The following is a 55,082-nucleotide window of genomic DNA, read 5'->3' as shown; positions in this document are numbered from 1 at the left end:
CGCAAGGTCGCTGCCGAAGACCAGCTCCGCCGCGTCGACATCCGCGCGCCGCAGGACGGCATGGTGCTGCAATCGACGGTGCACACCGTCGGCGGCGTCGTCACCGCCGGCGACGCCCTGATGCTGATCGTGCCGCAGGCCGACGATCTCCAGGTCGAGGCCAAGGTCAATCCGGTCGACATCGACAAGCTCCAGATCGGCCAGAAGACGCTGCTGCGCCTCTCCGCCTTCAACCAGCGCACCACGCCCGAGCTCAACGGTCTCGTCACCCGCGTTTCGCCCGACGTCACCACCGACCAGCGCACCGGCCAGAGCTATTACACCATCCGCGTCTCGATGCCGGCCGAAGAGGTCGCCAAGCTGGGCGACTCCAAACTGATCCCCGGCATGCCGGCGGAGGCCTTCGTCCAGACCGGCGACCGCACCATGCTGTCCTATCTGATGAAGCCGTTGCACGACCAGCTGATGCGCGCCTTCCGGGAGAAGTGACGCGCGGCAAACTCGATCTCGTAGGGTGGGTTAGGCGAAGCCGTAACCCACCACTTCTCGATCCGCAGAAGCAGAAGTGGTGGGTTACGCTGCGCTAACCCACCCTACGGCTCCTCCTTTTTGCTATAGTTCGACTCAAGCCCCAGCAACCCGGCGGTCGAACAATGCAGTCCCCACCCTCCATCGCCACCGAATCCTTCTCCGACGCGTCCCTCGCCGTCGCCCGCCTCGAGGAGATCTACGAGCGCAATACGAAATTCCTGCGCGACCGGTTCGAGGCTTACGTCAACGGCGAGGCGATCACGACGCGGGTGCGGGCCTTCTATCCCTTCGTCCGCATCACGACTGCGACGCATGCGCGGCTGGATTCGCGTCTCGCCTACGGCTTCGTCGCCCGGCCCGGTGTGCACGAGACCAGCGTCACGCGTCCGGATCTGTTCCGGACCTATCTCACCGAGCAGATCGGATTGTTGATCCAGAACCACGGCGTCTCGGTCGAAATCGGCGAGTCCGGCGAATCGATCCCGGTTCACTTCGCCTATCGCCGCGACATCAACATCGAAGCCGCCATCACCACCAGCGAGAATTCCGCCGTCACGCGATCGCTGCGCGACGCGTTCGACGTGCCTGATCTGGCCACCATGGACGACGCCATCGCCGACGGCACTTTCGAGCTCCAGCCCGGTGCGCCCGAGCCGTTGTCCTTGTTCCGGGCTGCCCGCGTCGATTACTCGCTGCGCCGGCTCTATCACTACACCGGCACCGACCCCGAGCATTTCCAGAATTTTGTCATCTTCACCAACTACCAGTTCTATGTCGACGCCTTCGCGCAGCTCTGCCAGCAGCGGCTTCAGGCCGGCGAGGCGGGGCTCGAAGCTTTCGTCGCTCCCGGAAATCTGATCACGCGCAGCGGCGGCGCGACGACGGGTGTCGCGCCCGCGCGCGCGCCGCAGATGCCGGCCTTTCACCTGGTCGCATCCGGCTATCGCGGCATCAGTCTGATCAACATCGGCACCGGCCCGTCCAACGCGCGCAACGTCACCGACCACGTTGCCGTGTTGCGTCCGCATGCCTGGCTGATGCTCGGCCATTGCGCGGGCCTGCGCAACACGCAGCGGCTCGGCGATTACGTGCTCGCGCACGGCTATGTGCGCGAGGACCACGTGCTCGACCGCGAGTTGCCGCTCTGGGTGCCGATCCCGGCGCTGGCGGAGATGCAGGTCGCGCTGGAAGAGGCGGTCGAGGACGTCACCGGGCTCGAAGGTTTCGAGCTCAAGCGCCTGATGCGCACGGGGACGGTCGCAAGCGTCGACAACCGCAATTGGGAGATCTCCGGCCCGGCGGTGATCCGGCGTCTGTCGCAATCCCGCGCGGTCGCGCTCGACATGGAATCGGCCGCGATCGCCGCCAACGGCTACCGCTTCCGCGTCCCCTACGGCACGCTGCTGTGCGTCTCCGACAAGCCGCTGCATGGCGAGATCAAGCTCGCGGGCATGGCCAGCGAATTCTACCGCCGCCGCGTCGGCCAGCATCTCGAGATCGGCCTGAAGGCGCTGGAACGGCTCAAGCAGCAGGAATCCGAGCGGCTGCATTCGCGGAAGCTCCGCAGTTTCGCCGAGGTCGCGTTCCAGTAGGACGAAGGTCTCTTTGCTGCTGACAAGAAGCGGGATTTTCAGCATTGTCCGGCGCGGGGCTCGACCGGGACGACTTGATGCCACTCATGCGCGACAGGATCATCGGACATGATCGCGAACGGCTGGCCTTTCGCTTCACCATGCTGAACGACGGCGAAATCGTGCAGTGCCAGATCAGCGACGCTGCGATGGACGAGCTCGCGGGCATGCAGGGCACCGAAAGCAGCGCGCGGCAGGCGCAGTTCATGTCGCTGCGCGAGACCATCGAGCGGCTTGCGTCAGACCTCTACGACGAGGCGCCGCGGGTCAGGGGCCATGTGGTGCGGATCTTTACGCGACATTTGGGCAAATAGTGCCGCTCCCTCCGTCATGCCCAATCCCATCGCACTTCAGCTGTCAAACATGATCACGCTGCGCAGCGTCTTGCCGGCTTTCATGCTGGCAAAACCTTCGTTGATCTCGGAGAGCTTCAGCTTGGCCGAAATCCAGTCCTCAAGATGCAAACGGCCGCGCAGATAGAAATCCACCAGCCGCGGCATGTCGACGCGAAAATGGTTGGACCCCATCGAGGAGCCCTGGATCCTGCGCTCGCGCAGAAAATCAAAGCCGTGCAGCTCGATCTTCTGGCCGAACGGAATCATGCCGACGATGGTGGCCGTGCCGCCCGAGGCGAGCATGCCGAACGCCTGCTCCGCGGTCTCCTTGCGGCCGAGCACCTCGAAGGAATGATGCACGCCGCCATTGGTGAGATCGCGCACCTGCTTCACGACGTCGCCGTCGGCGGGGTTGATGATGTCGGTCGCGCCGAGCTTGGTCGCGAGCTGGAGCTTTGCCGGATTGGTGTCTATGGCGATGATGCGGCCAGCGCCCGCGATCTGCGCGCCGTTGATCGCCGCCATGCCGACACCGCCGCAGCCGATTACGGCCACGGTCTCGCCCGCCGTCACCTTCGCCGTGTTCACCACTGCGCCGTAGCCGGTGATGACACCGCAGCCGATCAGCGCGGCGAGATCGAGCGGCATCTCTTTGCGGATCTTCACGATGGCGTTCTCGTGCACCAGCATCTGCTCGGCGAAGGACGAGAGGTTGAGGAATTGATGCAGCTTCTCAGGTCGCGCCCACTGCATCCTGTTGGAGGCACCCGGCAGCAATTTCACCGTGGTGTCGGTGCAGAGCACCGTGCGGCCCGTGGTGCAATTGTCGCAGGTGCCGCAGAACACCGAAAGGCAGGTGACGACGTGATCGCCGGGCTTCACATAAGTCACGTCGGAGCCGACCTGCTCGACGACACCGGCGGATTCGTGCCCGAGAACCGCGGGCAGCGGGTGCGGATAGAGCCCTTCCATGAAGTGCAGGTCGGAGTGGCAGAGGCCCGCCACCGACGTGCGGATCAGCACCTCGCGCGGGCCGGGCTTCGGCAGGCTGACATCCTCGATGACCAGCGGCTGGTTGACTTCATGGAGGACGGCGGCCTTCATCGAGCACTCCCTATCGCTTTTTTTTTGGTTTGAGCGTGGAGCGCAGCCTACGCTGCCAGAACCAGTTCGCCAACCTCGCTCATGGAGGCCACGCGCTCGCCGAGCAGTAGCGCTGCGATCCTCTGCTGCGCCGCATTTTCCGTCAGCCGGAACGGATCGCTTGGCGACACCCGATGATCGATCACCAGCCGCGACAGCAGCAGCCGGCGCGCATCGCCGCGCATGGCGTGGATGCGGTGCGCTTCCCAGGCCAGCGCAACGGCGCTTGCGACGTGATAGAGCAGGCTCGTCGCGCGCCGCGCATCGGCCTCGTTGTCGGCCTTGCTCGCGACCTCGCGCGCAAAGCCCACCGCGCGATCCACCAGGTCGCGTAGCCGGTCCCGCCAGGCCTGCGGCACCGAGGGGCTGTCATCGAGCCGCGCGTGCAGGTCGGCGGCAAGCGCGGATTCCGCGCCGTGGCGGCCGACCGCGCGCCGGAGCGCATCGATCGCGACGATGTTGCCGGTGCCTTCCCAGACCGAGCCAAGATGGGCATCGCGCAGCAGCCGCGCGGTGGCGAATTCCTCGATATAGCCAATGCCGCCGCGCATCTCGAGCGCATCCCCGCAGACTTTTCGCGCATCACGCGTGGCACGGAATTTCAGCGTCGGCGTCAGGATACGCAGCAGCGCAGCCGCATCCTGGCTGCCGGCCTCGGCGCGGTCGAGCGCGTCGGCGGTGAGGAAGCTCATCGACAGCGCCTGCTCGACCGGCAGCATGATCTTCAGCATCTGCCTTCGACCAAGCGGCAGGTCGATGATGCGGCTGCCGAACACGACGCGGTTCTTTGCCACCGTCATTGCATCATGGTAGGCGCGGCGCATCAGCGCAGTCGATTTGACGCCGTTGGAGAGCCGCGAGGAATTCACCATCTCGGCCATCTGCACAAAGCCGCGGTCGAGCTTGCCGACCGCATAGGCGATCGCGCCTTCGAGCTTGATCTCGCCTGAGGCCATCGAGCGCGTGCCGAGCTTGTCCTTGAGACGCACGATCCGGTAGTGGTTCTGAGAGCCGTCGTCGAGGAAGCGCGGCATCAGGAACAGGCCGACGCCACGCGTGCCCGGGCCGGCGCCTTCGGGGCGCGCCAGCAGCATCACGACTTTGGCGTCGGCGTTCGAGCAGAACCATTTTTCGCCGGTGAGGCGCCAATGATCGCCCTCCTGCACCGCGCGCGTGGTCAGCGTGCCGACGTCGGAGCCGCCTTCCTTTTCGGTCATGAACTGGCCCCCTTGCGTCAGCTTGCTCATGTCGGTCTGGGTCAGGCCATCGAGATATTTTGCCTTCAGCGCCTCGCTGCCGAAATTCGCCAGCAATTTTGCGCAGCCGTCGGTGACGTTGATCGGGCAACCCATGCCGAATTCGGTCTGGTTGAACAGGAAGGTGAAGGCGTGTTTCGCCACGACAGGATATTTGTCCGGCCAGCCCATGATGCCCTTGCGGATCGAGAGCGCATGGATGCCGAATTCGCCGAAGGCCGCGTTCTCCAACTCGCGATAGGCCGGGTGGTATTCGATCCACTGCACGTCGCGGCCGAATCTGTCGCGCTGGTGCAGCACCGGCGTGTGCCGATCGGCGAGCCGCGCGCAGTCGTCGAGCGGGCCGCCGGCGAGTTCACCGAGGCGATCGAGATGCGGCTCGATGTGGCGAAACAACGTCTCCGGCAGATGGATGCGCAAGAGGTCGGTCAGCGACTGGTCGGCGCGATAGAAATTCATGCCAGTTGTATCTGGCGCCAGCAGGCCGGACTGCCCGGCCGCGATATGTTTTGGCTGCGCTGGGGCCGGCTGTCGCATGATCGTCCTCTTCGTTCCCGCCCGACGGCAATTCTTAGCGCTTGCCGCTTGGGATGATGTCGATCATGCTCCAGCCGCGGATGCGGATAAAGCCGCAAATCGTCAGGGAGGCATGATCGCCGTGAAGGAGCAATTCGCTCTGCGGAATTGTGATCGCCCCCGTTGGTCGTTCGCGCGGCCATGCCTAGATCAGCAGCTTCCCGTCTCCGAGAGATCACGCCATGGAACACCCGAAATACAAGATCGCCCTCATCGTCGGCGCCGGCGAAGGCCTGAGCGCCTCGCTGGCGCGGCTATTGTCCGCCCAGGGCATTCGTGTCGCGCTGGCCGCGCGAAAGATCGAGAAGTTAGGCGCGCTCTGCAGCGAGACCGGCGCCAAGGCCTATGCCTGCAACGCCATCGAGCCTGAGGAGGTCGAGCGCCTGTTCGGCCTGGTCGAGCGCGAGATCGGGGCGCCAGACCTCGTCGTCTACAACGCCAGCGGCCGTGCGCGCGGGCCGTTCGTCGATCTCGTTCCAGCTGAGGTCGCCAATGCGATCGCGGTCAGCGCCTATGGCGGCTTCCTGGTGGCGCAGCAGGCGGCCAGGCGCATGCTGCCGAACAAGCACGGCGCGATCCTGTTCACCGGCGCTTCGGCCAGCGTCAAGGGCTATGCGCAGTCGGCCCCGTTCGCGATGGGCAAGTTCGCGCTGCGCGGGCTCGCGCAGAGCATGGCGCGCGAATTGTCGCCGCAAGGCATCCATGTCGCGCATTTCGTGATCGACGGCGGCATCCGCAGCGCGGCGCGCATCGAGCCCGAAGACAAGCCGGATTCGATGCTCGATCCCGATGCGATCGCGGAGAGCTATTGGAACGTGCTGCAGCAGCCGCGCAGCGCCTGGAGCTGGGAGCTGGAGCTGCGGCCCTGGGTGGAGAAGTTTTGAATTGATCTGCCGCGGGGTGGGCAAAGCCGCATAGCGCCGTGCCCACCATCGTGACGCGCAAATGAATGGTGGGCACGCTTCGCTTTACCCACCCTACGAGAGCAGGGAGCAACGATGACCACGGAAACCACCATCGACACCGGCACCAATGAACTCCTTTGCGTCATCCGCGACCGCGTCGCATTGATCACGCTGAACCGGCCGGAGGCGCGCAACTCGCTGTCGGACACGCTGACGCCGGCGTTGCGTACGATGATCCGCACCTGCGGCGAGAATCCCGATGTGGGCGCGCTGCTGATCACCGGGGCGGGCAAAGCCTTCTGCGCCGGAGGCAACGTCAAGGGCATGGGCGCGCATCGCGACAAGGCCAAGCTCGATATGTCCTTTGATGACAAGGTCGCCGATCTCCAGGAGCGGCAGCGGCTGCTCACCGGCGCGCTGGTGTCGGTCCGCAAGCCGACGATCGCGGCCCTGCCTGGGCCGGCGGCCGGCGCGGGACTTGCCATCGCCATGGCCTGCGACATCCGCATTGCCGCGCAATCGGCCTTCGTCGCCACCGGCTATGGCCGCATCGCGCTCAGCGGCGACTATGGCATCGCGTGGCTGTTGACGCGCCTCGTCGGTACCGCACGGGCGCGCGAGTTGCTGTTCACCGGCGATCGCGTGGACGCAGCGCGTTGCGAAGCCATCGGCCTCGTCAATCGCGTCGTGCCCGACGACCAATTGCAGGCCGAGGCTTTCGCACTGGCAAAATCCCTCGCCGAAGGCCCGCGCCTGGCGCTGCGCTACATGAAGGACAATCTCGACGAGGCCCTGCTGTTCGATTTCGAAACCGCGCGCGATCACGAAGCCGAGCGGCTGATCCGCCTGACCACCACCGCCGATCACAAGGAGGCGGTGCAGGCCTTCATCGAGAAGCGCAAGGCAGTGTTCACGGGGAAATGAAGACCGTAGGACGCGCCGCGCGTCCGAATGGCGCACCGTCATCCCGAGGCGCCGGAGCGAAGCCGAGGCCTCGAAGGATGACGGACCTTACACTGGCAAAAAAAACCCGGCTCCGTTGCCAGAGCCGGGCTTGCAGTGGTGTCAGACCGAGGCTGAGGGGCTTTCGGCCTGACGGGAAAGGGCGGCGAGACGCCAGCTCGCACATAGGATGTCTTTTGGTGCGACCGCGATCTCCTTGTCGAAGCGCACGAGCTTCCAGTCGTCAGGATGATTGACGAAGGCGAAGCCGGATTTGCGGGCGAGCGAGATCATGGACTCGTTGGAGCGCAGCGTGTCGCCGAAAATGTGGTCGGCGCCAAGCGCGGCAGCGCGGCATTCCAGATTCTTCATGAGCACGGTGGCGATGCCGTGGCCTTGCCAGCGGTCGTCGACCGACAGGCCGAACTCGAGCGTCGACGTCTCGGCATGGAGCGCGTAGCGCGCCTCGGCGACGATCGTCTCGAAGCCGTCGACCATCTTGGTCGCAACCACGGTGAAACGCTCGCGCGCTCCGACATCGAGGAATTCGCTCAGCAGGCCTTTTGGCAGCTCGCTGATCGCGCCGAAGAAGCGGTTGTAGCGGGAGCGGGTCGTGAGCGAGCGGAAATAGTGCTGAAGCTCTTCGGTGTCGCGCGGCTCGATGAAGCGCACGTTGAGCGACTCGCCCTGTCGGGTGCGTAGCGTGTCCGAATATTGCTTCAGGTCTTCCGGGCGAAGAGTGCTCATGATACGTGCCCCAAAGGGACCAAAGACAAAAGGGGACCGCCGGCGCCCCCACCGTCAGGCGGCGCCGGCCTGGCGGCCAATCAGGCCCGCCAGAAGGGTTTGTCGGCCTCATAGGCCACATCGCTCCAGGATAGCCCGACGTCCTGGAGGTCGCGCGCGGACCAGTTGGTGAGCTCACGCCTGGTCCGGTAGCGCTCGTGCCAGACATGAAGCGTCTCGCCTATCTGGTGGATCAGACCCGGAGCATGATGATTTGTCATCGAATTCTGGGTTAAAGTAGACATTTTCAGCTCCTGGAGCTAAGTTGACTGCTGTTATCTGCCTCTGAGTGCGTTGCGACAAACGACAATTTGTACTCCTTCGCATGAAATAAAGTCATGTATCCTGCTGCCAGATGACTGCCAGATTGCCCTCCCTGAATGGATTGCGGGCCTTTGAGGCCGCCGCGCGCCATCTCAGCTTCACGCTGGCGGCGTCCGAGCTGAACGTGACCCAGACCGCGATCAGCCATCAGATCCGCAGGCTCGAGGAGGAGCTTGGCATTCGCCTGTTCGTCCGGCAGAACCGCGCGCTGGCGCTGACGGCGGAGGCGCGCGACTATCTGCCTGGCGTCCGCGCCGCCTTCAACGACCTCAGGCTCGCCACCGACCGGCTGTTGCGCAAGGACGACGACAAGGTGCTGACGGTCTCCACGCTGGCTTCGCTTGCCGCAAAATGGCTGCTGCCGCGGCTGACTGATTTCCAGGAGCACCATCCCGGCATCGACGTCCGCATCACCACCTCGACAAGCCTCGTCGACTTCCAGCGCGACAATGTCGACGCCGCGATCCGTTACGGCCGCGGCCAGTGGCCGGGCCTGCGCGCCGACTGGCTGATGGCGGACGAGTTGTTTCCGGTGTGCAGTCCGTCGCTGCTGCACGGCGACAAGCCGCTGCGCTGTCCGGAGGACCTCAAGAGCCATATGCTGCTGCACACCTCCAACGCCAACAGCGACGACTGGCGGCTGTGGCTGACGGCGGCGGGCCTGCCGGCCGACATCGCCCGGCAGCCCGGCGTCACCTTCGACATGATCTTCATGACCATCCAGGCCGCAATCGACGGCATCGGCGTGGCGATGGGGCGGACCTCCTACGTCCAGGACGACATCGCCAAGGGCCGTCTCGTCGTTCCCTTCAAGATCGCGCTGCCGGCCGATGCCGGCTTCTATCTGGTCGCGCCGGAGAGCCGGCGTGAGTCGCCCAAGCTCGCCGCATTCCGCGAATGGATGATCGCTGCAACGCAAAATAAGGCCTGAAAAATCATCAGCTTCCCCGGCAAATTCGATTGACTCGCCGCACCCCGCGCGAGAGGGGTAAGACAGATTGTCGCAGCAACAATCCCGTCGCCTGCCGTGAAGCGAGTTCCGGTCCGGCCGTATCTGCAAGGGGAGTAAAATCATGGCTGGACCAGCAACCAATCCGCCCGAGATCAAGTCGCGCATCGGCGCGATCCTGCGCGCAACGAGCGGCAATTTCCTCGAGCAGTTCGACTTCTTCCTGTTCGGCTTCTATGCCGCCGCCATCGGCAAGGCGTTCTTCCCGTCCAGCAACGAGACCGCGTCGTTGCTCAACACCTTCGGCGTGTTCTGGCTCGGCGCGTTGATGCGTCCCGTCGGCGCGATCGTGCTCGGCGCCTATATCGACCGCATCGGCCGCCGCAAGGGCCTGATCGTCACGCTGGCCATCATGGCCGCCGGCACCGTGGTGATCGCGTTCTGTCCGACCTACGCCAGCATCGGCATCGCCGCGCCGGTCATCGTGCTGCTTGGACGGCTGCTGCAAGGCTTCTCCGCCGGCGTCGAGCTCGGCGGTGTCTCGGTTTATTTGTCGGAGATCTCGACGCCGGGCAATCGCGGCTTCTACACCTCATTCCAGTCGTCGAGCCAGCAGGTCGCGATCTTCGTGGCCTCGATCCTCGGTTACCTCCTGTCCGAGGTGATGCCGGCTGACACCGTCGCCGCTTGGGGCTGGCGCATCCCCTTCTTCGTCGGCTGCATGATCATCCCCCTGATCTTCTTCCTGCGGCGGACGCTGGAGGAAACGCCGGCCTTCCTCGCCATGAAGAAGCACCCGACCGCAAACGAAGTGTTCGCCTCCGCGCTCGCCAACTGGCGCATCGTCCTCCTCGGCATGATGATCGCGGTCCTGACCACGACGACGTTCTATTTCGTCACCGTGTACACGCCGACCTTCGGCAAGACGGTGCTGAAGCTGTCGTCGCAGGATGCGCTGCTGGTGACGCTGCTTGTCGCCGTGACCAACTTCTTCTGGAATCCGGTCGGCGGTGCATTGTCCGACCGCATCGGCCGCAAGCCGGTGCTGATCACCATCGCCTGCCTGTCGCTGGTCACCGCCTATCCGGCGCTGCACTGGCTGGTGGCGGCGCCAACCTTCGGCAAGCTGCTCGCGGTCGAGATGATGTTCTCGTTCTATTTCGGCGTCTACAGCGGCACCATGCTCGGCGCTCTCGTCGAGATCGTGCCGGCGCATGTCCGCACCACCTGCTTCTCGCTCGCCTTCGCGCTCGCCGCCGCGCTGTTCGGCACCTTCACGCCGTTCGCCTCGACCCTGCTGATCGAGCACACCGGCGACAAGGCCTCGCCCGGCTACTGGCTGATGCTGGCGGCGCTGCTCGGCATCATCGCGGCGTCGGTCGTCTATCGCGGCGGCGGCAAGGCGGTGCCGACATATGATGCTGTCGGTGAGCCGGCGGCGAGTCACTGACTGCGCGTCATTCCGGGGCGCGGGAGGGCGAACCCGGAATCCATTTCTCCCAGCATACTTGTCGCACGATGGATTCCGGGTTCAGCCCTGCGGGCTGCCCCGGAATGACGGTGGTGGGGCTACAGCTCCACCACCACGTAATCGCTCTCGACCTTCACCGGTATGGTTTCCGCGACGTACGGCCCCTTCACCACGCTCGCGCCCGGCTCGACATGCGCCGCATACGCCTTCACGCGGAGGCGGCGGGGGTCGCAGTAGGACTGGCCGGTGCGGATGTCGAACTCCCAGCCGTGCCAGGGGCAGCGGATGATCTCGCCGAGTTTTGTATACTCGATGTCGCCCGGGTCCTTCGATTGCGCGAGCCCGATCAGCGGTCCCTCGCACAGCGCGGCGCCCTGATGCGGGCAGCGGTTCATCAGGCCGAAATACTCCCCCTTGATGTTGAAGACCGCGATCGGCCGCCCGTCGATCTCCAGAAATTTTCGCGTGCCGGGCGGCAGTTCATCCACCGGGGCAATGACGTGCCTCGCCATCAGGAAATGCCGTACAGCTTCTTCGCATTGCCGAGGTAGAAAGCCTCGCGATCATCCTCGCCGACGCCCGCCGGCAAGACGCGCGACGGCTCGTCATAGTCCCAATGCGGATAGTCGGTCGCAAACAGCAGGCGGTCCCAGCCGATCCATTTGATGACGTCGAACAGATCCTCGCGCCGCTCCGGATCCTCCATCGGCTGCGTCGTCCACCACACCTGCTCGCGGATATATTCCGACGGCGGCCGTTTGACATGCGGCACCTCGCTTCTGAGCCGCTGCCAGACCTTGTCGAGCCGCCACGCCAGCGACGGCGCCCAGCCGAAGCCGGCCTCGATCATCACCATCTTCAATTTCGGGAAGCGCTCGAACACGCCCTCCAGCACGAGGCTCGCCAGCGCCGATTGCTGGCACTGCGAATGCCCCACCATCTCCTCGATGTAGTAGGAAGGCCAGCCCGACGGCGTGATCGGGTTGCCGCCAAAGCCGAAAGCGTGGACACCGACGGGAAGGCCCGCCTCTTCCGCGGCCTGATAGATCGGCCAATAACGACGCTGCCCGAGCGGTTCGACGTTGCGGCTGAGCAGCAGCACCTGGACAAAGTTCTTGTCGCCGGCGCGCTCGCGGATTTCGGCCGCGGCCGACAGTCCGTCCTCATTGCCGACGACAATGGACCCCTTCAGCCGCTTGTCCTTGCTGGTCCATTTGTCGATCTGCCAGTCGTTGATCGCCGAGCACAGCGCCGCCGAGAGTTCGTGATTGCGGATGCCTTGCCCGGTGTTGAGCGGATTGAGCACGCCGAGCTGCACATTGTTGGGATCAAGCAGCTGCTTCTGCATGAAGGACAGCGATGAGCCCTGCGGCCCGCCTTCCGGCGGATAGGCGTCGCGGCGCGAGGCGTTGGGCTGGGCCTTCGGATAGGGCGGCCCTTCCATCATGCCCTGATAGGCATGGACACCGTAGATCTCGAGATGATGCTGCCAGCGTTTGGCGAGATAGGGATAGAGCTCGGTGCGGGTGGCGCGCGCCGGATGGATGTCGCAGTCCGCGATCGCGGTTTTGACGGTCAGGGGAGAAGCGGCTTCGGAGTTTTCGCGGAACTGAATATTCATCGCCTTGCCTCCTTTGGCAGCGGGCTCATTTCAGGCGGGGATAGGTGGCATGCGAATTATCGATCATGATCTTGCGCACGAGATCGGGGGTGAGACCTGCGGGCAGCGCGTCCTGGCCGTCGAACTGCCAGTGCGGATAGTCCGTGGAGAATAGAACCAATTCGTCCGACTGCATATGATCAAACAGACGAATTAATGTCGCCTCGTTCGGCGGCGCATCAAATGGCTGTAACGAGAAGCGGATGTTGCTGCGCACAATCTCCAGCGGCGCGCGGTCGACCCAGGGCGTCTCCATCCGCACCCCCCGCCAGAACTTGTGCAGCCGCCAGAGATAGGGGGAGATCCAGGAGACGCCGGATTCCAGCATCACCATCTTCAGCCGCGGATATTTGGCGAACACGCCCTCAACGATCAGGCTGGTGAGCTGGGTCTGGAACGCCTGGGCCTGACCGACATAATCCTCGATGTGGTAGGAACCCCAGCCCACCGCGGTCGGTGGATTGTGATAGGCAGAACCGGCGTGCACGCCGATCGCAAGTTCCAGCCGTTCCGCCGCCGCGTAGATTGGCCACAGCGCGCGCTTGCCGAGCGGCGTGTCGCCCATCACCAGCATCAGCACCTGCACGAAGCGCCGGTCCGTCGCGCAGCGCTCGATTTCGGCGACGGCCTTCTCGATGCTTTGCGTAGGGATCACGATCGAGCCGCGCAGCCGCGGATCGCGATCGAGCCATTCCTTCGCGAGCCACTGGTTCAGCGCGCGGCAGAACGCGGCCTGCAGATCCTCTGAAAACACCATCTGCACGCCATAGAGCGGATTGCAGATGGCATGCGAAAGCTGGAAGGGATCGAGCACATGGCGCTGCATGTCCGCCAGGCTCTCGCCCGGCTTGCCGCTTCCGGGACGCCAATCGGGGCGCGCCGTGATCGGCGAATTCTGCGGATAGGATTGCGAGATGAGATCGACCATGCCGCGCGTCGTCACCTGATCGCGCCAATAGTCGTTCAGGTACGGCAGCAGGCTGGTCAGATGCGGCACGGCCGGATGCACATCGCAATCCACCCCGCCGGCGATCAGGGACGCCATGACGTCTCCCTTTGCGTTTCCTCGTCACGTCTTCTCGCGGGCCGCGCTTGACCGCTCCGCCTTGTCCGCCATTCAAGCAGGCCTGCCCGCCGCCCGCAACTCGGCCAAGGCTTCTGTCATATGCTAGGAATGATGAGCTCAGTTGCGAAGGAATAAGGGGTATTAGGGATGAAAGAGCTCGTCGGCATTGCGGAACAGGTCGCGGCGAAACTGATCGCGCGCAGGCAGACCATTGCGGTGGCCGAATCCTCCACCGGCGGCCTGATTTCGGCCAGCCTGCTCGCGGTGCCCGGCGCCTCCGCCTATTTCCTCGGCGGCGCCGTGGTCTACACCCGCGATGCCAGGCGCGTGCTGATGGATATTTCGGACGAGGGCATGAAGGGCTTTCGTTCCTCGTCGGAGCCCTACGCGCAACTGCTGGCCGAGCGGATGCGCAGCCGCTTCAACTGCGACTGGGGTCTGTCCGAGACCGGTGCCGCCGGTCCCACCGGCAACCGCTACGGCGATGCGGCGGGCCACAGCTGCATGGCAGTGTCAGGATCCGCAGCAGAGGTGATGACGCTGGAGACGGGTAGCGGCGACCGCTTCGCCAACATGCAGATTTTCGCGGCGACAGCGTTGAAATTGCTGCTGAAGACTTTGGAGCAGTGACCTCCGGCGCCCACGAAGCATTTGCACTGTCATTGCGAAGAGCTCTTGCGACGAAGCAATCCAGCGTCTTTGCGCGGATAGATTTCTGGATTGCTTCGCTTCGCTCGCAATGACGAAGGAATTAATCGTCGAACATCTTCGGCGGCACGAACCCGCCGAACTCGCGTTCGATCAGCTCGGCGAGCTTCAGCGGCGTGCGGTCCTCGAGGAAGGGACCGACGATCTGTGCGCCGAGTGGCAGGCCGCTCTTTGAAAGCCCGAGCGGAACGGCCGTCGCCGGCAGGCCGGGTAGCGTTGCGATGCCCGGCCAGGCGAGGTGGTCGGAATAGGGATAATCCTTGCCGTCAATGCTGATGCGCCGCGCGTCCTGGTCCGGCGAATGATCGTGCGGATAGGCCGGTGTCGGCATGATCGGGCAGATCACCGCATCGAACGTCTTGAACAGGGTGCGCCACTGCGCGCGCAGGGCGGCGCGGGCGCCGGCATCGAGCACCCAGGCGCGATGGCTTGCGGTAATGCCGCGCAGGTGCTCGGCCCCAAGGCTCCGATCATCGGGCGAGAGTTGGCTCGCGCCGACCTGCGCGCCCGCGTACATGTCGGGCAGGAAAAATGCGCCGAGGAATCCCATGAGCATGCGGACGTAAAGCCGCGACGCCTCGGTAAAATCCGGCAGCAGCGGGCTCTCGCGCGCGACTGTCACGCCGGCCTTCGACAGGTCGGCGGCAAGCTTGTCGATCGCGCCGCGGACGTCCCGGTCCGACGGCAATAACGGCTGGCTGTCGATCACCAGCACGCGAAAATCCCGCAATGCCTGATGGCGCGCGGGCGGCAGCTCGAGCTTGTAGGCGACACCGGCGTCCAGCGGATCGGGCCCGGCCATCACGTCGAGCAGCAAGCTGAGATCCATAGCCGTGCGCGCCATCGGACCGATGACGGCGAGATCGCCCTCGCGCGGAATGGCCGGAAAGGGCGGCGGCGTTTCCCCGCGCGCGGGGCAGAGATTGATCGTCGGCTTGTGGGCATAAATGCCGCAGTGAAATGCCGGCACGCGCAGCGAACCGCCGATGTCGGAGCCGATCGACAGCGCGCCAAAGCCCGCGGCAAGGGCCGCCGACGAGCCGCCGGATGAGCCGCCCGGCGTGCGGCCGAGATCGTAGGGATTGTTGGTGGTGCCGTAGATGTCGTTGTAGCTTTGCCAGTCGCCGAGTCCCACCGGGACGTTGGTCTTGCAGAGGATCACGCCGCCGGCCTGCTTGATGCGGCTGACCGCCAGCGCATCCTCGGCCGGCTTGAAATCCTTCTGCGGCACAAAACCCCAGGTCGTCGGCAGGCCGGCTATGTTAAAGGATTCCTTGATCGTCATGGGCACGCCGAGCAGCGGCCTGGTCTCGCCGCGCCCGATCGCAGCGTCCGCCTCGCCTGCGCTGGCGAGCGCGCGGTCAAAATCGCGCACGCAGACCGCGTTGATCTTGCCGTCGTGCCGTTCGATGCGCTCGATGGCGTCCTGTGTCAGTTCGACCGCTGAGACCTTCTTTGCGGTCAGCGCGGCCGACAGCTCGACCGCGCTTCTGAAGCTCCACTCCGATTTGGCCACGGCATTCTCCTGCTCTCGTTGGCTGGGATGATGCGCAGTTTGGCCTGATGCCGCAACCGTCGTTTGACAGCCATTGCGGTGCGAGGAGTCTCTTCGCGGGCGACGACCAGTGGAGAACGGCTACGCCGCTCCGATCAATATCCCCACCGCCAGCACGATCGCGCCGCCGAGCACGATCTGGAACACCGCCTGGAGGAATGGGGTGTCCATGTAGCGTGAGCGGATGAAGGCGATCGCCCACAATTCGAAGAACACGACGACACCGGCGATTCCCGTCGCGATCCAGAATGCGTTGGCCCAGCTGTCCGGGACGAGATAAGGCAGAGTGTGGCCGAGCCCGCCGAGCGTCGTCATCGCGCCGCAGGTGATGCCGCGCAGCCACGGCGAGCCGCGACCCGTGAGCGATCCGTCGTCGGACAGCGCTTCCGCAAAACCCATGCTGATGCCGGCGCCGATCGAGGCGGCGAGGCCGACCAGGAAGGTCTGCCAGTTCTGGTGCGTGGCGAAGGCCGCGGCAAACAGCGGCGCCAGCGTCGAGACCGAGCCGTCCATCAAGCCGGCGAGGCCCGGCTGCACATATTGCAGCACGAACATCCGACGGTTGGTGCGGTCTTCTTCCGCGCGCACGTCGGAATTCAAAATCTCGCCCGTCAGCTTTGCGGCGGTCTCCTCGTGGCCCTTCTCGGCTTCGGCGAGATCGCCGAGCAGGCGGCGCACGCCGACATCCTGGGCCTGCTCGGCGGCCTTCACGTAGAAGCGCTCCGCTTGCATCTCCATGGTCTCGACTTCCCTGCGGATGGCGTCGAGCGACAGGTTCTTGGTCAGCCAGACCGGGCGGCGGCGCAAAAAGCCTTTGACGTCTTCGCGGCGGATCGGCGGCAAATGCGGACCGAAGCGCTGCTCGTACAATTCGAGCAGCATGTGCCGGTGGCCGCGTTCCTCCTCCGCCATCTCCTCGAAGATTTTTGCCGTGTCCGGATAACGCTCGCGAAGATCCTCGGCGAACGTCATGTAGATGCGGCTGTCCTCCTCCTCGGAGGAAATCGCGACCGCGAGCACCTCGCGCTCGGTCAGATCGGCAAAGTTCTTCACGGGGGCCCTGTCTCAGTAGTTTAGAATTATTCTAAACTATATAAGACGTTGGGGTTTCCGGGTCAAATCAAGCCGTGCGGCTCTCGGCCAGGAATTCGAGCAGCAGCCGGCTCACCTCGGCAGGTTGCTCCTGCTGCACCCAATGGCCGGCGCCGTCGACGAGGTGGCAGCCGAGCAGTTTCGTGCAGGTCCGCGCCTGCATCGCCTCGAACACGCCGGGGCGCTGATAGGTGCCCCAATCCTGCTTTCCCGAGATAAAGCAGGAGGGCACGTCGATGCTGCGGCCGGCCAACAATTGGAGCTGGCTGTTGAACGCGCCCGATGTGCCGCAGCGATACCATTGCAGGCCGCCCTGGAATCCGGTGCGGCCATACTCGGCGCTGTAATACGCAAGATCGCTGTCCGGCAGCCATCGATTGGCGGCGATCGCGGCCGGCGAGGGCATCTCCTTGGCGACCGTCTCGGCCATGGTCTCGTTCAGATCCATCACATAGTAAGTCGGCAGCTTTGCCAGCTCGTTCGCCGACCAGGATTTCAGCGGATACGGCTTGTTGTCGGTCCAGTCCGCGCTCTTGTGATGGTAGTAGGCGCGCAGGAAATCATGCACGCCCTGCGGCGCGTGGTGGATGTCGGCATTCGCCGGGCGCGTCGCATAGTACCATTGATAATGTTTTCGCGGGCGCGGCAGCGCCGCGAGCTCGCGATGGACAGGGTCTTCGGCCGGCGGCTTTGCCGGCGTGTCGATCGTGTCGAACGGCAGCTGCGGCGCTCCGCCGAACGGCGCACTCATCATCGCTACCGAACGAAATACGTCGGGCCGCATCAGCGCGCACCAGGCCGCGACCGGGCTGCCGAAATCATGTCCGACCACATCGGCCTGCCTGTAGCCGAACGCCGACACCAGCCCGAGCGCGTCACGCACCAGGTTGAAGAGCGAGAACGGCGCGAGATCGCCGTCGTACGCCGCGCTCCATCCCGTCGTCCGGCCATAGCCGCGCTGGTCCGGCGCGATCACGTGATAGCCGGCCGCAGCCAGCGCCGGCATCACCTTGCGCCAGGAGAAGGCGAGCTCCGGAAAGCCATGCAGCAGCAGGATGCACGGCCGCCCCTTGGTCTCGAAGCCGGCCTCCAGCACGTGCATGCGCAGGCCGTTGATGTCGTCGACATAGCGTGAGCGGATGCCGGCGGGGAGCGGGATGTCGGGGAGCGCAGTCATCGTGTCTCTCCACTCGGGTGGAATCGTAGGGTGGGTTAGCGAAGCGTAATCCACCACTTCTGTCTCTGCGGAAACTAAAGAGGTGGGTTAAGCCTTCGGCTGACCCACCCTGCGTTCCGCTAAACCGCCGCACACACGAACCCGCTGCCCTTGCGCCTGATCTTCCCCACCGACGGCGAGGGGAAATGCGCGGTGCAGCACAGCGTGTCGGTGTCGCAGTAGCGTTCAAGGAAGCTGCGGCGCGTGGTTGCCGCCGCGGCCTGGTCGACGTCGAACTTCACCGACATCTCCGGATAGAGCGTCTGGATTGGCGAATGCATAAGGTCGCCCGAGAACACCGCGTCGTCCTTGCCGCGGCCGAAGGTGAAGGCGACATGACCGGGCGTGTGGCCCGGCGTCGGCAGGATGCGGACGTGATCGCCGATCTGATGATCGTTGCCGACGATCTCGTGCCGCTTCGCTTCGACCACCGGCAGCACGCTATCCGCGAACGGAGCGATCTCCGCCTTCGCATTCTGTTGGGACCAGTAGTCGAATTCCTGCTGCGCGAACACGTAACGCGCCTTGGGGAAGGTCGGCACCCAACGCCCGTTCTCCAGCCGTGTATTCCAGCCAACGTGATCGACGTGGAGATGCGTGCACATCACGAAATCGATGTCGTCGACCGACAGACCGGCGGCGTCGAGCGCCCGCATATAGGTGTCGTCGCTCTTCATGTTCCATGTCGGTCGCGGTCGCGGCTTGTCGTTGCCGATGCAGCTGTCCACCAGGATGTTGTGACGTGGCGTTTTGATCACGTAGGACTGGAAGCACAGGATCAGCGTATCCTGCTCGTCCAGAGCTTTCGCTTGCCGCATCCATGAGCGGTTCTCGGCCAGCACCTCGGGCGTCAAGCCGGGCAGCAACTCCAGGGCCGGTAGGAAGGTGGTCTCCTGCTCGATGATGCGATGGATGGTGAGATCGCCGACCGAGTATTTCAGGCTCATGGGGACTCCCTGCGTGTTACGCCGCCGGCGGTACCGAGATCTTGACGGAGGGCCGCTCCAGCATCTTCTGGTGGAAAGCGTCGAGCTTCGGATAGGCCTTCCGCCAGCCGCAATCGGCGAAGCGGAAGTCGGCATAGCCGAGCACGCAGACGAGGCCGATCTGTGAGATGTCGAACGGGCCGTCGAGGACGTCAGGCATGTTCTCGAAGCGCGCCATGCCGGTCCAGGCCCGGTTCCAATGGTCGTCCGACCACGCCTGCCATTGCAGGCCCTGCGGGCGCACCATCTTCTCGTAGCGGCACAGCAGCATGGAATCGAGCATGCCGTTGATCAGCGAGTGATTGGTCTTGGCCTTCCAGCGCCGCGGGCCGTAGTCGGGGATCAGGCTGCCGCCGGCCATCTCGTTGAGATATTCGACGATGACGTAGGAGTCCAAAATGACATCGCCGTCATTGGTGATCAGCACCGGCAGCTTCTTCAGCGGCGTGATGCGCGAATAGTCCTCGTTGGCCGTGCCGGGCGCAACGGTCGCGGGCGTGAACTCGATCTTGTCGATCAGCCCGAGCTCGATCGCGGCGATGCGCACCTTGCGGGCAAAGGGCGAGGCGGGAGAGAAGGTGAGCTTCATTGGAAAATAACCTCTAGCCGAACATACAGACCTCATCCCGAGGAGCGCGCCCCTTGGCGCGCGTCTCGAAGGATGGACAACGACGGATCTTCTCTCTCGTCACCCGGCGCGAACGTCGGGCGACCGTGGTCTTGGCGCATCCTTCGAGACGCGCGCGTTGCGCGCTCCTCAGGATGAGGACCGTCGGCTTACGCCGCGACGATCTCCTGGCGCTGTTCGCCGAGACCCTCGATGCCGAGCGTGATGACGTCGCCGACATTGAGGAAGGTCGGCGGCTTCATGCCGAGGCCGACGCCGGGCGGTGTGCCCGTGGTGATGATGTCGCCGGGCAGCAGCGTCATGAACTGCGAGACATAGGAGATGCACTTGGCCATCGAGAAGATCATGGTCTTGGTCGAGCCGGTCTGGCGGCGCTGGCCGTTGACGTCGAGCCACATCGACAAATCCTGCACGTCCTTGATCTCGTCCTTGGTGACGAGCCACGGTCCGACCGGGCCGAACGTGTCATGTGACTTGCCCTTGGTCCACTGACCCAAACGCTCGGTCTGGAAGGCGCGTTCGGAGACGTCGTTGCAGACGCAGTAACCGGCGACGTAGTTCAGCGCGTCGGCCTCCGAGACGTATTTCGCGCGGGTACCGATGATTGCGGCGATCTCGACCTCCCAGTCGAGCTTGGTCGAGCCGCGCGGCTTCTCGACCGTGTCGTTCGGGCCGGACAGCGAGGTGTTCGCCTTCATGAAGATGATCGGCTCGGTCGGGATCGCTGCGCCCGTTTCCTTGGCGTGGTCGCTGTAATTGAGGCCGATGGCGACGAATTTGGAAATGCCGGTAACGGGCGCGCCGAACCGCGGCTTGCCGGAGACTGAGGGCAGCGAGGCCGGGTCAAGGCCTGCCAGCTTCTTCAGGCTATCGGGCGAATAGGCCTCGCCGGTCAGGTCCTTCACATGCGCGGACAGGTCGCGCAACTGGCCGGATTTGTCGATCAGGCCGGGCTTTTCCGCACCCTTCTCGCCATAACGAACAAGCTTCATTCTCGTTTCTCCCTGAGCTGGACCGATCGGTTGAACAGCTTCATGGAACAGGGCGGGGGGAAATTCAACCGCTCAAAGAGGGGTGCAATGCAGCCAATCTTTTGTAGGGTGGGTTAGCGGGAGGCGTAACCCACCTCCTGCGCTTCTGTGAGGCTTCGCTAATCCAGCCTACGATTGCAACGCCTCGAACCTGAACGCGTCCCCGTCCCCTTTGATGTGCCCGGCCGAAAAATGCCCGCCGATCACCAACGTCGGCGTGTCGGCAAAGCGGCCGAACAATTCGCGGCGCGTCGCGGCCGACTGCGTCTGATCGGAATCTGCGGTCGAGGACCAGCCGAGATGCGCCATCTGGCAGGGATGATGGGCGACGTCGCCCGTCAGCAGTCCTTGCTCGCCGTCCGACTGGATCAAAATGCTCATATGGCCGGGGCTGTGCCCCGGGGTCGGGATCATGCTGATCTCGTCGCTCAGCCGGTGGTCGCTCGGGATCAACTGGGCCCGACCGGCGTCGACGATCGGCTTCACGGAATCGCCAAACACCGCCTGCTTGTCCGGCTCGGTGGAGTGGTCGCGCCAGTGCTCGTATTCGGTTCTGCCGAACACGTAGCGCGCGTTCGGAAAAGCCGGCACCCATTTGCCGTCGACGAGCTTGGTGTTCCAGCCGACATGATCGACATGAAGATGTGTGCACAGCACGGTGTCGATGCTCTCGGGTGGAAAGCCCGCCGCCATCATCGTCTCCAGGAACGGCGTGGTGCGGTTGTTCCAGGTCGGCACGCCCCGGCCCTGTTTGTCGTTGCCCAAACCAGTGTCGACCACGATGCGGCGGGTCGGCGTCTCCACCACCAGCGAGTGGATCGACATTTTCAGCCGGCCCTCTTCGGTAGCGAAATGCGGGATCAGCCAGGGCAACTTCTGGATTTCATCGTTGGTCGCGAGCGGCAGGATGAAGCGGGTCGAACCGACCGTCTCCAGCTCGACGATTTTGGTGATTTTGACCTTGCCGACCCTCCACGACATCCGGCGTCTCCGAAGTTCTTGCTTTGGCCGAAAACATGCACACTTTCCGCCATCAAGCGCAATGGATCATCTGACGCGATGCGGCGTTATCGCGGGAACCCAGGAGCGAGTCATGCCAGAGCTTGCGATTTCAGCGGAGAAAGTCGCCTTCATCATCGAAAAGGCGCGTGAATTCGACGTCAAAGAGGGAGATTCCGATCCGGATTCCGGCTCGAATGCAACTGACGACGATGCGATCGACGTCCTGGAGGACGGCGGATCAGATCCTGTCGTCAACGAAATCGGAAGCTTCATCGTCGCAATGAACGAGGACGAGCAGGTCGATCTCGTCACGCTCATGTGGCTCGGCCGCGGCGACGGGACCTTGGACGAGTGGAACGATTTGCGTGCACGCGCGGTGGAGGCGCGGGCCGAGTATCGCAGTCCACGGCGCGAAACGGCGCACTATTTGCTGGGCGAGCCGATGCTGGGCGATCTGCTCGCCGACGGACTCGACGAATTCGGCATCGACTGGACCGAAGGAGGCCTCGTGGCCGATTCATCCTCACCCAGCCAGCGGGATGAAGACGAGATCACCAAGCAGCGGTGATCTCGTCGGAGCGAGGTGAAGCAGCCTTACAGCGTGCCCGGGAACGCGCCGCCATCGAGCAAGAGGTTCTGTCCGGTGATGAAGCCGGCCTTGGCACCGCACAGGAAGGCGCAGGCATAGCCGAACTCGTCGGGCTGGCCGAAGCGGCCGGCCGGATTGAGTTTCGCGCGCTCGGTCAGGATCTGCTCGGGCGTCGTGCCGCGCTTGTCGGCCTCGGCCTTCGCGGTGCCGGTCAGGCGGTCGGTCTCGAACGGGCCCGGCAGCAGGCCGTTGATGGTGACGTTGTTGATCACGGTCTTGCGCGACAGGCCGGCGATGAAGCCGGTGAGGCCGGCGCGCGCGCCATTGGAGAGGCCGAGGATGTCGATCGGCGCCTTCACCGCGGCGGAGGTGATGTTGACGATGCGGCCGAACTTGCGCGCCATCATGCCGTCCACGGTCGCCTTGATCAGCTCGATCGGGGTCAGCATGTTGGCGTCGATCGCCTTGATCCAGTCGTCGCGGGTCCAGTTGCGGAAATCGCCGGGCGGCGGGCCGCCGGCATTGTTGATCAGGATATCAGGCTCGGGGCAGGCCTTCAGCACGGCCTCGCGGCCGGCGGGCGTCGTGATGTCGCCGACGATCTCGGTAACAGTCACGTCAGGATAGGCCTTGCGGATGTCGTCGGCCGTCTTCTTGAGAGCCTCGGCGCCGCGGGCGGTCAGCGTGACGTGAACGCCGGCGTCCGCCAGCGAGATGGCGCAGGCGCGTCCGAGGCCTTTGCTGGATGCGCAGACGATGGCGCGGCGACCTTTGATCCCAAGATCCACTGTTTCACTCCCGTAATGTCAGGCAGGTTTTTAAGAGGCCGCCACTCTAGCCAACCTTGGCGCCGCTGATAAGGGACGGGCTCGCATCAAAATGCATGCGCGCTTGCGCGGCGATGCAAATGTGCGGGCATGATCCGGACCCGAAGGGCGCGTTAGCGGAAAGTGTGCAGCGGTTTTCCGAAAAGATCATGCCCAGACAAAGAGCTAGATGCGCCGCTCCTGCTTGAGACGGTCGATCACGGAGGCCGCCTCCGGCGGCAGCGACTTGAAGCCCATCCGGCCCACCGTCGAAAACAGCGGCCGCAGATGCGAGCCGGCGAGAAAGGGCGGCTGGTGGTTGGCCGGCACGATCTGGTCGAACACCAGCACCAGTGTGGTGGCGACGAGGCAGACCCTGACCGCGCCGAGCGCGGCGCCCCCGAGCCGGTCGCCGATGCCGGCCTCGCGTATCGTGTCGCTCAGCGCCAGGCGGCCGATATATCCAAACAGCATGCCGACCACTACGAAGATGCCGAAGAACCACATCCAGTTCTGAAGCAGCGGCGAATTCGGATTGCTCGCGACCTGCGGGACGATCAGCGGCATCAGCGCGACGGCGATGGGGGCGGCGAGGAGATAGGCGAGGATCGTCATGGCGCTGCCGAGCAGGCCGGTCCTGAAACCGAATCCGATCGCAATGGCGAACGCCGCATAGACTGTGAGATCGAAACTATTCATGCCTGAGAGCCTGCCATGGAACGAATGAACGCAGAACCGATCATTCCGGTTTCAGATCGTTAAAATCGTCTGTATTGATGGCTCCAAAGCTCAGGGAAGTCGCTCATGTCAGACCTATTTGACGTCAGTAAAGAAACCATCCTCGTGACGGGCGCGAGCCAGGGGCTGGGGCGGCAATTTGCCCGGGTGCTGGCAGCGCGTGGTGCAGCCGTCGCGCTCGCGGCGCGGCAGACCGACAAGCTCAAGAGCCTGGAAGAAGAGATCCGCGGCAAGGGCGGCCGTGCCGCCGCCGTCGCGCTCGACGTCACCGACACCGCATCGATCGCCAGGGCCGTCGACGCCACGGAAGCCGCGCTCGGCCCGGTCACGGTGCTGATCAACAATGCCGGCATCGCCATCGAAAAGCTCGCGACCGAACAGACCGAGGCGGATTGGGACGCGGTGATCGGCGCCAATCTCAAGGGCGCCTATTTCCTCGCCACTGAAATCGCGCGGCGGATGATCGCGCGCAAGCAGGAAGGCAACATCGTCAACATCGCCTCCGTGCTCGGCACCGGCGTGTTGAAGGCGGTGTCGCCTTACGCGATCTCCAAGGCCGGCATCATTCAGGCGACCAGGGCGATGGCCCTGGAGCTTGCGGGGCAGAACATCCGCATCAACGCGCTGGCGCCCGGCTACATCGACACCGAGATGAACCACGCGTTCTGGTCGACGCCATCAGGGGAGCGGTTGGCAAAACGCATCCCCCAGCGCCGCGTCGGCGCCGAGTCCGATCTCGACGGCGCGATCCTGCTACTGGCGTCGAAGGCGTCGCGCTACATGACGGGGAGCGTGGTGACGGTGGATGGCGGGTTCTTGCTGAATTGATTCTTCCTCGTCCCCGACAAGCACGCCCAAGGCGCGGGCCGATCCGGGACCCGTAGCCACAGAGATGTTTGGCGAAGACTCGGCGTTGGCCGCTTGGTTTTGTTGCCGCAAGCCGGCCGTTTGTGGAACTTCTGGCAAGGACGCACCAAATGAGCGGGAAATCGGCCCAGTTCGCTGTCATAAAGTCGAAAAAAACCTCCCCGCAGCCCTTTCCAAAGGCACCCCGGGTTGGTACATAGCCCTCGCACCCGACGGGCTTTGCCCGGGGTTGCCTTCCAAGGAAGCCTTTGGGACCAGAGAGCAAGCCACGCGAACAGCGCCGGCCTTACCTCACCGTCCCCGGCACTTTATCGAAGGCAAAGCAACGGTTTAACGCGGGGTGGAGCAGCCCGGTAGCTCGTCAGGCTCATAACCTGAAGGTCATAGGTTCAAATCCTATCCCCGCAACCAAATTCGGACTTTACCGGTTCCGATGAAAAATGGCCCGTATCAAGCGGGCCATTTTTGTTTTGTGGGTCGTTTCGGGTCAAGCGTCGATCATGCCTTCCGTGTCTCGGGTTCTCGCTATTTTCGTGCTTGCCGTGCTGACGGGATGGAGTCGGCCCGCCGCGGCCGAGGCGGCGGGGATGTCGACCGAGGCGAATTCTGATCTTCCGGCTTCGACCTATTGGCGCACCGATGCTCAGGCTGCTCAAAGTGCCGAATGCCGCGCCGTGCTGGCTGGCCTTCGCGAGCAATTGCGCCATCAGGCCACGACTGCCTTCATGGCCGTGCGCGGCGACCAGATTGTCTTCAGCGAGGGGCCGATTGCGCGACCGTCGCTCGTTCGTTCCGTGAGAAAGAGCCTGCTTGCGATGTTGTACGGTCAGGCCGTGCAGGACGGCCGCATCAACCTCGATGCGACGCTTGCCGAGCTCGGGATCGACGATGTCGGCGGTCTGCTGCCGATCGAGCGACAAGCCCGCGTGCGCGATCTGCTTGCTGCGCGCTCGGGTGTCTATCATCCGGCGGCCAATCCCGGCGACGATGCGGCGGGCGCGCCTCCCCGCGGCTCACAATTGCCGGGTCGATACTTCCTTTACAACAATTGGGATTTCAACGTTGCAGGCGACATCTATGAGCAGCGTACGGGACGTAACATCTACGCTGCTTTCGCGCAGGACATCGCCTCTCCGCTGAGCCTGGAAGACTTCGATCTTGCGCGCCATCACCGCAGCGGCAAGCCTTCGCGTTCGAGCCACTTGGCCTATCCATTCTATCTTTCGGCGCGCGATTTGGCGCGTATTGGCGAATTGATGCTGACGGAAGGTCAATGGCAGGGTCGTCAAATCGTGCCGGCCGATTGGACTCGCCAGATCACGAGGCCGGTCACGCGTTCGGAAGAGATGCATCCGCCCACCGCAGTTCGCCGCCGGGCGTCCTACGGGCTGTTGTGGTGGATTCCGGAGGTGGCCGACGATTCGGTGCTGGCGGGCTCGTATTTCGCATGGGGCTATTTCGGCCAGTGGATGCTCGCGATTCCGAAGTCCGGAATGGTCATCGTGCACATGTACGAGACCGATGCACGCGAGGACGAAAGCCATCCGCCGACCGTCCCGCTGCGGAGCTTTCTCGAGCAGGCGCGGATGATCGCCGAGGCGCCTTGCCGATAGGGTAAAGCCGAATTCGGGACAGCTCTGCCTGTCTATGCCTGCGAAAGGCAAGACAGACACGTTCGCCTTCCTTGCATGTCAGGGCAGGGCGCCGCCTCGGTGCACGACAGGCAATCGTTCTGCGCGGCCCGGTGGGAACCGAGGATGGAGCCGGGCGTCAACATGGGGGCTACCGGGACCACCCGGTACGCCTTTGTTGGTTTGCCGTCGTTCGGGAGGACCAGTCCAATGGAGTTCGAGGATTTCGTCGCGGCCGATGTTCAGACGGACGAAGGGAAAATCTTCATCCGTCGGGCCGGCTCAGGACCGGCCGTTCTCCTGTTACACGGATTTCCGCAGACGCATCTGATGTGGCGAAGCGTTGCGCCATTGCTCGCTGAGCAATTTACCGTGGTCTGCGCCGATCTTCGCGGATATGGCCGCAGCGGCTGTCCTCCCTCCAGCCCGGACCATGCGCCATATGCAAAACGGGCGATGGCAAAGGACATGGTGTCCGTCATGTCGAAACTTGGCTTCGACCGCTTCTCGGTTGCGGGCCATGATCGCGGTGGCCGTGTCGCCTACCGGCTCGCGCTCGATCATCGCGAGCGCGTGCAGCGGCTTGCCGTCTTCGACGTCGTTCCGATCGCCGATGCCTGGGAGCGCGCCGACAAGAACCTGGCGGTCGGCTATTGGCCGTGGTCATTGCTTGCGCAGCCGGAGCCGCTTCCCGAGCGGTTATTGTCAGCAGCTCCCGATGCCGTCATCGATAATGCGCTACATGGCTGGGGGTCTGCACCAGGCACTTTCAGTCCCACGGTTAGGGCAGCCTATGTCGAAGCGTTGAGCGATAAGGCGCATGTTCATGCGATCTGCGAGGAATACCGCGCGGCCGCGACAATTGATCACGAGCACGATTCGGCGGACCGCAATTCCGGCCGCCGAATTGATTGCCCCGTCCTGGTCCTTTGGAGTGGCCGCGGCCCGTTGAACGCGTGGTACGCAAGCGAGGGCGGCCCGTTGGGGCTATGGCGGACCTGGGCAGATGACGTGCAAGGAAAGGCGTTTGATGGCGGGCACTTCTTCCCGGAGGAGCATCCGCAGCAGACTGCACAGGAGCTGAACCGGTTTTTCCGGAGCGACAGCTAGACCAACGACTGCTCCGAGAGCGGTTTTCCCAACGGCCGTCCTTCGAGACCGCCCGCCTCAGGCGCTCCGCGGGCTGATGCGAGGTGCGCGGCAGCATTTTCAACGGGTCCGCGTGCCGATTGGCCTCGTCCCGAGGGAGACCGCGGAGCGGTCGTCTCGAAGGAAGAGGCGCGTGCTCAGGATACGGCAAAAGGTCCTATGCGATAGCTCTGAGGCACGCGGCGCGTTCGTCCAGCATCGATAAAAGAGCTTTCAAAACTCCGTAATCGGCTTCCCGTCCGCCCCGACCAAACGCGACGGCGCTTCCCCAAACACCAGCCCCTCCGGCTGAAACTTGATCGTCTTGCCGCCCTCGACGAACTCGGCAAAATTCCGCGGCGTCGCCGAGTGCACGCCGTTGGCGAGGAAGTCGTCGATCGCATAGCAGGTGTCGGGCTTGCCGCCGGATCCCTCGTCCAGGAATTTCTGGAAGGTCTGGCTGGTCACCTTGGCCTTCTTGCGCGCCGACCAGTTGGTATAGCGGCGGTAGAGCTTCGGCAGGATCACCGGGCCCTTGTCGGTGGCGAGCACGTCGGTCTCGTTTGTCTTCGGCTCGCGCAGGGCGAAGTCGAAGGCGCCAATCGTCCTGGCGAGGTGCTTCCAGACCGGCAGCTTCTTCGTTCGCGCGGACTTGGCGAGCGCGAGCAAGGCCTTGATCTCGTCGTCGTTCATCGAGGAGTAGAACGTCGGATAGGCAAAGCCCTGCTCGACCAGCCAATGGTTGACGTCGATTTTTCGGCCGCCGATCGTGACCTCGATGTCGCCGACCAGCCGGCCATAGGTGTCGAACACTTCGTTCGGCGCATCGACATGGGTAAACACCCGGCAGGCGAGGGTGGCTTCGCCGAGACCGGCGAGGAAATCATGCAGCGCCTTGCTCGACGTCGCGCCGAGCAGTTGCCGGTAAGGATGCGTGACCTCGTGATAGGCCTGCCGCTTGGGCTCGGTGAGCCCCTTCTTCTCCGCGGGCGACAGTGGCGAGGGCTGATAGTGCAGCTCCGGCGCGTCGATGCCTTGCAGGCGAATGGTGAGCTTGCCGTTCTTGATCGGCGCCGTATTGGTCCGGCCCTTGACCTTCGCATTGTCGAACACGTGGGTCGGCTGGAATGGCGAAGAATCGTTCTTGCGGAAGCGGATCGCGTCCGGCGCGATATTCACCACGACCTTGGTGGTGTCGGCGTCCGACCGCCCCTCCGGCCAGAACTGGCCGACCTCGATGGTGCCTTCGACCTCCAGCAGTCCAACGGGCATCGGCCGCTCCTGTCAAACGAACGCAACGATCGCCTCGTTGAGACGACTCGCGCGCATAGAGGGAGCGGATCATCTTCGTGCGACAGGCCCGTGACGGGAGAGTGGGACAGGTGCGACACGCGCGCGGCTGCGGCGACAGCTTCGAACTGCACGAAGCGGACCGCGGCGTTCTCGGGCTTACGTGCTCGAAGGGCGGAGCACCGGGGCTTGGGGCCAGCGGCGATCAGTCGGCAAACAATATGCCCGCTCCTGTAGTGCTGGCGGAAATGCGTTTATTGCGCAAAGCAGAATATTTCTGAAGATCACGATCTGTGCGGGCAGACCATGGTCAGATAGAGCAGCGTCGGAGCCTTGTCCTCGCCCTTCTTGTATTCCCACTCCAGCCTGATCTCGTGCCGGTGCGCATAGGCATCGCTTGCCTCGTGGGTGATGATTTTGGTCTTCATCGGAATCGGCGGCTCGGAGTTGAAGCACTTCCGGACACAGGCATCGAGCAGATCGCATCGGGTCAGGGGAATGACGCCCGGCTCATCCTTGGACAGGGGGACCGTGTTCGGCTGGGTGCTGAGATCGACGCGCGCCCGGCCCTTTTCCTTGTGCCAATACTTGGCGCTTCCCTGCGGCCAGCTCGATGCCGGGTTCAAAATCAGGTGGTATTGGCCGTATTCCAAAGTCGGCAGGTGGATGTCGTCCGATGCCTTGAGCTTCGCGACACTCTTTTTCATATTCGCCAAAGGAAAGTAATTGCTGTTCATCAAGTCGCGAAATGACTTGCCGCTATATACCAGTCCGGCCATCGCCTGTTTCCTCAATATGTCGGTTTGTCAAAATCTGTAGCTGCTGGCCGAAATTACGCGTCATTTGTGGCCAATCACACAGTTCACCGTGCACAGGCACGCTACTACTCAGGACGGTACCTCGTCCACTATCCAGTCACATCGCGTATGTCGCAGGCCCGATTGCCATGCCCTTTCCTATAGGTAATGTTGGATCGGACGCTTCGCGGGGGTGGAGCGGGACTGTCGCGGCAGTCGTTGAAGGCGCTGGAATGCATTGCTTCGCGTGTCAGTCGGCGGTTGGTTCGGGCGACAGCTGGTGCTCCAAATGCGGAGCGGCGGTCCGTCAGCGCGTCGATCCCGACAGCGAACGACGGTTCGTGACGATCCTGCGTGCTGACGTCGTCGATTCCACCGGCCTTGTTGCCGAGCTGGAGCCGGAGGAGGCGGTGTCACGCCTTGAGCCGGCGCTGGTGGCGATGAGAGGTGCGGTGCGCCAGTTCGGCGGCATCGTCAGCAAGGAGCTGGGTGACGGACTGACTGCGGTATTCGGCGCCCCGATCGCCGACGACAACCATGCACCCCTGGCCTGCCACGCTGCCATCGAGCTTGTCCGGCGCGTTGGCAGCCTGGGCGATGCCGGACTTCAGGTTCGGGTCGGCCTGCACTCGGGCCACGTGGTGGCCTACATGGTCGCCAGCGAATTTTCCAAGGTCTATGAGATCGGCGGCGCCGCCCAGCATCTGGCCGCGCGGCTTGAGGCAGCGGCCGAGGCGAACCAGATTTACGTCTCCGAAGCCTGCCAGCAGCTCGCGGACGGGCACGTGCGCTTCGAATCTCTAGGCCGCAAGGCGCTTCGTGGCTTTGGCGAACCCCTGCCTGTGTACAGGGTCATGGGGGCAAGCGATCTTTCGAGCTGGCGGGTGCGACGTGCGCGCAGTGTGTCCCGTTTCGTCGACCGCACGACGGAACGAGCCTTGCTGTGGCGCGCGACGGAAAAGGTCGCCGCCAGCCGGCAGACGGTTCTGCTGATGGGCGACGCCGGCATCGGCAAGTCGCGGCTTGCACATGAGTTCGCGCAGGACCTTCGGGCAAGCGGCTGGCGACTGATCGATGCCGAGTGCAGTCCGAATCTCCAGGGTGCACCGTACAGCGCCCTCAAACGCCTGTTGCTGTCGGTCCTTGAGCCGGCCGTAAGGGATCAGACCAGGGCGGACGATCCCAGAGATGCGTTGCCGGCGGTGCACCAGCGAGCCATAGACTCGGTCCTGGACCTGCCGATTTCCGATCCACAATGGGACGAACTGGAGCCTCACGCGCGCGGACGCGCGATTTCAGATGCAAGCTGCGCGATCGTCGAGAGCGTCGCGCGTCGCCAGCGCACGATCCTTCTGATCGAGGACCTGCACTGGATCGATCGGGCCAGCGATACGGTTGTGGCCACCCTCTCCGGGCTGCAATGCCCCGATTTGCTTGTGCTGCTGACGACGCGGCCCAATGGAATGCCGGTGTGGATCGCGCGGGGTCGCCCGGAGATCGTGGCGATGCGGCCTCTCGATGACGATTCGGGCCGGGCCATGCTCGCGGACATGCTCGGACCCGCCACGACCAACACGGATTTGAAGAATCGGATCATCTCTCATACTGCCAACGTGCCGCTGTTCATCGAGGAGGTCTGCCGCAGTCTGAAGGACAGCGGCATGCTTCTTGGTCAGTGGGGTGATCTTTCCCTTGCACGGCCTGTTGAAGAGCTGGGTATCCCCAGCAGCATTCAGGGTGTGATCGCGGCGCGGCTGGATCGCGTGTCACGACAGGAACGGTCGCTTCTCCAGATCGCTGCGGCGCTTGGACCGCGGACAAACCAGGCCATGTTGCGGAAAGTGGCGGCCTTGCCGGAAGACGTCCTGCAGGATTGCCTCACCGCGCTCGACCGCACCGAACTGCTCGTCAGGATCGACAGCGAGTTGGAAGACTCGCTGGAATTTCGGCATGAGATGGTCCGGCAGGTGACCTATGACTCGATGGTCGAAAAGGTGCGAGAAAGCATCCATGCCAGCATACTGGCTGCTCTTGAGAGCGACGAGGAATGGGCCGATGGTCCAGACGCGCTCTGCTATCACGCGACCAGGGCAAAGGATTGGCAAAAGGCGTTTCAACACGGCAGGAGCGCTGCTCGAAAGTGTCTGGTTCGTTCTGCCTACGCCGACGCGGTTGACTATTTCGAGATCGCTATGGGATCTCTCGACAAGACCCCGGTGACGCACGGGCGAGAGGCGGACGCCATTGACCTCCGGATGGAGGCGCGTTTGGCCTTCGCCGGATCGGGGCGTGTCGCCGAGGCCCTGGATTTGGGAAGCGAAGCTGAACGGCGAGCCGATGCGATCAACGACATTGGACGCAAAGTCGCGGCCATGACCATGAGAGCGGGCGCGCAGAATTTCTATGGAACGCCGGTTGAAGCCGTCGCTATCGGCGAGGACGTCGTGCATCTGGCGGAAACTTCGGGCAATCCCGCCTGGCGCAATCTCGCCCAATACGGTCTCGGGCAGGCCTATTTTCTGTCCGGCCGCTACCATAACGCCGAAAAGATGCTGGCCACGGCCCGCGCCCATCTCGCCGAGCCCGCAGCGAGCGCCCCGATTGGCACGACTCCACGATCTTTGCTCCTGCTCTGTTGCATGATGAACAGCATCACCCACACCGTCATGGGCGAGCTCGATACCGCCGAGCAGCTCCAGCGTGAGGCCGCGGCGATCGCGGAGGAGACGGGCCGTCCCTACGACCGCGTCGCCGCCGCCTATAGCGGCGGCTGGCTGATGCTCGGCCGGGGCGACCCCGCCGCGGCCGCGGCCATTCTCGAAGACGGCTTTGTCCTGGCGCAGAAACACGGCATCCGGCTGTTCGTGCCGGTGCTCGCCTGCCATCTCGGCATCGCCTATCTGGAGCAGGGGCTGTTCGACCGGGCGCGCGGCATGCTGACTGAAGCGCGCGAGGAGGCGAAGGCGGTCGGCTATACCTCGGCGGTGCTGCGCAGCTCGATCTACCTTGCGCTGGCGACCCACCGCCTCGGCGACGCCTCCACCGCGCAGAACATGCTGCGTGAGGCGCGCAACACGGCGCGGCAGCAGGGGTTTTCCGGCCTCGAGGCGGAGGCCCTGTTCGGCGAGGCCGTGGTGACGCCGCCGTCGGATGCGGAGGCCAGGGCGGTCATCCTTGCAGCCCTGCGGGCGACCGTCGCGATCGCCACCGAGAGCGGCGCGCTGCCGCTCCGGCACAAGGCCGAGGCGATGCTGAACGAGATGCTCGCACGGGACGACGAACTGACCTGACTGTGCTCCCGGTCCGACCCGCCGCCGCGGCCGATATCTGCCCGACGCGTCAAATAAATCCAGCTGGCGAAGCAAGGGCTTAGCTACTGTGCATGGGGTTGTTTTCACCCCTTTTTGCAAGTCCTTCTTTGAAGGACCTGCCGTTGTGCAACGCAGAGCACGGCACGCTTGCGGTCCGCTCCGATGACAAAGTCCCTTGCGCGCACACCAAGGTCGGCTACCGTTGGCCCTAGCCGCAGGGCCAGGTTACTTTTGATTTAAGCTTTTTAGCATCCGATTTTTCGGCGCCGCGACGGCGCGATGCCCACCGAACGAGGCGGGGTCATGATCACACGGGACCAGTCAGCTCTGCTTGCGCCGGTCGAGCGCGACCTGCGGCTCGATCTCTTCCGCGGCATCGGTCTGTGGATGATCTTCCTCGATCACATCCCGCATGACGTCGTGGCCTGGCTGACCTTGCGCAATTACGGCTTCAGCGATGCCGCCGAGTTCTTCGTCTTCATCTCCGGTTATCTGGTCGGCTGGATCTACGGGCCGATCGTCGCCGGCGGCTGGTTTCTCGCCGCGCTGAAGCGGCTGTGGCGGCGCGCCGCCGAGATGTATGTCGCCCATATCATGCTGTTCCTGCTGTTCACGGCGCAGATCGCCCGCACCGCGCGCCGCTTCGACAACCCGATGTACGAGCACGAGTTCAACGTCTTCAACTTCCTGTCGCATCCCGACGAGCTGATCGGCCAGGCGATCCTGCTGAAATACAAGCCGGTCAATCTCGACGTGCTGCCGCTCTACATCACGCTGGTGTTCGCCTCGCCCTTCATCGTCTGGTGCCTGGTACGCCGGCCGAACCTGACGCTCGCCGCCTCCGTCGTGCTCTATGTGCTGTCGCGCTGGTTCGACTGGAACATCGCCTCCTATCCGCCCGGCACGACCTGGTACTTCAACCCGTTCTGCTGGCAGCTGATGTTCGTGTTCGCAGCCTGGTGCGGCATCGGCCAGATCGACAAGGTCGCGACCTGGGTGTGGTCGAAAGCGGTCATGGGGATTGCCGCGGTCTGGCTCGTCTTCGCGCTCCTGATCGTGATGACTTGGCACGTCCCCGCGCTCGAGGCCCTGATCCCTAAATCGATGATCAAGCTGATCTACCCGATCGACAAGACCGATCTCGACATGCTGCGCTTCACACATTTCCTGGCGCTGGCGATCTGGGTCACTTATTTCGTCTCGCGCAAATGGCGGGCGCTGCATACGGCGTGGCTGCGCCCCGTCATCCTCTGCGGCCAGCATTCGCTGCCGATCTTCTGCCTCGGCGTATTCCTGTCGTTCTCGGCGCACTGGATCCTGACGCAATACACCAAGGGCGTCTGGGAGCAGCTCGCGGTCTCCGCGGTCGGCATCGCCATTATGATCGGCGCGGCTTGGCTGCTCAATCGGGCCGGGCGGGTGCCGAACCTGTTCGTGAAGGTGACGGAGGTCGAGGAGGCCGACACCACATTGGAGAGCGCGCCGGCGGCAACTGCCGGTCGTTGAGCATCGCCAGCCTGCATCTCGTGGAGAGGTTCATGTCCAGACGTTTGTTGACGATCGCCGGCGCGCTCCTGCTTCTCGTCTGTGGTGCATCGGCAGAGGCGCCGTCGCCGGAGGCGATGAGCGCGGCGCGCAAGCTCGTGGTCACCTTGAAGATCGCGGATCAATATCGCGCGCTGTTGCCGCAACTCCTGCTCAAGCTCCGGCCCGTGATCGCGCAGGACAGGCCGGAGATCGAGCGCGACTATGACGCGATGACGGCACCCGGCTCCGAGATCTACACCCCGGCCCTGACGTCGATGATCGACCAGGTCGCCGCCCTCTATGCCCAAAGCTTCACCATCGATGAGCTTCGACGGATCGAGGCCTTCTATGCCGAGCCGGCCGGGATGAAGTTTCTGGAGAAGTCGGGTGCGCTGGCGCAGGCAGGCGTGCAGATCGGCCAGGACGTCAGCCTGAAGGCTGCCGACGAACTGAAGCAGCGCCTGGTCGAGGCGCTGCGCCAGAAGGGGCACAAGCTCTGAGCCGTTGGCGGGCCCGGGCTGCGGGACGGCGGTCTCCCTCGGCCTAGTTGGTCAGGCGGACGGGCGCGGCCTTGGCGAACAGCGTCGTGAACGCGGTCTGGATGACCGCCGGGTCCGAGCTGCGGATGAAGTAGTTGCCGGCGCAGGCCGACAGCGCGATCGGAATGTCGTCGACGCGGGTTGCCCCGCCGAGGCTGCCTGGTTGGCCGAGCGTCGCGTTGTAGCCCCAGTCCCAGGTCATCGGATAATAGGGCGTGTTGAGGATCGCGACGGTGACCCCCTTGCTCTTGAGGGTCGTGCAGAAGCTCGTGTCGAACACCTTCACCTGCGAGCGCAGCGAGGTCTGGCTGGTCCAGGCGCGCGTCGGATCGTTGACGCCGTCGGTCGCCACGATCACCAGCTTTTGCGGACTGGAGAGCGAACTGCCGTCGCCGCCGTTGCCGACGATCGAGACGAAATTGTTGATCAGGCTGTCGAACGGCGTCGCGGCGGCTGAGTCGTTGCTCGCCAGTCCCGGTGCCGGAAAATTGTAGGAGACCGAGGTGAAGTTCGAGGTCAGGGCCGACATCTGGGTCAGCGAGCTGTCGAATGACCAAAGGCCGACCCGCACATAGTTCTTGAAGGTCGTCTTGCTGTTCAGATAGGTCAGCAGGTTCTGCACGCCCTGGTTCACGACCTGGTAGCGCAGCTGGATGCCCCTGTTCAGGGCCCAGCTATAGGAGTCCGTGCCGTTGGTCTGGTCATGGCAGGCGAGCGCGCAGCCGGTGCCATTGACCATCTGCGTGATGCCGGCCTGCGTGGAAGGCAGCAGCATCGACGAGGAGATGTCGACCAGGAGATAGACGCTCTGATAGGGCTGCGTCGAGGACGCGGTGTTCGACGCCACCGACATCTGCAGGTTCGGGTGTCCCATCAGTCCGAGGAAGTTCGTGGTGACGCTCGTGCTGGCATTGCCGGTTCCCGACAGCGTCAGTCCGTTCACGGTGAAGTTCGTGACGAGCTGGGAGATGATGCCCGATGTGTTGCCCGTGAACATGTTGCTGGCCGCGGCATTTGCCGCGCTGATTGCCGTGCTCTGGCTGGCGCCGGAATCGAGCGACTGCTTGCCCGCAGCCGCGCCGGCGAGCAGCGCGAGGTCCAGCGCCTGCTGGAGCTTGGTGCGCTGCTTGTTGGCGATGGTGTAGTCGATCGCGACGCCGACGAATCCGAGAATCGGAACGAGCGCCAACGCGAAGATGACGGCGATGTTGGCGCGATTGTCGCGGCCGAAGGTGCGAAGAGCTCTGATACGCAACGGACAAACTCACATCGGTATGAAACAAAGCCGCGCGCGCATGTCGGGCGCGCGCGGCTCATACCTACAGGCCGTAAGGTTATCAGGTTCCGAACATGGAACTCCGTATCATTCCGGGGTACCGGAAGGTTACCGCCCGGCACTCCTCGTCGAGCCTCACTTCACCAACGGACAGCCGCCATCCTTCAGCGGCCGAAACGCCTGGTCGGCGGCCACCTCGGCCAGCAACTTGTAGTAATCCCACGGCCCCTTCGATTCCTCCGGCTTCTTCACCTGGAACAGGTACATGCTGTGCACCATGCGGCCGTCCTCGCGGAGTGTGCCATTGTCGGTGAAGGCATCCTTCACCGGCAGCTCGCGCATTTTGGCCATCACCGTCTTCGTGTCCCTTGTGCCGGTGGCCTGCACCGCCTTCAGGTAATGCAGCGTCGCGCTGTAGGTCGCGGCCTGGTTCATCGTCGGCATGCGTTTGACACGCTCCTGAAAACGCTTGCCGAAGGCGCGGGTCTTGTCGTTGAGGTCCCAGTAATAGGCCTCGGTGATGATCAGGCCCTGTGCGAGCTTCAGCCCGAGGCTGTGCACGTCGGAGATGAACATCACGATCGCAGCCAGGTTCTGGCCGCCGGCGACGACGCCGAACTCGCCGGCCTGCTTGATCGCATTGATGGTGTCGCCGCCGCCGTTCGCCAGCCCGATGATCTTGGCCTTGGAGGCCTGGGCCTGAAGCAGGAAGGACGAGAAATCGGCCGTATTGAGCGGATGCTTGACGCTGCCGAGCACCTTGCCGCCGGCAGCCCTCACGACATCGCCGGTGTCGCGCTCGATGGAGTGGCCGAACACATAATCCGCGGTGAGGAAAAACCAGCTGTCGCCGCCGTTCTTGACGATGGCGCTGCCGACCGTGTGTGCGTTGGAATAGGTGTCGTACGTCCAGTGCGCAGTGTAGGGCGAGCAGGACTTTCCGGTAATGTCGGAGCTGGCCGCGTCCGTCACGATCATGATCTTCTCGTACTGCTTCGACAGCTCCATCACCGCGAGCGCGGTGGCCGATGTCGGCAGGTCGATGATCATGTCGACGCCTTCGGTCTCCCACCACTTTCGCGCGATGGTGGAGGCGACGTCGGGCTTGTTCAGCACGTCGGCCGAGACCATGTCGATCGGCTTGCCGAACATCTGCCCGCCAAAATCCTCGATCGCCATCTTGGTGGCCTCGACGTTCCCCTGGCCGCCGATGTCGGAATAGACCGAGGAGAAATCGGAGAGCACGCCGATCTTGAGCGGCGCCTGCTGGGCGGAGGTGGGATTGATGACGGACGCAGACAGCAGCCCGGCCGCGAAAGCGGCGTGCGCGATCCGATACATGGCATTTCCCCCGATTTTTTTATAGTTGGTGCACGAGCCTAAATTTGCCCCGGCAACGGGTCAATTCTTGCGTCATGGCGTTATCGCGCAGCCAATTTGACGCGGCCAACAGCGCCGACTACGCTTCGCGCAAACCTAGAAAGCGCGTCGATGAAGACCTCATGATCGTCGAGGCCGGCACTCACGCAAGCTGCGAGTTCAGGGGAATGGAAATGCCGAGCGATCTTACAGCCACCATCTCGAAGGCGCGCGAGCATTCCATCGGCGACCTCCTGCGCCGTTCGGCGGGCCGCGACCCGGGCAGGCTCGCGGTGAGCTGCGGCAATGCAAGCTGGACGTTTGCCGAGATGGACGCGATCTGCAACCGGCTCGGCCGCGGTCTGCTCGGCCTCGGCGTCAAGAAGGGCGACCGCCTCGCCGTGCTTTCGCGCAATTCGCACGCCTTTGCGGCGCTCCGGTTCGCGGTGGCCCGGATCGGCGCGGTGCTGGTGCCGATCAACTTCATGCTCAATCCGGACGAGATCAATTTCATCCTGAAAAGCTCCGGCGCAAAGCTGCTTGCGGCCGGTCCTGATTTCGTCGAGCCCGCGCGCGCGGCCAGCGCCAGGGATTGCGCGGTCGAGAAGATGATCTGGCTGCCGGGCGAGGATCCCGCCACGGCGCCTGCGGGCCTCACCACCTTCGACGATCTCCTCAGCCCCGACGGCTCGTTCCTGGAGGCGTCCGTCGACAGCCGCGATCTCGCGCAGATCGTCTACACCAGCGGCACGGAGTCCCTGCCCAAGGGCGCGATGCTGACCCATGATGCCGTGATGTGGCAATATGTCAGTTGCATCATCGACGGCGGCATGAGCGCGGACGACAAGTTCCTGCACGCGTTGCCGCTCTATCACTGCGCCCAGCTCGACGTGTTCCTGGGACCGCAGATCTATCTCGGCGCCTCCGGCGTGATCACGGGCAAGCCGAGCGCCGACAACATTCTGTCCTTGATCCAGGCGCACAAGATCACGTCTTTCTTCGCGCCGCCGACGATCTGGATCGCGATGCTGCGTTCTCCGTATTTCGACAAGGCCGACCTGTCGACGCTGCAGAAGGGCTATTACGGCGCCTCGATCATGCCGGTGGAGGTGCTGCTCGAACTTCAGCGCCGTTTGCCGAATGTAAAGTTCTGGAACTTCTACGGCCAGACCGAGATCGCGCCACTGGCAACGGTGCTGGGTCCTGCGGACCAGTTGCGCAAGGCCGGCTCGGCCGGCAAGCCCGTGCTCAATGTCGAGACCCGGGTGGTCAGCACCGCAATGGAGGATGTCAGGGTCGGCGAGGTCGGCGAGATCGTGCACCGCTCACCGCATCTGCTCTCCGGTTATTACAACGATCCCGTCAAGACGGCGGCGGCGTTCTCCGGCGGCTGGTTTCACTCCGGCGATCTCGCTACCGTCGACGAAGAGGGCCACATCACCGTGGTCGATCGGGTCAAGGACATGATCAAGACCGGCGGCGAAAATGTTGCGAGCCGCGAGGTCGAGGAGATGGTCTATCGCATTCCTGCGGTGTCCGAGGTCGCGGTCGTCGGCCTGCCCGATCCGCGCTGGATCGAGGCGGTCACCGCCATCGTCGTGGTCAAGAGCGGCGAGAAGCTCGACGAAGAATCCGTCATCAAGCACTGCGCCGGCCAGATGGCGCATTTCAAGGTGCCCAAGCGCGTCATCTTCGTCGATGCCCTGCCGAAGAACCCGAGCGGCAAGCTGCTCAAGCGCGAGCTGCGCCAGCGCATCGTCGGGAGCGAGACGCTCGACAAGGCGATCCAGAAGAATTTTGGGACCTGACGCGGAGCGCCTGACCATGAAAGTCTGGCAAATCGCGCGCGACTGGTCGATCGAGGGCATGGAGCTCGCGGATCTACCCGAGCCCAAGCCCGGTCCGGGGCAGGTCGCGGTGCGCATGCGGGCGGCATCGCTGAATTATCGCGATCTGCTCACGGTACAGGGCAAGGGCGGCGTCAGCAGATTGCCGCTGATCCCGTTCTCCGATGGCGCCGGCGAGGTGATCGCCGCGGGTGATGGCGTCGTCCGCATCGCGGTAGGCGATCGCGTCTGTCCGATGTTCTTCCAGTCGTGGATCGATGGGAAGGTCTCGGCCGCGAGCCGGCGCTATGCGCTCGGCGGCACGCGTCCAGGTGTGTTGCAGGAAGTCATGCTGCTCGACGCGGCGGGTGTGGGCCACATTCCCTCGCATCTCTCGTTCCAGGAAGCGGCGACGCTGCCCTGCGCCGGGCTTACCGCCTGGCGCGCGCTGTTCGAGGAGGCCAAGGTGCAGCCCGGCGACACGGTTCTGGTGCAGGGCACCGGCGGCGTGTCGATCTTCGCATTGCAATTTGCCAAACTTGCCGGCGCGAGCGTGATCGTGACCTCATCGAGCGATGAGAAGCTCGAACGCGCCAAGGCGCTCGGGGCCGATCACACGATCAACTATCGCTCGGTTCCTGAGTGGGGCAAGGCCGCTTCAGAGTGGACCGGCGGCGGCGTTGACCACGTCGTCGAGGTCGGCGGCAAGGACACGTTTGCGCAGTCACTCGAGGCGGCGCGGGTCGGCGGTACCATTCTGGTGATTGGCGTGCTCTCCGGCTTCTCGCAGCAGATCGCGATCCCGAGCCTGTTCTCCAAGAATTTGCACGTCATCGGCCTCTCCGTCGGCAGCCGCCGTATGTTCGAGGGTATGACGGCCGCGATCGGTCGCAATGGCATGAAGCCGGTGATCGACCGCAGTTTTGCCTTCGATGCCGTGCCCAACGCGTTGCGGTTGATGCAGCAGGGCGGCCATTTCGGCAAGATCGTGGTGGAGTTTGGTTGAGCGGAATTCGGCGAGAGCTGCAGCGCGCAACTCGCCCACATCGTAGTGACGGCTGAGAGGGCGGGACTCAATACTTCTTTACAGCCGCGCCGAACGCGAACCACAGGGCCATGGACGCGAGGCCGAAGCCGCCGAGCAGCAGGAAGGTCGGTCCATAGCCGATCCATTGCGCGATCCAGCCGCCGAGTGCGGGACTCAGGCTGGCGCCGACGCCCTGCACGGTGATGACGGCGCCCTGGCCGAGATTGATGCGGCCGGTGCCGTTGAGCGAGCGCGCGACCATGCCGGGGACGGCAACCGTCTGGAGCCCGGTACCGATGCCGTCAAGCACCTGCATCGGCACGACGCCCCACCATCCGGTGACGAAGAAGGCGAGCACGCCGCGGATCGGCAGGAACATGAAGGACACGAGGATCACCGGCCAGTAGTTGCGCTTGCTCGCGGCCTTCATCGCGATCAGCGACGTGATGACCATGACGCCTTGTGCAATCACCACGGTGGTCGCGACGAAGCTCGGGCCGTTGGCCTGGCCTTCGGCCACCGCCGCAAGACTGTAGAGCGGAACGATCGCGGCGTTGCCGAGGTGAAACAAGGCGAGGGCGAGGGCCAGCACGAGCAGCGCCCGGTGCTTGATCAGGATCGTGAGCGCGTCCGGTGCGCTGTCGGGATCGTCCTCCTTGCTGCCGCGCGCGGCGCGGTCGTCGATCGCTTTGGCCGGGATCATCAACACGCAGGCGATCGCGATGGCGCCGAAGACGGCTGCCAGCACGAACACGGAGATGTAGCCGAACTTATAGCCGAGATAGCCCGACAGCGCCGCGCCGACCATGTTGCCGGCATGGTTGAAGGCCTGGTTGCGTCCGTTCAGCGCATTAAAGCCCTTCTGCCTGGCGATGCCGAGCGTGATGCCCGTGACCGCCGGCACGATCGCGGCGCTCGCCAGCGATTGGGCGACCTGCGAGAACGTCACCGCCCAGAAGTTTTGCGAGATCAGGATGACCGCGGAGGCAAGGACCACGCAGATGCCGGGGATGACGACCCACAGCCGCTTGTTGCGGCTGGAGTCGATGAAGCCGCCGATCGGGGTCGTGACCAGCATGCCCGCGACATTGCCGATCGTCATCGCGGTGCCGATCAGCCCGGTCGCCCAGCCGCGCTCCTGCAGGAACACACCGATGAACGGTCCGATGCCCGACTGCATGTCGGCCATGAAGAAGTTGACTGCGTAGAGGGGCCAGATTCGGAAGGGGGAGCACGATGCCATCGAGACGCTGAACGTGAAGCTGCCGATCGAATGAGATCCCGCATGAGGCGGAGATCGCGGGCCCGGGTGGCCCGGGGGTGGACCAAAATGTAACCTGCGCTCATCACGTTGGTTCCGTCCGCACTTGCGATCGGAGGACCGCGATGTCATGTCATTGCCGTTACGGTCTCCTTCTGGATCATGGCCATGCCCTTCTGGACCTGCGAAGCCTGCGGCGCGCAATTTTCGGACGGCGGAAAGCCGCCCGCCGCGTGCCCAATCTGCGAAGATGAGCGGCAATATGTGAACTGGAAGGGACAGACCTTCCTCACCCGCGAAGCGCTGGCTGAAAGCCATCGCGTGGTCTGGCGTGATGATCTCGGCATCGCCGGCCTCGCGCTCGAGCCGAGCTTTGCCATCGGCCAGCGCGCGTTGCTGGTGCCATTGGCCGACGGCTACATGATGTGGGATTGCGTGCCTTTGGCGACGGCGGAAGCGATCGCGCATGTCAAAACGCTTGGCGGGCTGAAGGGGATCGCGATCTCGCACCCGCATTACTATGGCGCGCTGGCCGATTGGAGCGAGGCGTTCGGCGGCATCCCGGTCTATCTGCACGCGGACGATCGCCAATGGGTGACGCGTCCGCATTCATCGATCGTGCACTGGACCGGCGAAAGCCATCGCATCTCCGACGATCTGCTGCTCCTGCGCACCGGCGGTCATTTCGCGGGCGCCACCATGCTTCACCATGCGCGCGGTGCGGACGGCAGGGGTGCGCTGCTCACCGGCGATATCGCGCAGGTGACGATGGACCGCCGCTTCGTCAGCTTCATGTACTCCTATCCGAATTACATGCCACTCAACGCCGCCGCGGTGCGGCGGATCGCGGCCGCCGTCGAGCCGCTCGCCTTCGACCGCATCTACGGCGCCTGGTGGGGCCGCAACATCGCCAAAGCGGCCAAGATCGCGTTCGCGGCGTCGGTCGAGCGATACATCGCGGCCATCGCCTGAGTCGCGCGCGATCGGATTCACCTTGCTGGTCCGCTATAAATGTACTATAAGTACAGTTATTAAGCGTGACGCAACGGTGCGTCTGCGGGACCGGCATGATCGATGCATCGCCGTTTCAGCGGCGCGCTTGCCGCGCGAGCGGGAATTGGACGCATGACGGCGGAGCGTGACTACGAGATTTTCGAGGCCGGCGACGTCACGCTGCAGTCCGGCGCCGTCTTCCCTTCCCTCAAGCTCGCCTACGAGACCTACGGCACGTTGAGCCCGGCCAGGGACAACGTCATTCTCTATCCGACCTCGTTCAGCGCGCAGCATTTTGACACCGAGTGGCTGATCGGCCGCGACGGCGTGCTCGACTCCACGCGCTATTTCATCATCATCCCGAACCTGTTCGGCAACGGCCTGTCGTCCTCGCCGTCGAATACCGCGCCGCCGTTCCCGATGGTGACCTATCACGATGCGATAGCCATCCAGCACCGGCTGCTCGCCGAGCGGTTCGGCATCGCAAAACTTGCCCTCGTCTATGGCTGGTCGATGGGCGGCATGCAGGCCTATCACTGGGCGGCACTACACCCCAATATGGTCGAGCGCGCAGCGGTCGTCTGCGGCAGTGCCCGTTGCGCGCCATACAATCACGTCTTCCTCGAAGGCGCGAAGGCCGCGCTGACCGGCGATCCCGCCTTCCGCGACGGCCGCTTCGTCGAGAGGCCCGTTGCCGGCTATCGCGCCATGGGGCGCGTCTATGCCGGTTGGGCGATGTCTCACGGCTTCTACCGCGATGAGCTCTGGCGCGAGGCGGGTTTCGCCTCGCTGGAGGACTATCTCGTCCGCGCCTGGGACGCGGCGTTCGCGCGACGCGACGCCAACGATCTGCTGGCGCAGATCGGCATCTGGCAGAACGGCGACGTCAGCCGCTGCGCCATCTTCGACGGCGATTTCGATCGCGCGCTCGGTGAGATCAAGGCGCACATGTTGCTGATGCCGGGCGCGACCGACCGCTATTTCGACGTCCGCGACAACGAGGACGAACTCGGCCGGCTGGTCAACGCGAAATCCGCGGTGCTGCATCCGATCCCCTCGCTGCACGGCCATCGCGCCGGCAACCCCGTCAACAATCCGCGCGATCAGGCCTTCCTCAAGGCCGAGATCGCAGAGCTTCTCGGCAAGTAGGAGGCATCCGATCATGACTGACGCAACCGTTTCAGAGTCCGGTCACCGCCTGAAGCCGCTGTCACCGTCGATGCTGCGCGAATTGTCGGCCCGCTCCAATGTCCAGGGCGCCACGCGCAGCCTCTGCCATTACGGCGTGATCATGCTGGTCGGCGCGCTGATCTGGAAGGTTATCGCGACCTACGGCGTGCTCTGGGCGCTGCCGCTGGTGGCCGTGCAGGGCTATTTCGTCGCCTTCCTGTTCATGGCGGTGCACGAGACGGCGCACAAGACCGCGTTCAAAAGCCGCAGGCTCAACCTCGTGGTCGGCTATCTCTCGGGCTTCATCATCGGATTGCCCTACGAATATTACTGCCTGTTCCATTGGGACCATCACCGATACACCCAGGATCCGGACAAGGATCCGGAGCTGGTCGTCGGCGTGAAGCCCAAATCCGCCACGCAGCTCGCGCTCGCCTATAGCGGCCTGCTTCAGGTCGCCGGCCGCCTCTGGCTGATGCTCGGCCACGCCGTCACCGGCAAGGTCGTCGTGCCCTGGATTCCCGAGAACAGGCGCCCGACCATCGTGACCGAAGCGCGTGCCTATGTCGCATTCTATGTGCTGCTGCTTGTGCTGTCGTTATGGTTCTCGTCGGCGCTGCTGCTCTGGGTCTGGGTCGTTCCGGTGCTGGTCGGGCAATTCTTCCTGCGGCCCTATCTCTATGCCGAGCACACCGGCTGCGAGCGCACCCGCAGCGCTTTCGAGAACACCCGCACGACCTACACCGGTGCGATCGTCAAATGGTTCACGTGGAACATGCCCTATCACGTCGAGCACCATGCCTATCCCTCGATCCCCTTTCACGCGCTGCCGAAGCTGAACGAGATCGTCGACGGCGAGATCGTCTATCGCGGCCGCGGCTACATTCAAACGACGCGCGAGACCTGGGCCTGGTTTCGCCGGCAGCGGCAAATCGGCTAACTCTAGAAATCCGCTTGAGCCAACGCGAAGCTCCGGTCGCGGGGCGACCGGAGCTTCGTCGTGAAGGTGAAATATCAGTAAATCCCGTATGCGCAGACATTCACCACGCGTACGCGCAGGCCGTGGCGGGTCTGGATGACGCGCTCCTGGTAGCAATTGTTGACGCCGGTGTTGACGTAGATGCCGCCAAAGCCCCAGCCGGGACCCCAGTGATGATGGAAGCCGTGGGCTGAAGCCGCGGTGGGCGCGAGAGCGGCAGCACCGAGCGAGCCGGCGGCGATCAGACCAAGTGCAAGCTTACGAAACATCTTCATTCTCCAGTGTGGCGCGAAGCCGTTGTTGTGTCCCTGCTTCTTCGGTCGGGCCGAGATGCGAACGCGTTCACGGCGCGAAGCGGGAATCGTGTTTCAGGAGTGTTTCGTCGGTCGCGGCAGAATGCGCCGCCGTCAGGCTTTTCGCGCCGCTCGATAGCGCGCGGCCATCGCCTGCGTCAGCTCCGCCATCTTCTCGCGCAGGTCGGCCGGCTCCAGCACTTCGGCCTCGGGCCCGAGCCGCAACAATTCAGCCGCGGCATGCCATGAGGTCTTGCCGGTCGGCACTCTGGCGATGCGCCAGCCATCCGCATCGGGGTTCTCGTCGAGTTGCGTGCGCGCCCTGACGTAAGGCTGGCTCAATGCATCGAGCAGTTTCACGCCGAACGGCGACAGCCGGACGATTGCGATATTGGGATGCATCTCGGCTTCGAGGCGCAGCGTTGCGTCTCGCCAATAGCCGGCGAGGTCGAAATCGGCGGGACGCTCGAAGCGATCGTCGAGTGCCGTGCAGTCTAGCACACGCGCGACGCGATAGGTGCGCACGCTGGCGTCGACTAAACCTGCGAGATACCAGCTGCCGCCCTTCAGCACGAGCCCGAGCGGCGCGAGGCGGCGCTGCTTCTCCGCGCGCCAGCTCTGGTATCGGATTTTTATAAGCGACCCGCGCAGCACTGCGCCGGCAATGGTGCGCAGATGCTTTGGATCCTCCGCCTCGCCGAACCAGCCTGGCGCGTCCAGATGAAAGCGCTCCTGCATCCGGCTGGCATCCTGGCGCAGGTGGACGGGCAGCGCCGCCATCAGCTTGTTCTGCGCGGCGATCATCGCGGCATCGAGCCCGAGCGCCGCGGCCGGACCCGGCAATCCGGTCAGGAACAGCGCTCCCGCCTCGCTCTGTGACAGACCGTTCAGCCGCACGCGATAGCCGTCGAGCAGGCGATAGCCGCCTTCCGCGCCGCGGTCGGCATAGACGGGGACGCCGGAGGCCGCGAGCGCGTCGATGTCGCGGTAGATCATGCGCACCGAGACCTCGCACGCCTCCGCGAGCTCGGGCGCGGTGACCTGCCCCTTGGCCTGGAGGGTGGTGAGGATCGACAGCATCCGGCTCGCGCGCATGATTCACTAAATCATACCTGACACAAGATGTCAGGTATGGTCCGCTACAACGCCATCGCCAGCCGGCCAGATGGAGACCTGCCATGACCGATCCGCACCGCATCACGCTGTATTATTCGCCGCAAAGCCGCGCCACCGGCACGCGGGTGCTGCTGGAGGAACTGGGCGCGCCCTATGATCTCCATGTCCTCAACATGAAGGCCGGCGAGCAGCGCAAATCGGCCTATCTCGCCATCAATCCGCTCGGCAAGGTGCCGGCAATCCGTCACGGCGAGGCGCTGGTCACCGAGCAGGTCGCGATCACCATCTATCTCGCCGATCTCTTCCCAAAGGCCGGGCTGACGCCCGCACTGAACGATCCGCTGCGCGGTCCATACCTGCGCTGGATCGCCTATTACGGCGCCTCGTTCGAGCCGGCCCTGATCGACAAATTCATGCAGCGCGAGCCGGCGCCGATCACGCAGTCGCCGTATGCCGACTACGACACCATGCTGGGCGCGCTCGAGGCGCAGCTGTCGAAGGGGCCGTATCTGCTCGGCGAACGCATGACGGCCGCGGATGTGCTGTGGGGCGTTGCTTTCAGCTGGACGATGATGTTCGGTATTGTGCCGAAGAAGGACGTCTTTGTCCGCTATGCTGAACGCATGACCTCGCGACCGGCGTTCCAGCGCATTAATGCGGCCGACGATGAGATGGCGGCGCAGCATGCCGCTGCTGCGAGCGGTTGAACGATCCAGGCTACAAATGACGAAACCGCTGCACACGACCAACCTCGCCGACACTTTCATCCAGGTCGCTGAAGATTGTCCTGCGCGGACCGGCGAGAAACCGCCGCTGCGCGCGGGAAAGCCGACCGTGGCGGGCCTGCAATATGCGATGGTCGCGAAGGCGCCCTACAAATACACGTCCGACGATGTGATCTTCGCGACGTCCGCGGCGGGCCGCGAGCTCGACGCGAAAGCCTCGAAGAAGGAGCGCAACCTGGCCCGTGCAACATTCTTCTCCCGCGGGCAGGCGTGCATGCGAGCGTCAAGCCTCGGCAAGCGCTTCGGCTGGGGTGTTCATGCCGATGGCGAGGGACGGATCGCCATCTACGCCGTCGACAGCAGCCGCTATCAGGCGCTGGCGCGAGACCCGCGGCTCACGCGGTCCGCGCGATGCGGTCGAAGCGAGGCTGAGCGTCAAAACCTCGGCGCTCGCTTCTCGGCGAACGCCTTGATGCCTTCTTTGATCTCTTCGCCGCGCATGCTGTCGCGGTGGCGCTGGTCGGCGGCGCGCTCGTCGAGTTCGCCGCGGGCGAATTCGTTGATCGCACGCTTCATGCCGCGCATCGCCTGCGGCGCGTTTCCGGCGAGGATGTTGGCGAGCTTGTCGACCTCCTCGTCGAGCGTCTCCTCCGGCACCATGGCGGTGAGGTAGCCGATCCGCAGCATCTCCGGCGCGGTGATCTTCTGCGCGGTGAGAAACAGCTTCTTCGCATTGTCGACGCCCAGCCGGGTCACGTAGCGTTTGATGCCACTGCGGTAATAATGCAGCCCGAGCCGCGCCGCCGGCATGAACATCTCGGCGGTGTCGACGCCGATGCGGAAATCGCAGGCGAGCGCGAGGTCGGTCGAGCCGCCATAGACGCCACCGTTGAGCCGGCAGATCGTCGGTACGCCCAAATCCTCCAGCCGGTTGACCACCACTTCGAAGGCGGAGCCCGCGCTCTGCTGCTCGTTCGCGCTGACCGCGCGCTCGGCGACCGAGTTGAGGTCATAGCCTGCCGAGAAGGCCCGCCCGGTGCCGGTCAACACCAGCACACGGATATCGGAATCGCCCTCGATCCGGTCGAACAAGTTTACCAGCTCGCCGAGATCCTCGGCCTGGAGCCGGTTCAGATGTTTGGGGCGGTTCAGGCGGATGGTGGCGCGTGCACCCGTGATTTCGAGCACCGGGCCAGAGGCCGCGTCGGCTGTGTCCGACATCCTTGTCTCCTTTTATCTGTTTTCGAGCGTGCGGCGCTTGGCCTCGGCATCGATGGTCTCGGCGAGATCCGGGTGCCGCGCCATCAGCACGCGAAAGTCGACGAGGTCGAGCACCAGGAGCCGCGACACCTTGGTGGTCGAGACATTGGCGCCGCGCAAATTGTTGCCGAGCAGCGCCATCTCGCCGAAGAAGGCGCCGTCGCCGAGCTGCACCTTCTTGCCGGGCAGGTCGACCTCGACCTCGCCAGCGGCGATGAAATACATGCAGTCGCCCTGCGCACCCTTGCGGATGATCATGGTGCGCGCCGGCAGCTCCATGGTCCGCAGCATGTGGGTGACGTCGGCGATGGCCGCCGGTCCAAGCGCTGCGAAGAACGGTACCTTGCTGACGGATTCCCAGGTCTTGAGGAAGTTGTCGCGCCGGGTCTCTGCGGCAAAGCCGGTCGCCAGAATACCGGTCCAGAGGCCGAACACGCCGAGGCCAGAGATCATCACCAGCGCGGCCACCATGCGGCCCAGCGGCGTCACTGGCACGACATCGCCATAGCCGGTGGTCGTCAAGGTTGCGACGGCCCACCACAGCGCGGCCGGCACGCTGCCGAAGGTCTGGGGCTGTACGTCCCGCTCCAGGAAATATTCGGCGACCGAGGCCAGGAAGACCACCATCAGGAAGATCACGAGCACGCTGACCAGCGGCCCCGATTCCAGCACCAGCACGCGGCGAAGCTGCCGCAGGCCGGGAATGCCGGGCACCACCTTCAGCACCCAGAGCACGCTGAGCAGCCAGGCCGTCTTCGGCTCGACGCCGACAATCAGCGCGACCGGTACGGCGAGCGCGCCGAGGGCATCGACCAGCCCGGCAGAGGAGGACATGTAGAGTGCAAGGCGCCCCTGTCGCGCCATGTGGCGCAGCCGGACCACCCATTCGAACACGAAGTAGACGAGGCAGGTCCACAGCAGGGCATCGACCCAACGATGCGCCGTCTCATAGGCCGGGTTGACCGTCAGCAGCACCATGCCGAGCACGCCGACGCCGACTGCCACATAGGCCGCCTTGGTCATGTTGCGGCCGGCCGTGGCGGCCGCGAACTGGGCCAGAGCGGAGATCAGCGGCTTGGACATGCGGGAAGGCGGCTCGGTTTTGTCTCTTGCGGTCCCGGCTGGAACCTCGCTGCCAAAGTGCCTGCCCGGGCCGAAGCCGTCAACGACGGGCGCGGGCTGCCCGCAACATCGTCGAAGGGGGCACGCAGGCTCGGTGCAGCAGCTGATCGCGAGCCGTTACCTGAAATGCGGTGGTTCGTCGTAGCCGCGACGGCTGCTGAAGAACAGCAACACCATCAGGCCGACCCCCACAAGAACGGAAAATCCGGCCCCCAGCGCCAGCGCGACATAGCCTTCCGTCGGGATCGGCTCGCCTTCGACCGCCATCGCGGAATAAGCGAAATAGCCAACCGCCGCCAGCATTCCCAGCAGGAAGATGACGAGGAGTGCACGCATGGCGTGGTCTCCGGTTGTAGTCGAGAGCAACGGTTGCAGAGGGGGACGGTTCCCGAACCGGTCTCCTAACTCGCGGAATGCCGGCAAGGCGCCGCCACAAAATCGATAGGTCAGGCACTCTGAGCTGTCTTCACCACCACAATATTGCTCTCGTCGTGCTGGGGAGGAGCCACGTCCTGAGTGGCCTTCTCGCCTTCGCCGGCATGGCGCTTGAGGTAGTCGCGGCGCATGCCGATCTCGTCGCGGACGAATTCATAGCCGAGCTTGAAGGTGTCGAGCCCGTCGGTGCTGATCGTGCCATCTCGCAAGCCGATGACGGCGCCTCGCAAAATGCCCTCAAGCTCGTCCTGGAGACATTCGAGCTGATCCAGCGAATGGGCGTGCTCGATTCGTTCGCCGACGTCGAGGACGGCGGTGGAGAGTTCGCCGGCCTTCTCCGGCGCGATCCGGGTGATCTTGGCGTAAATGGCCGCGAAGATCGAGCCGATCACGCTGAGCGCGGCGGCGCCCAGATACATCAGGTCGCTGTATTTATCCATGAACGATTTGGTGTCGTCGTTGATGTAGTCGGCGGCTCCCTGATGCGCCATCACGTAGGCGTCCTTCTCGACGGAGGCCGGCTCGATCCTGGTGGCGAAGCCGCTGTCGAGCCCGAGCGCCGACTTGTTCTCGTAGACGATGCGCGCGAGGTCGCCGGCCGCGGTCGGCGACATTCTGGATTGTGCGACCAGCAGCCATTCGAGCCCGATCGTGTCGAGATCGTCGTCGGGGATCTCAGGGGAAACCGACAGCGTGCCCGCGGTCAGCGTCTCGCTGGAAATGCCGGGGAATTTGCGTGCCAGCGCCTTGGCTTCGTCGATGGCGTTGAGCGTGAAACCGCCGCGCTTGGCGACCTGTTCATAGGCCTTGTCCCGCACCGCTCTGGAGGCGTGGACGATGGCGATCACAGCGCCAAAGCCACTAGACGGCGCAAACAGCTTGTCGAGCGTCGCGCCCTGCGGCGCCATCTGGATTTTCGCGGCGTCAGGACCGTCGGGAATATCGAGGATGCTGCGCACGAAGGCGATCGAGGATTCGTTCTCGGCGACGACCGCGACTTTTTTCTTCTTCAGCTCGGCAAGCGATTTGATCTTCTTGTTGCCGGGACCGAGCAGGAGCACCAGATCGTGCTCCAGGATCGCGATCGTGCGCGCCCGCAACGGCACCTTGGCGTCGGTGCGCAGCACGGCGAGGTCGGCCTGCTTGCGGTCGAACTGGGCGATCGCCTTGGCGTTGTCGGCGTTGTTGACGATCTTGACCCGGAAGCGCGAGGCGTTGTTCTTCAGGACAGCGGCGAGCTTGGCCGCGAACAGCGCCTCGTCGCTGTTGGGCGCGCCGACGGCAAAGGTCAGCGTCTCCGAATTGTGCACCAGCGCGCGGCCGCCCCAGACGGTGGCAAGCGACAGCAGCAGGGTCAGTACGACGTAGAGGAAGACCTGCTGCTGATTGGTCTTGATCACCTTGGGTCGCCGGGGCAGTGGCTCGATCGGCGATGAGGTAGGGCCCTCACTACTCATGGCAGCACTCTGGCCTTATTCTTCCGGTGGCGGGCGGCTCGCGGATGTGATCGCTGCGGGCGCCCTGCAATTCGTAAACGTCTGAAAAAAGAACGATATCTCTACTGACAATGATAGCGCGCAGGTCACGGAAAGCAAATTTCGAGCCGAAAATAACCTTACTCAACTCGGCCGTGGCGATTGGTCATCCTATCACCAGTTAGCCACAGTTGGCGATTTTCCGGTTCCCCCCGGCTGCATTCCGCCGCGGGAGATGTCATAAATCGCAGGTCCCGGCGATTTGACCGGTCCAGGGAGAGGTTGCGTTGAACGCTCCAATTCTTCCTGTCACGTCAATGAGGGCGTCTGTTTTGTCGTTTCCACCCCTGTCATCGGCGGTTCCGGTCGAAGCGCTCATTGGCTGGATGGTGTTGCTCACCTTCAAGCACATCATCGCCGATTTCGTCCTGCAGACCGCCTGGATGGCGCAGGGCAAGGATCTGAAGCACGGTTGGGCCCTGCCGCTTCTGGTGCACTGCCTGATTCACCTTGCGGTTGCGCTGCCGCTGATCCTGATCGTGGCGCCCAAATTCTGGTTCGTGGCGTTGATCGACTTCATGATCCACATCACGATCGACCGGGCCAAGGGACTTGTCTCGGCCAATTTCGGTGTCGACCTTGCGCATCCCTGGTTCTGGACCCTGATCGGCGTCGACCAGGCCCTGCACCATTTGACCGGCTTCGGCCTGTCGATCTTCATGGCGGCGAACTGAGGCCGGCGGCCCTCTGGAGTGGCTGTCCGGGCCGGCACGGTTCGAGACGGCGCTTCGCGCCTCCTCACCATGAGGGCTGAGAATCTTTCAGCAGAAACAGACCTCATCCTGAGGGCCCGCTGAAGGCGGGCGTCTCGAAGGATGGCCACAGAAGACCCCGTCCGGCCCTCTGATTCGCGGTCAGGGCGAAAGGACCCCGGGTGACTACCGGGCAGCGTGGTTAACCTTTCATTAGAGAATTGCACTGCATCTTCCCCCACGAGGGAGAACTGCAATGTTTTCAAGCCGCGACGCCTTTGAAAGCGATTTCTGCCCGGTCCGTGACGAACTCCTTGGCGAGATGTATCGCGCCAATGAAAGCGGTCTGCCGAGGCTGGTTGAGACTGTTACTCCGGACGTCCGCGCCATGCTGGCGTTGTTCTGCTATCGCCGCAGCCATCTGCACTCGCTGGCGGTCGCGATTGCAGGCAGCTGTAACGAGCGGGACTTGATCGAGAACGGCGGCCGTGTCGGCTCGACGCTCTACGCGCTCGCGCGCGAAGGCTCGGCGAAATCGTCGCCCTCGCTGTCGGGAGGCCGCAAGCCGATCACACTGTCGACCAAGCCGCTCTCGGTGCTCGCACCGCTGGATGACGAGATCGACGACGAGATCGTCAGCGAAGCCGTTCCGGCTTAAGCGACCGCGATTACCGGCAGCCCGAATTTCCGCCGCGCCATTGCGCATTCGGCGTCGCCCGGCATGCATGTGCGGCACACCTCCGGCCGCATTGCGTAGATGCCGCACGCGGTCTCCTTGCCGATCTCTCCCTGCAACGCCGAGCAACGATCGCCCTCGCAACGCATGCCGGATTGACGCGCATTGACGAGCGCTTCCGGGATTGCCGCCAGCTCCTCGTCGCTCTCGGTCGAGAAGCGCGGCCAGTTCTCCGAATAGCCGCAGCAGGCGCCGCAACCCTGGCAGCAGGTCGAGAGATCGACGGGGGAAGTCTCTTCCATCATCCTCACGTGTCCTTTGGCGGGCCCCAGACCAGGCTCTGCCGCCATCTGGCGCGCAGCACGTCGCGCCGCTCCGGATATCTCTCGTCGAGATAGCTCGCATCGACCACGCGATCGGTGCGGAAGCTGCGGAAGTCGCCGCGCAGCTCGCACCAGGCCGCGAGCAGGCGCACGGCTTCGAGATAGCCGACCGAAATCGGCCAGATCATGCGCTCGCTGGCGCGGCCCTGCTCATCGCGATAGCGCAGCATGATTTTCTTGCCTTCGTGGATCTGGGTGCGCGTGCGCCCCATGTCCAGGCGGTCCGGCTCCCTGTTCCAGCTCGGCCGTGCGCGGCTTGCCGGCTCGAGAACGAAGGGACGGAGGCGCTCGGGGACAGTATCGGCGATCTTGGCCATCAAATCTTCAGCCGCGCGCGCCAGCGCGGAATCGGCATGGCCGGCGACCCATTGTGCGCCAAGCACCGCCGCCTCGATCTCGTCGGGTGTCAGCATCAGGGGCGGCAGGTCAAAACCCTTTTCCAGGATGTAGCCCATGCCGGCTTCACCACGGATCGGCACGCGCTGGCCGATCAGCGTCGCGATATCGCGATAGATCGTACGCTTCGAGGTCTCGAGCTCGGCCGCGATGGAATCCGCCGTCAGCGGTTTACGCGTGCGCCTCAGCACCTGGATGATTTGAAACAGCCGGTCGGCCCGTCTCATGACTGGTCTCTTGTCAGTGGTTTTTTCACAAGGCGTCGCGCGGCTGCTGACAGGATGTTGGCAGCAGGGGAGTTCTATACCGGGACAACACGTCGACTGAAGAGGATTTGTCCATGATCATTCCAACTCATTTCGGCCCGGCCAGTCCGCTGTGGCGGACCCAGATGTGGCAGATCCGGGCTTTCAGCGGCCTCGTCTCGCTCGATCTCATGGCCGTCGACCTCCGGTTTGCGCTCGCAAGCGTGGTGACACGCTCGCTGATCCAGGCCGCGAACGCGCTGGTCCGCCATGTGATGGGCCGCGCCTGGCGAGGGGCCCGTTTCGCAGAAGATATCACGACTGCTGCCACCATGGTGGCAGCAGTCGGCCGCTAGGTTCCGTCAACTCTTTCGCTGCATCAGGAGAGCCCGCATGATCACGCTTTACGGCTTTGGCACCGGCTTCGGCCTGCCGGAAATCAGCCCCTTTGTCACCAAGACGGAGGTGCAGCTCAAGATGGCGGGATTGCCCTACCGGAAGGAGCGTGCGATGCCGCCAGCGTCGCCCAAGGGGCAACTGCCGTTCATCGACGATGGTGGCGAGGCGGTGGCCGATTCCACCTTCATCCGCGCCCATATCGAGCGCCGCTATGGCTTCGATTTCGACGCCGGCCTGTCGCTGGTCGAGCGCGCGCAGGCCTGGGCCTTCGAGCGCATGATCGAGCATCACGTTTATTTTGCGCTGGTCGGGGCGCGCTGGGTCGATCCGGTCAACTTCGCCAAGGGGCCTGCGCATTTCTTCGACGGCGCGCCCGAACACAGCCGCGAGAAGCTGCGCGAGGACGCACAATTCCGCGTCGCCGAGAACTATCTGCTCTCCGGCCTTGGCCGCCACGCGCCCGATGACGACGTCGATCTCGCCGTGCGTTCGCTGTTCGCGCTCTCGGTGCAACTCGGCGACAAGTCCTATCTGATGGGCAACAAGCCCTGCGGCGTCGATGCCACCGCGTTCGGTGCGCTTGCCGGGATCCTGACGCCGTTCTTCGAATCGTCCTTGCGCCTTCGCGCCGAGGGATTTCCGAACCTCACGGCCTATGTCGACCGGATGATGGATAATTACTATCCGGAGTTCGCCTGGACCCCGCTGCGGCAGGCGGCCTGAAGCATTCGGTGCGTCCGCAGGCTCGCTGCAACCTCTCCCGCTTGCGGGAGAGGTCGGCGCGAAGCGCCGGGTGAGGGTTCTCTCCTCTGGGGGACTGCTTCGGTAATGCGGAGATAATCCCAACGCGGAGGCACCCTCTCCCCAGCCCTCTCCCGCAAGCGGGAGAGGGGGGCAC

54 protein-coding genes, 1 tRNA gene and 1 pseudogene (1 of these 56 cut by a window edge) are annotated in these 55,082 nt (G+C 64.0%); 27 read left to right on the top strand and 29 right to left on the bottom strand.

Going from position 1 to position 55,082, the window contains the following annotated elements:
- The 3 genes from IVB31_RS07365 to IVB31_RS07355 all read left to right on the top strand — a co-directional run.
- Positions 1-489, top strand: the 3' portion of a protein-coding gene (locus IVB31_RS07365) for an HlyD family type I secretion periplasmic adaptor subunit (protein ID WP_247320333.1). Its footprint begins 846 nt before the window's first position; the window shows 489 of its 1,335 coding nt (coding positions 847-1,335); its start codon lies off the left edge, out of view; the stop codon is at positions 487-489.
- A gap of 164 nt (positions 490-653) precedes the next feature.
- Positions 654-2,123 (top strand): AMP nucleosidase, encoded by a 1,470-nt coding sequence (locus IVB31_RS07360; RefSeq protein ID WP_247320331.1) that lies wholly within the window; start codon positions 654-656, stop codon positions 2,121-2,123.
- Positions 2,124-2,200: 77 nt separating this feature from the next.
- The gene (locus IVB31_RS07355) at positions 2,201-2,476 is read left to right on the top strand and encodes a DUF1488 family protein (RefSeq protein WP_247320329.1); all 276 of its coding nucleotides are present in this window, start codon (positions 2,201-2,203) and stop codon (positions 2,474-2,476) included.
- A 36-nt stretch (positions 2,477-2,512) separates the two neighbouring features.
- On the opposite strand, the gene IVB31_RS07350 is transcribed toward IVB31_RS07355, so the two are convergent.
- Together IVB31_RS07350 and IVB31_RS07345 are read right to left on the bottom strand one after the other, a co-directional pair.
- Complete coding sequence (locus IVB31_RS07350; RefSeq protein ID WP_247320327.1) at positions 2,513-3,601, bottom strand: Zn-dependent alcohol dehydrogenase; 1,089 nt, start codon at positions 3,599-3,601, stop codon at positions 2,513-2,515.
- A gap of 47 nt (positions 3,602-3,648) precedes the next feature.
- A complete protein-coding gene (locus tag IVB31_RS07345) occupies positions 3,649-5,433 on the bottom strand; it encodes an acyl-CoA dehydrogenase family protein (protein WP_247320325.1) in 1,785 nt (594 codons plus the stop codon).
- 221 nt (positions 5,434-5,654) lie between these two features.
- Here IVB31_RS07345 and IVB31_RS07340 point away from each other — a divergent pair, with 221 nt between their 5' ends.
- Together IVB31_RS07340 and IVB31_RS07335 are read left to right on the top strand one after the other, a co-directional pair.
- Positions 5,655-6,356: an SDR family NAD(P)-dependent oxidoreductase gene (locus IVB31_RS07340; protein WP_247320316.1), complete on the top strand. Its 702-nt coding sequence runs from the start codon at positions 5,655-5,657 to the stop codon at positions 6,354-6,356.
- 114 nt (positions 6,357-6,470) lie between these two features.
- A complete protein-coding gene (locus IVB31_RS07335) occupies positions 6,471-7,301 on the top strand; it encodes an enoyl-CoA hydratase (RefSeq protein ID WP_247320314.1) in 831 nt (276 codons plus the stop codon).
- Between the two features lie 141 nt (positions 7,302-7,442).
- Here the strand turns inward: IVB31_RS07335 and IVB31_RS07330 are convergent, their stop codons facing one another.
- The gene (locus IVB31_RS07330) at positions 7,443-8,066 is read right to left on the bottom strand and encodes a GNAT family N-acetyltransferase (RefSeq protein ID WP_247320312.1); all 624 of its coding nucleotides are present in this window, start codon (positions 8,064-8,066) and stop codon (positions 7,443-7,445) included.
- 80 nt (positions 8,067-8,146) lie between these two features.
- Positions 8,147-8,350: a DUF1127 domain-containing protein gene (locus IVB31_RS07325; protein ID WP_007599575.1), complete on the bottom strand. Its 204-nt coding sequence runs from the start codon at positions 8,348-8,350 to the stop codon at positions 8,147-8,149.
- 110 nt (positions 8,351-8,460) lie between these two features.
- Here IVB31_RS07325 and IVB31_RS07320 point away from each other — a divergent pair, with 110 nt between their 5' ends.
- Together IVB31_RS07320 and IVB31_RS07315 are read left to right on the top strand one after the other, a co-directional pair.
- The gene (locus tag IVB31_RS07320; RefSeq protein ID WP_247320310.1) at positions 8,461-9,360 is read left to right on the top strand and encodes a transcriptional regulator GcvA; all 900 of its coding nucleotides are present in this window, start codon (positions 8,461-8,463) and stop codon (positions 9,358-9,360) included.
- A 142-nt stretch (positions 9,361-9,502) separates the two neighbouring features.
- Complete coding sequence (locus IVB31_RS07315) at positions 9,503-10,828, top strand: MFS transporter (protein WP_247320308.1); 1,326 nt, start codon at positions 9,503-9,505, stop codon at positions 10,826-10,828.
- Between the two features lie 119 nt (positions 10,829-10,947).
- Here IVB31_RS07315 and IVB31_RS07310 read toward each other — a convergent pair whose 3' ends face one another.
- The 3 genes from IVB31_RS07310 to IVB31_RS07300 are packed head-to-tail and all read right to left on the bottom strand — an operon-like array spanning position 10,948 to position 13,554.
- Positions 10,948-11,361, bottom strand: coding sequence for a Rieske (2Fe-2S) protein (locus IVB31_RS07310; protein WP_247320306.1), 414 nt, complete (start codon positions 11,359-11,361; stop codon positions 10,948-10,950).
- Entirely contained in the window at positions 11,361-12,470 is a 1,110-nt protein-coding gene (locus tag IVB31_RS07305; protein ID WP_247320304.1) for an amidohydrolase family protein, read from the bottom strand. Before IVB31_RS07305 ends, IVB31_RS07310 begins: the two co-directional genes overlap by 1 nt.
- Positions 12,471-12,495: 25 nt before the next feature.
- Positions 12,496-13,554 carry an amidohydrolase family protein gene (locus IVB31_RS07300; protein ID WP_247320302.1) on the bottom strand — a complete coding sequence of 353 codons (1,059 nt, stop codon included), beginning with the start codon at positions 13,552-13,554 and terminating at the stop codon, positions 12,496-12,498.
- Positions 13,555-13,722: 168 nt separating this feature from the next.
- Here IVB31_RS07300 and IVB31_RS07295 point away from each other — a divergent pair, with 168 nt between their 5' ends.
- Positions 13,723-14,205, top strand: a complete 483-nt coding sequence (locus IVB31_RS07295; RefSeq protein WP_247320300.1) for a CinA family protein — start codon at positions 13,723-13,725, stop codon at positions 14,203-14,205.
- Positions 14,206-14,326: 121 nt separating this feature from the next.
- Here the strand turns inward: IVB31_RS07295 and IVB31_RS07290 are convergent, their stop codons facing one another.
- From IVB31_RS07290 to IVB31_RS07260, 7 genes are all read right to left on the bottom strand, one after another.
- Positions 14,327-15,799, bottom strand: coding sequence for an amidase (locus IVB31_RS07290; RefSeq protein ID WP_247320298.1), 1,473 nt, complete (start codon positions 15,797-15,799; stop codon positions 14,327-14,329).
- A 120-nt stretch (positions 15,800-15,919) separates the two neighbouring features.
- Positions 15,920-16,891 carry an iron exporter MbfA gene (gene mbfA, locus IVB31_RS07285; protein WP_247320296.1) on the bottom strand — a complete coding sequence of 324 codons (972 nt, stop codon included), beginning with the start codon at positions 16,889-16,891 and terminating at the stop codon, positions 15,920-15,922.
- A gap of 67 nt (positions 16,892-16,958) precedes the next feature.
- Positions 16,959-18,107 (bottom strand): alpha/beta hydrolase, encoded by a 1,149-nt coding sequence (locus IVB31_RS07280; RefSeq protein ID WP_247320294.1) that lies wholly within the window; start codon positions 18,105-18,107, stop codon positions 16,959-16,961.
- Positions 18,108-18,226: 119 nt separating this feature from the next.
- The gene (locus tag IVB31_RS07275; protein ID WP_247320292.1) at positions 18,227-19,093 is read right to left on the bottom strand and encodes an MBL fold metallo-hydrolase; all 867 of its coding nucleotides are present in this window, start codon (positions 19,091-19,093) and stop codon (positions 18,227-18,229) included.
- Positions 19,094-19,109: 16 nt separating this feature from the next.
- On the bottom strand, positions 19,110-19,721 hold the full coding sequence (locus tag IVB31_RS07270) for a glutathione S-transferase family protein (protein ID WP_247320290.1): 612 nt from the start codon (positions 19,719-19,721) through the stop codon (positions 19,110-19,112).
- Between the two features lie 188 nt (positions 19,722-19,909).
- A complete protein-coding gene (locus IVB31_RS07265; protein ID WP_247320289.1) occupies positions 19,910-20,752 on the bottom strand; it encodes a fumarylacetoacetate hydrolase family protein in 843 nt (280 codons plus the stop codon).
- A 168-nt stretch (positions 20,753-20,920) separates the two neighbouring features.
- On the bottom strand, positions 20,921-21,772 hold the full coding sequence (locus IVB31_RS07260) for an MBL fold metallo-hydrolase (protein WP_247320287.1): 852 nt from the start codon (positions 21,770-21,772) through the stop codon (positions 20,921-20,923).
- A 112-nt stretch (positions 21,773-21,884) separates the two neighbouring features.
- Here IVB31_RS07260 and IVB31_RS07255 point away from each other — a divergent pair, with 112 nt between their 5' ends.
- Entirely contained in the window at positions 21,885-22,361 is a 477-nt protein-coding gene (locus IVB31_RS07255; protein ID WP_247320387.1) for a DUF3775 domain-containing protein, read from the top strand.
- 26 nt (positions 22,362-22,387) lie between these two features.
- Here IVB31_RS07255 and IVB31_RS07250 read toward each other — a convergent pair whose 3' ends face one another.
- Positions 22,388-23,170 (bottom strand): SDR family oxidoreductase, encoded by a 783-nt coding sequence (locus IVB31_RS07250; protein WP_247320285.1) that lies wholly within the window; start codon positions 23,168-23,170, stop codon positions 22,388-22,390.
- A 204-nt stretch (positions 23,171-23,374) separates the two neighbouring features.
- Positions 23,375-23,887 carry a CvpA family protein gene (locus IVB31_RS07245; RefSeq protein ID WP_247320283.1) on the bottom strand — a complete coding sequence of 171 codons (513 nt, stop codon included), beginning with the start codon at positions 23,885-23,887 and terminating at the stop codon, positions 23,375-23,377.
- Between the two features lie 105 nt (positions 23,888-23,992).
- Between IVB31_RS07245 and IVB31_RS07240 the strand changes: the two genes are divergently transcribed.
- From IVB31_RS07240 to IVB31_RS07225, 4 genes are all read left to right on the top strand, one after another.
- Complete coding sequence (locus IVB31_RS07240; RefSeq protein ID WP_247320281.1) at positions 23,993-24,754, top strand: SDR family oxidoreductase; 762 nt, start codon at positions 23,993-23,995, stop codon at positions 24,752-24,754.
- A 373-nt stretch (positions 24,755-25,127) separates the two neighbouring features.
- A tRNA-Met gene (locus tag IVB31_RS07235) sits at positions 25,128-25,204 on the top strand.
- Between the two features lie 29 nt (positions 25,205-25,233).
- Entirely contained in the window at positions 25,234-26,406 is a 1,173-nt protein-coding gene (locus IVB31_RS07230; RefSeq protein ID WP_247320280.1) for a serine hydrolase, read from the top strand.
- A 228-nt stretch (positions 26,407-26,634) separates the two neighbouring features.
- Entirely contained in the window at positions 26,635-27,534 is a 900-nt protein-coding gene (locus tag IVB31_RS07225; protein WP_247320278.1) for an alpha/beta hydrolase, read from the top strand.
- Positions 27,535-27,786: 252 nt separating this feature from the next.
- Here the strand turns inward: IVB31_RS07225 and IVB31_RS07220 are convergent, their stop codons facing one another.
- Both IVB31_RS07220 and IVB31_RS07215 read right to left on the bottom strand, forming a co-directional pair.
- The gene (locus tag IVB31_RS07220; protein WP_247320276.1) at positions 27,787-28,824 is read right to left on the bottom strand and encodes a thermonuclease family protein; all 1,038 of its coding nucleotides are present in this window, start codon (positions 28,822-28,824) and stop codon (positions 27,787-27,789) included.
- Between the two features lie 302 nt (positions 28,825-29,126).
- Positions 29,127-29,621, bottom strand: a complete 495-nt coding sequence (locus IVB31_RS07215) for a hypothetical protein (RefSeq protein WP_247320274.1) — start codon at positions 29,619-29,621, stop codon at positions 29,127-29,129.
- Between the two features lie 251 nt (positions 29,622-29,872).
- On the opposite strand from IVB31_RS07215, the gene IVB31_RS07210 reads away from it, so the two are divergent.
- From IVB31_RS07210 to IVB31_RS07200, 3 genes are all read left to right on the top strand, one after another.
- Positions 29,873-32,929 (top strand): adenylate/guanylate cyclase domain-containing protein, encoded by a 3,057-nt coding sequence (locus IVB31_RS07210; RefSeq protein ID WP_247320272.1) that lies wholly within the window; start codon positions 29,873-29,875, stop codon positions 32,927-32,929.
- 324 nt (positions 32,930-33,253) lie between these two features.
- Entirely contained in the window at positions 33,254-34,456 is a 1,203-nt protein-coding gene (locus tag IVB31_RS07205; RefSeq protein WP_247320270.1) for an OpgC domain-containing protein, read from the top strand.
- A 32-nt stretch (positions 34,457-34,488) separates the two neighbouring features.
- On the top strand, positions 34,489-34,977 hold the full coding sequence (locus tag IVB31_RS07200; protein WP_247320268.1) for a DUF2059 domain-containing protein: 489 nt from the start codon (positions 34,489-34,491) through the stop codon (positions 34,975-34,977).
- A 43-nt stretch (positions 34,978-35,020) separates the two neighbouring features.
- Here IVB31_RS07200 and IVB31_RS07195 read toward each other — a convergent pair whose 3' ends face one another.
- Positions 35,021-36,271 (bottom strand): pilus assembly protein TadG-related protein, encoded by a 1,251-nt coding sequence (locus IVB31_RS07195; protein ID WP_247320265.1) that lies wholly within the window; start codon positions 36,269-36,271, stop codon positions 35,021-35,023.
- A 156-nt stretch (positions 36,272-36,427) separates the two neighbouring features.
- A complete protein-coding gene (locus tag IVB31_RS07190; protein ID WP_247320263.1) occupies positions 36,428-37,633 on the bottom strand; it encodes an ABC transporter substrate-binding protein in 1,206 nt (401 codons plus the stop codon).
- A 212-nt stretch (positions 37,634-37,845) separates the two neighbouring features.
- Here IVB31_RS07190 and IVB31_RS07185 point away from each other — a divergent pair, with 212 nt between their 5' ends.
- The gene (locus IVB31_RS07185; RefSeq protein WP_247320262.1) at positions 37,846-39,459 is read left to right on the top strand and encodes an acyl-CoA synthetase; all 1,614 of its coding nucleotides are present in this window, start codon (positions 37,846-37,848) and stop codon (positions 39,457-39,459) included.
- A 16-nt stretch (positions 39,460-39,475) separates the two neighbouring features.
- Positions 39,476-40,483 (top strand): NAD(P)-dependent alcohol dehydrogenase, encoded by a 1,008-nt coding sequence (locus IVB31_RS07180; RefSeq protein ID WP_247320260.1) that lies wholly within the window; start codon positions 39,476-39,478, stop codon positions 40,481-40,483.
- 67 nt (positions 40,484-40,550) lie between these two features.
- Here the strand turns inward: IVB31_RS07180 and IVB31_RS07175 are convergent, their stop codons facing one another.
- Positions 40,551-41,747 (bottom strand): MFS transporter, encoded by a 1,197-nt coding sequence (locus IVB31_RS07175; protein WP_256464294.1) that lies wholly within the window; start codon positions 41,745-41,747, stop codon positions 40,551-40,553.
- Between the two features lie 186 nt (positions 41,748-41,933).
- Here IVB31_RS07175 and IVB31_RS07170 point away from each other — a divergent pair, with 186 nt between their 5' ends.
- The 3 genes from IVB31_RS07170 (at position 41,934) to IVB31_RS07160 (ending at position 44,868) form a co-directional block, all read left to right on the top strand.
- A complete protein-coding gene (locus IVB31_RS07170; RefSeq protein WP_247320256.1) occupies positions 41,934-42,737 on the top strand; it encodes an MBL fold metallo-hydrolase in 804 nt (267 codons plus the stop codon).
- Between the two features lie 153 nt (positions 42,738-42,890).
- On the top strand, positions 42,891-43,907 hold the full coding sequence (locus IVB31_RS07165; protein ID WP_247320254.1) for an alpha/beta fold hydrolase: 1,017 nt from the start codon (positions 42,891-42,893) through the stop codon (positions 43,905-43,907).
- 13 nt (positions 43,908-43,920) lie between these two features.
- Positions 43,921-44,868, top strand: coding sequence for a fatty acid desaturase (locus tag IVB31_RS07160; RefSeq protein ID WP_247320251.1), 948 nt, complete (start codon positions 43,921-43,923; stop codon positions 44,866-44,868).
- A gap of 74 nt (positions 44,869-44,942) precedes the next feature.
- Here the strand turns inward: IVB31_RS07160 and IVB31_RS07155 are convergent, their stop codons facing one another.
- A complete protein-coding gene (locus IVB31_RS07155; protein ID WP_247320249.1) occupies positions 44,943-45,176 on the bottom strand; it encodes a hypothetical protein in 234 nt (77 codons plus the stop codon).
- Between the two features lie 138 nt (positions 45,177-45,314).
- Positions 45,315-46,295, bottom strand: a complete 981-nt coding sequence (locus tag IVB31_RS07150) for a YafY family protein (protein ID WP_247320247.1) — start codon at positions 46,293-46,295, stop codon at positions 45,315-45,317.
- 83 nt (positions 46,296-46,378) lie between these two features.
- Between IVB31_RS07150 and IVB31_RS07145 the strand changes: the two genes are divergently transcribed.
- Both IVB31_RS07145 and IVB31_RS07140 read left to right on the top strand, forming a co-directional pair.
- Positions 46,379-47,023, top strand: coding sequence for a glutathione S-transferase family protein (locus IVB31_RS07145; protein WP_247320245.1), 645 nt, complete (start codon positions 46,379-46,381; stop codon positions 47,021-47,023).
- Positions 46,971-47,387 (top strand): annotated as a pseudogene (locus tag IVB31_RS07140) (DUF6157 family protein); the annotation flags it as partial. The gene IVB31_RS07145 and the pseudogene IVB31_RS07140, both read left to right, overlap by 53 nt.
- Before the next feature lie 89 nt (positions 47,388-47,476).
- Here the strand turns inward: IVB31_RS07140 and IVB31_RS07135 are convergent.
- From IVB31_RS07135 to IVB31_RS07120, 4 genes are all read right to left on the bottom strand, one after another.
- Entirely contained in the window at positions 47,477-48,262 is a 786-nt protein-coding gene (locus tag IVB31_RS07135; protein ID WP_247320243.1) for an enoyl-CoA hydratase/isomerase family protein, read from the bottom strand.
- A 12-nt stretch (positions 48,263-48,274) separates the two neighbouring features.
- Entirely contained in the window at positions 48,275-49,384 is a 1,110-nt protein-coding gene (locus IVB31_RS07130) for a cyclic nucleotide-gated ion channel (RefSeq protein WP_247320241.1), read from the bottom strand.
- Positions 49,385-49,540: 156 nt separating this feature from the next.
- Entirely contained in the window at positions 49,541-49,759 is a 219-nt protein-coding gene (locus IVB31_RS07125) for a hypothetical protein (RefSeq protein WP_247320239.1), read from the bottom strand.
- 110 nt (positions 49,760-49,869) lie between these two features.
- A complete protein-coding gene (locus IVB31_RS07120) occupies positions 49,870-51,315 on the bottom strand; it encodes a TAXI family TRAP transporter solute-binding subunit (RefSeq protein ID WP_249803023.1) in 1,446 nt (481 codons plus the stop codon).
- 404 nt (positions 51,316-51,719) lie between these two features.
- Between IVB31_RS07120 and IVB31_RS07115 the strand changes: the two genes are divergently transcribed.
- The gene (locus IVB31_RS07115) at positions 51,720-52,067 is read left to right on the top strand and encodes a DUF3307 domain-containing protein (RefSeq protein WP_247320386.1); all 348 of its coding nucleotides are present in this window, start codon (positions 51,720-51,722) and stop codon (positions 52,065-52,067) included.
- 274 nt (positions 52,068-52,341) lie between these two features.
- Positions 52,342-52,743, top strand: coding sequence for a hypothetical protein (locus IVB31_RS07110; RefSeq protein WP_247320235.1), 402 nt, complete (start codon positions 52,342-52,344; stop codon positions 52,741-52,743).
- On the opposite strand, the gene IVB31_RS07105 is transcribed toward IVB31_RS07110, so the two are convergent.
- Together IVB31_RS07105 and IVB31_RS07100 are read right to left on the bottom strand one after the other, a co-directional pair.
- A complete protein-coding gene (locus tag IVB31_RS07105; protein ID WP_247320385.1) occupies positions 52,740-53,063 on the bottom strand; it encodes a YkgJ family cysteine cluster protein in 324 nt (107 codons plus the stop codon). The genes IVB31_RS07110 and IVB31_RS07105 overlap by 4 nt on opposite strands.
- Positions 53,064-53,068: 5 nt before the next feature.
- On the bottom strand, positions 53,069-53,767 hold the full coding sequence (locus IVB31_RS07100; RefSeq protein WP_247320234.1) for a YafY family protein: 699 nt from the start codon (positions 53,765-53,767) through the stop codon (positions 53,069-53,071).
- Positions 53,768-53,880: 113 nt separating this feature from the next.
- On the opposite strand from IVB31_RS07100, the gene IVB31_RS07095 reads away from it, so the two are divergent.
- Together IVB31_RS07095 and IVB31_RS07090 are read left to right on the top strand one after the other, a co-directional pair.
- Positions 53,881-54,141, top strand: a complete 261-nt coding sequence (locus IVB31_RS07095; protein WP_247320233.1) for a hypothetical protein — start codon at positions 53,881-53,883, stop codon at positions 54,139-54,141.
- Between the two features lie 37 nt (positions 54,142-54,178).
- On the top strand, positions 54,179-54,907 hold the full coding sequence (locus IVB31_RS07090) for a glutathione S-transferase family protein (protein ID WP_247320232.1): 729 nt from the start codon (positions 54,179-54,181) through the stop codon (positions 54,905-54,907).
- Positions 54,908-55,082 lie beyond the last annotated feature (175 nt).

It is taken from the genome of Bradyrhizobium sp. 21 (assembly GCF_023073335.1).
GTDB lineage: Bacteria > Pseudomonadota > Alphaproteobacteria > Rhizobiales > Xanthobacteraceae > Bradyrhizobium.
This window is presented reverse-complemented; position numbering and strand designations above follow the sequence as displayed.

Excerpts from the sequence above, each read along its gene's own strand:
- IVB31_RS07190 (WP_247320263.1), bottom strand. The coding sequence starts at position 37,633 with ATGTATCGGATCGCGCACGCCGCTTTCGCGGCCGGGCTGCTGTCTGCG.
- IVB31_RS07280 (WP_247320294.1), bottom strand. The coding sequence starts at position 18,107 with ATGACTGCGCTCCCCGACATCCCGCTCCCCGCCGGCATCCGCTCACGC.
- IVB31_RS07305 (WP_247320304.1), bottom strand. The coding sequence starts at position 12,470 with ATGAATATTCAGTTCCGCGAAAACTCCGAAGCCGCTTCTCCCCTGACC.
- IVB31_RS07170 (WP_247320256.1), top strand. The coding sequence starts at position 41,934 with ATGCCCTTCTGGACCTGCGAAGCCTGCGGCGCGCAATTTTCGGACGGC.
- IVB31_RS07225 (WP_247320278.1), top strand. The coding sequence starts at position 26,635 with ATGGAGTTCGAGGATTTCGTCGCGGCCGATGTTCAGACGGACGAAGGG.
- IVB31_RS07275 (WP_247320292.1), bottom strand. The coding sequence starts at position 19,093 with ATGAGCCTGAAATACTCGGTCGGCGATCTCACCATCCATCGCATCATC.
- IVB31_RS07180 (WP_247320260.1), top strand. The coding sequence starts at position 39,476 with ATGAAAGTCTGGCAAATCGCGCGCGACTGGTCGATCGAGGGCATGGAG.
- IVB31_RS07155 (WP_247320249.1), bottom strand. The coding sequence starts at position 45,176 with ATGTTTCGTAAGCTTGCACTTGGTCTGATCGCCGCCGGCTCGCTCGGT.
- IVB31_RS07105 (WP_247320385.1), bottom strand. The coding sequence starts at position 53,063 with ATGGAAGAGACTTCCCCCGTCGATCTCTCGACCTGCTGCCAGGGTTGC.
- IVB31_RS07160 (WP_247320251.1), top strand. The coding sequence starts at position 43,921 with ATGACTGACGCAACCGTTTCAGAGTCCGGTCACCGCCTGAAGCCGCTG.
- IVB31_RS07100 (WP_247320234.1), bottom strand. The coding sequence starts at position 53,767 with ATGAGACGGGCCGACCGGCTGTTTCAAATCATCCAGGTGCTGAGGCGC.
- IVB31_RS07320 (WP_247320310.1), top strand. The coding sequence starts at position 8,461 with ATGACTGCCAGATTGCCCTCCCTGAATGGATTGCGGGCCTTTGAGGCC.
- IVB31_RS07090 (WP_247320232.1), top strand. The coding sequence starts at position 54,179 with ATGATCACGCTTTACGGCTTTGGCACCGGCTTCGGCCTGCCGGAAATC.
- IVB31_RS07260 (WP_247320287.1), bottom strand. The coding sequence starts at position 21,772 with ATGTCGTGGAGGGTCGGCAAGGTCAAAATCACCAAAATCGTCGAGCTG.
- IVB31_RS07230 (WP_247320280.1), top strand. The coding sequence starts at position 25,234 with ATGGCCCGTATCAAGCGGGCCATTTTTGTTTTGTGGGTCGTTTCGGGT.
- IVB31_RS07125 (WP_247320239.1), bottom strand. The coding sequence starts at position 49,759 with ATGCGTGCACTCCTCGTCATCTTCCTGCTGGGAATGCTGGCGGCGGTT.
- IVB31_RS07350 (WP_247320327.1), bottom strand. The coding sequence starts at position 3,601 with ATGAAGGCCGCCGTCCTCCATGAAGTCAACCAGCCGCTGGTCATCGAG.
- IVB31_RS07245 (WP_247320283.1), bottom strand. The coding sequence starts at position 23,887 with ATGAATAGTTTCGATCTCACAGTCTATGCGGCGTTCGCCATTGCGATC.
- IVB31_RS07210 (WP_247320272.1), top strand. The coding sequence starts at position 29,873 with ATGCATTGCTTCGCGTGTCAGTCGGCGGTTGGTTCGGGCGACAGCTGG.
- IVB31_RS07095 (WP_247320233.1), top strand. The coding sequence starts at position 53,881 with ATGATCATTCCAACTCATTTCGGCCCGGCCAGTCCGCTGTGGCGGACC.
- IVB31_RS07135 (WP_247320243.1), bottom strand. The coding sequence starts at position 48,262 with ATGTCGGACACAGCCGACGCGGCCTCTGGCCCGGTGCTCGAAATCACG.
- IVB31_RS07130 (WP_247320241.1), bottom strand. The coding sequence starts at position 49,384 with ATGTCCAAGCCGCTGATCTCCGCTCTGGCCCAGTTCGCGGCCGCCACG.
- IVB31_RS07240 (WP_247320281.1), top strand. The coding sequence starts at position 23,993 with ATGTCAGACCTATTTGACGTCAGTAAAGAAACCATCCTCGTGACGGGC.
- IVB31_RS07220 (WP_247320276.1), bottom strand. The coding sequence starts at position 28,824 with ATGCCCGTTGGACTGCTGGAGGTCGAAGGCACCATCGAGGTCGGCCAG.
- IVB31_RS07150 (WP_247320247.1), bottom strand. The coding sequence starts at position 46,295 with ATGCGCGCGAGCCGGATGCTGTCGATCCTCACCACCCTCCAGGCCAAG.
- IVB31_RS07145 (WP_247320245.1), top strand. The coding sequence starts at position 46,379 with ATGACCGATCCGCACCGCATCACGCTGTATTATTCGCCGCAAAGCCGC.
- IVB31_RS07360 (WP_247320331.1), top strand. The coding sequence starts at position 654 with ATGCAGTCCCCACCCTCCATCGCCACCGAATCCTTCTCCGACGCGTCC.
- IVB31_RS07120 (WP_249803023.1), bottom strand. The coding sequence starts at position 51,315 with ATGAGTAGTGAGGGCCCTACCTCATCGCCGATCGAGCCACTGCCCCGG.
- IVB31_RS07315 (WP_247320308.1), top strand. The coding sequence starts at position 9,503 with ATGGCTGGACCAGCAACCAATCCGCCCGAGATCAAGTCGCGCATCGGC.
- IVB31_RS07270 (WP_247320290.1), bottom strand. The coding sequence starts at position 19,721 with ATGAAGCTCACCTTCTCTCCCGCCTCGCCCTTTGCCCGCAAGGTGCGC.
- IVB31_RS07310 (WP_247320306.1), bottom strand. The coding sequence starts at position 11,361 with ATGGCGAGGCACGTCATTGCCCCGGTGGATGAACTGCCGCCCGGCACG.
- IVB31_RS07115 (WP_247320386.1), top strand. The coding sequence starts at position 51,720 with ATGGTGTTGCTCACCTTCAAGCACATCATCGCCGATTTCGTCCTGCAG.
- IVB31_RS07295 (WP_247320300.1), top strand. The coding sequence starts at position 13,723 with ATGAAAGAGCTCGTCGGCATTGCGGAACAGGTCGCGGCGAAACTGATC.
- IVB31_RS07265 (WP_247320289.1), bottom strand. The coding sequence starts at position 20,752 with ATGAAGCTTGTTCGTTATGGCGAGAAGGGTGCGGAAAAGCCCGGCCTG.
- IVB31_RS07325 (WP_007599575.1), bottom strand. The coding sequence starts at position 8,350 with ATGTCTACTTTAACCCAGAATTCGATGACAAATCATCATGCTCCGGGT.
- IVB31_RS07300 (WP_247320302.1), bottom strand. The coding sequence starts at position 13,554 with ATGGCGTCCCTGATCGCCGGCGGGGTGGATTGCGATGTGCATCCGGCC.
- IVB31_RS07335 (WP_247320314.1), top strand. The coding sequence starts at position 6,471 with ATGACCACGGAAACCACCATCGACACCGGCACCAATGAACTCCTTTGC.
- IVB31_RS07345 (WP_247320325.1), bottom strand. The coding sequence starts at position 5,433 with ATGCGACAGCCGGCCCCAGCGCAGCCAAAACATATCGCGGCCGGGCAG.
- IVB31_RS07215 (WP_247320274.1), bottom strand. The coding sequence starts at position 29,621 with ATGGCCGGACTGGTATATAGCGGCAAGTCATTTCGCGACTTGATGAAC.
- IVB31_RS07330 (WP_247320312.1), bottom strand. The coding sequence starts at position 8,066 with ATGAGCACTCTTCGCCCGGAAGACCTGAAGCAATATTCGGACACGCTA.
- IVB31_RS07175 (WP_256464294.1), bottom strand. The coding sequence starts at position 41,747 with ATGGCATCGTGCTCCCCCTTCCGAATCTGGCCCCTCTACGCAGTCAAC.
- IVB31_RS07255 (WP_247320387.1), top strand. The coding sequence starts at position 21,885 with ATGCCAGAGCTTGCGATTTCAGCGGAGAAAGTCGCCTTCATCATCGAA.
- IVB31_RS07200 (WP_247320268.1), top strand. The coding sequence starts at position 34,489 with ATGTCCAGACGTTTGTTGACGATCGCCGGCGCGCTCCTGCTTCTCGTC.
- IVB31_RS07165 (WP_247320254.1), top strand. The coding sequence starts at position 42,891 with ATGACGGCGGAGCGTGACTACGAGATTTTCGAGGCCGGCGACGTCACG.
- IVB31_RS07185 (WP_247320262.1), top strand. The coding sequence starts at position 37,846 with ATGCCGAGCGATCTTACAGCCACCATCTCGAAGGCGCGCGAGCATTCC.
- IVB31_RS07205 (WP_247320270.1), top strand. The coding sequence starts at position 33,254 with ATGATCACACGGGACCAGTCAGCTCTGCTTGCGCCGGTCGAGCGCGAC.
- IVB31_RS07340 (WP_247320316.1), top strand. The coding sequence starts at position 5,655 with ATGGAACACCCGAAATACAAGATCGCCCTCATCGTCGGCGCCGGCGAA.
- IVB31_RS07355 (WP_247320329.1), top strand. The coding sequence starts at position 2,201 with ATGCCACTCATGCGCGACAGGATCATCGGACATGATCGCGAACGGCTG.
- IVB31_RS07110 (WP_247320235.1), top strand. The coding sequence starts at position 52,342 with ATGTTTTCAAGCCGCGACGCCTTTGAAAGCGATTTCTGCCCGGTCCGT.